50 protein-coding genes and 1 other RNA gene (1 of these 51 running past the window's edge) are annotated in these 57,671 nt (G+C 48.8%); 20 read left to right on the plus strand and 31 right to left on the minus strand.

The genetic code is table 11. The annotated features are described in order from the left end of the window. Positions 1–137: 137 nt before the first annotated feature. From NT002_13060 to NT002_13070, 3 genes are all read right to left on the minus strand, one after another. The gene (locus NT002_13060) at positions 138–905 is read right to left on the minus strand and encodes a metal ABC transporter ATP-binding protein (protein MCX6830188.1); all 768 of its coding nucleotides are present in this window, start codon (positions 903–905) and stop codon (positions 138–140) included. A gap of 10 nt (positions 906–915) precedes the next feature. Then, positions 916–1,857, minus strand: coding sequence for a metal ABC transporter substrate-binding protein (locus NT002_13065; protein ID MCX6830189.1), 942 nt, complete (start codon positions 1,855–1,857; stop codon positions 916–918). Positions 1,858–1,956: 99 nt separating this feature from the next. Continuing rightward, positions 1,957–3,513 (minus strand): hypothetical protein, encoded by a 1,557-nt coding sequence (locus tag NT002_13070; protein MCX6830190.1) that lies wholly within the window; start codon positions 3,511–3,513, stop codon positions 1,957–1,959. 43 nt (positions 3,514–3,556) lie between these two features. On the opposite strand from NT002_13070, the gene NT002_13075 reads away from it, so the two are divergent. The 9 genes from NT002_13075 to NT002_13115 all read left to right on the plus strand — a co-directional run bounded on the left by NT002_13075 (position 3,557) and on the right by NT002_13115 (position 13,483). Further along, complete coding sequence (locus NT002_13075; protein MCX6830191.1) at positions 3,557–4,426, plus strand: tetratricopeptide repeat protein; 870 nt, start codon at positions 3,557–3,559, stop codon at positions 4,424–4,426. A gap of 142 nt (positions 4,427–4,568) precedes the next feature. Then, positions 4,569–4,928 carry a hypothetical protein gene (locus NT002_13080; protein MCX6830192.1) on the plus strand — a complete coding sequence of 120 codons (360 nt, stop codon included), beginning with the start codon at positions 4,569–4,571 and terminating at the stop codon, positions 4,926–4,928. Next, a complete protein-coding gene (locus NT002_13085; GenBank protein ID MCX6830193.1) occupies positions 4,915–6,093 on the plus strand; it encodes a polysaccharide pyruvyl transferase family protein in 1,179 nt (392 codons plus the stop codon). Before NT002_13080 ends, NT002_13085 begins: the two co-directional genes overlap by 14 nt. A gap of 2 nt (positions 6,094–6,095) precedes the next feature. Continuing rightward, a complete protein-coding gene (locus NT002_13090; protein ID MCX6830194.1) occupies positions 6,096–7,328 on the plus strand; it encodes a Coenzyme F420 hydrogenase/dehydrogenase, beta subunit C-terminal domain in 1,233 nt (410 codons plus the stop codon). A gap of 15 nt (positions 7,329–7,343) precedes the next feature. Then, the gene (locus NT002_13095; GenBank protein MCX6830195.1) at positions 7,344–8,411 is read left to right on the plus strand and encodes a glycosyltransferase family 2 protein; all 1,068 of its coding nucleotides are present in this window, start codon (positions 7,344–7,346) and stop codon (positions 8,409–8,411) included. Further along, complete coding sequence (locus NT002_13100; protein ID MCX6830196.1) at positions 8,398–9,639, plus strand: hypothetical protein; 1,242 nt, start codon at positions 8,398–8,400, stop codon at positions 9,637–9,639. The genes NT002_13095 and NT002_13100 overlap by 14 nt, the downstream gene beginning before the upstream one ends. Before the next feature lie 274 nt (positions 9,640–9,913). After that, on the plus strand, positions 9,914–11,242 hold the full coding sequence (locus NT002_13105) for a glycosyltransferase family 4 protein (GenBank protein ID MCX6830197.1): 1,329 nt from the start codon (positions 9,914–9,916) through the stop codon (positions 11,240–11,242). Continuing rightward, entirely contained in the window at positions 11,239–12,420 is a 1,182-nt protein-coding gene (locus tag NT002_13110) for a glycosyltransferase family 4 protein (GenBank protein MCX6830198.1), read from the plus strand. Before NT002_13105 ends, NT002_13110 begins: the two co-directional genes overlap by 4 nt. Continuing rightward, complete coding sequence (locus NT002_13115) at positions 12,410–13,483, plus strand: Wzz/FepE/Etk N-terminal domain-containing protein (protein MCX6830199.1); 1,074 nt, start codon at positions 12,410–12,412, stop codon at positions 13,481–13,483. The genes NT002_13110 and NT002_13115 overlap by 11 nt, the downstream gene beginning before the upstream one ends. Before the next feature lie 688 nt (positions 13,484–14,171). On the opposite strand, the gene NT002_13120 is transcribed toward NT002_13115, so the two are convergent. From NT002_13120 to ssrA, 6 genes are all read right to left on the minus strand, one after another. Continuing rightward, entirely contained in the window at positions 14,172–15,035 is an 864-nt protein-coding gene (locus NT002_13120) for an MBL fold metallo-hydrolase (GenBank protein ID MCX6830200.1), read from the minus strand. A 258-nt stretch (positions 15,036–15,293) separates the two neighbouring features. Beyond that, complete coding sequence (locus tag NT002_13125; GenBank protein ID MCX6830201.1) at positions 15,294–16,151, minus strand: C-GCAxxG-C-C family protein; 858 nt, start codon at positions 16,149–16,151, stop codon at positions 15,294–15,296. A gap of 216 nt (positions 16,152–16,367) precedes the next feature. Further along, entirely contained in the window at positions 16,368–17,330 is a 963-nt protein-coding gene (locus NT002_13130) for a pentapeptide repeat-containing protein (protein MCX6830202.1), read from the minus strand. Positions 17,331–17,725: 395 nt separating this feature from the next. Next, positions 17,726–19,102: an HD domain-containing protein gene (locus tag NT002_13135; protein MCX6830203.1), complete on the minus strand. Its 1,377-nt coding sequence runs from the start codon at positions 19,100–19,102 to the stop codon at positions 17,726–17,728. Between the two features lie 154 nt (positions 19,103–19,256). Continuing rightward, the gene (locus NT002_13140) at positions 19,257–19,781 is read right to left on the minus strand and encodes a hypothetical protein (protein ID MCX6830204.1); all 525 of its coding nucleotides are present in this window, start codon (positions 19,779–19,781) and stop codon (positions 19,257–19,259) included. A 96-nt stretch (positions 19,782–19,877) separates the two neighbouring features. Beyond that, positions 19,878–20,242, minus strand: a transfer-messenger RNA (tmRNA) gene (gene ssrA / locus NT002_13145). Positions 20,243–20,719: 477 nt separating this feature from the next. Here ssrA and NT002_13150 point away from each other — a divergent pair. Both NT002_13150 and NT002_13155 read left to right on the plus strand, forming a co-directional pair. Next, positions 20,720–21,349, plus strand: coding sequence for a hypothetical protein (locus NT002_13150; protein ID MCX6830205.1), 630 nt, complete (start codon positions 20,720–20,722; stop codon positions 21,347–21,349). Positions 21,350–21,576: 227 nt separating this feature from the next. Next, a complete protein-coding gene (locus tag NT002_13155) occupies positions 21,577–22,233 on the plus strand; it encodes a hypothetical protein (GenBank protein ID MCX6830206.1) in 657 nt (218 codons plus the stop codon). 205 nt (positions 22,234–22,438) lie between these two features. Here the strand turns inward: NT002_13155 and NT002_13160 are convergent, their stop codons facing one another. The 6 genes from NT002_13160 to NT002_13185 all read right to left on the minus strand — a co-directional run bounded on the left by NT002_13160 (position 22,439) and on the right by NT002_13185 (position 29,751). Then, positions 22,439–23,452: a class I SAM-dependent methyltransferase gene (locus NT002_13160; protein ID MCX6830207.1), complete on the minus strand. Its 1,014-nt coding sequence runs from the start codon at positions 23,450–23,452 to the stop codon at positions 22,439–22,441. 102 nt (positions 23,453–23,554) lie between these two features. Then, a complete protein-coding gene (locus tag NT002_13165; protein MCX6830208.1) occupies positions 23,555–23,716 on the minus strand; it encodes a hypothetical protein in 162 nt (53 codons plus the stop codon). 9 nt (positions 23,717–23,725) lie between these two features. Then, positions 23,726–24,157, minus strand: a complete 432-nt coding sequence (locus NT002_13170; protein ID MCX6830209.1) for a hypothetical protein — start codon at positions 24,155–24,157, stop codon at positions 23,726–23,728. 4 nt (positions 24,158–24,161) lie between these two features. Beyond that, positions 24,162–26,492, minus strand: a complete 2,331-nt coding sequence (locus NT002_13175) for a FlgO family outer membrane protein (protein ID MCX6830210.1) — start codon at positions 26,490–26,492, stop codon at positions 24,162–24,164. A 48-nt stretch (positions 26,493–26,540) separates the two neighbouring features. After that, positions 26,541–28,805 carry a protein kinase gene (locus NT002_13180; protein MCX6830211.1) on the minus strand — a complete coding sequence of 755 codons (2,265 nt, stop codon included), beginning with the start codon at positions 28,803–28,805 and terminating at the stop codon, positions 26,541–26,543. A 190-nt stretch (positions 28,806–28,995) separates the two neighbouring features. After that, positions 28,996–29,751: a DUF169 domain-containing protein gene (locus tag NT002_13185; GenBank protein ID MCX6830212.1), complete on the minus strand. Its 756-nt coding sequence runs from the start codon at positions 29,749–29,751 to the stop codon at positions 28,996–28,998. A gap of 114 nt (positions 29,752–29,865) precedes the next feature. On the opposite strand from NT002_13185, the gene NT002_13190 reads away from it, so the two are divergent. Then, complete coding sequence (locus NT002_13190) at positions 29,866–30,945, plus strand: AI-2E family transporter (GenBank protein MCX6830213.1); 1,080 nt, start codon at positions 29,866–29,868, stop codon at positions 30,943–30,945. Between the two features lie 42 nt (positions 30,946–30,987). Here NT002_13190 and mutM read toward each other — a convergent pair whose 3' ends face one another. The 7 genes from mutM to NT002_13225 form a co-directional block, all read right to left on the minus strand. Continuing rightward, positions 30,988–31,812, minus strand: coding sequence for a bifunctional DNA-formamidopyrimidine glycosylase/DNA-(apurinic or apyrimidinic site) lyase (gene mutM, locus NT002_13195; GenBank protein MCX6830214.1), 825 nt, complete (start codon positions 31,810–31,812; stop codon positions 30,988–30,990). Between the two features lie 35 nt (positions 31,813–31,847). After that, complete coding sequence (locus tag NT002_13200) at positions 31,848–32,054, minus strand: DUF1858 domain-containing protein (GenBank protein MCX6830215.1); 207 nt, start codon at positions 32,052–32,054, stop codon at positions 31,848–31,850. 27 nt (positions 32,055–32,081) lie between these two features. Further along, a complete protein-coding gene (locus NT002_13205; GenBank protein MCX6830216.1) occupies positions 32,082–32,732 on the minus strand; it encodes a hypothetical protein in 651 nt (216 codons plus the stop codon). Further along, positions 32,729–33,109, minus strand: coding sequence for a Fe-S cluster assembly scaffold protein NifU (nifU, locus tag NT002_13210; protein MCX6830217.1), 381 nt, complete (start codon positions 33,107–33,109; stop codon positions 32,729–32,731). The genes NT002_13205 and nifU overlap by 4 nt, the downstream gene beginning before the upstream one ends. Before the next feature lie 101 nt (positions 33,110–33,210). Next, on the minus strand, positions 33,211–34,200 hold the full coding sequence (locus NT002_13215; GenBank protein MCX6830218.1) for a biotin--[acetyl-CoA-carboxylase] ligase: 990 nt from the start codon (positions 34,198–34,200) through the stop codon (positions 33,211–33,213). Next, positions 34,201–35,082, minus strand: coding sequence for a carboxylating nicotinate-nucleotide diphosphorylase (nadC, locus tag NT002_13220; GenBank protein MCX6830219.1), 882 nt, complete (start codon positions 35,080–35,082; stop codon positions 34,201–34,203). Positions 35,083–35,140: 58 nt separating this feature from the next. Next, positions 35,141–36,211, minus strand: a complete 1,071-nt coding sequence (locus tag NT002_13225) for a mechanosensitive ion channel family protein (protein ID MCX6830220.1) — start codon at positions 36,209–36,211, stop codon at positions 35,141–35,143. A gap of 638 nt (positions 36,212–36,849) precedes the next feature. Between NT002_13225 and NT002_13230 the strand changes: the two genes are divergently transcribed. The 3 genes from NT002_13230 (at position 36,850) to NT002_13240 (ending at position 42,221) form a co-directional block, all read left to right on the plus strand. Beyond that, the gene (locus NT002_13230; GenBank protein MCX6830221.1) at positions 36,850–41,046 is read left to right on the plus strand and encodes a sigma 54-interacting transcriptional regulator; all 4,197 of its coding nucleotides are present in this window, start codon (positions 36,850–36,852) and stop codon (positions 41,044–41,046) included. Between the two features lie 261 nt (positions 41,047–41,307). Further along, a complete protein-coding gene (locus tag NT002_13235; GenBank protein MCX6830222.1) occupies positions 41,308–41,559 on the plus strand; it encodes a hypothetical protein in 252 nt (83 codons plus the stop codon). A gap of 47 nt (positions 41,560–41,606) precedes the next feature. After that, entirely contained in the window at positions 41,607–42,221 is a 615-nt protein-coding gene (locus tag NT002_13240; GenBank protein MCX6830223.1) for an HTH domain-containing protein, read from the plus strand. Positions 42,222–42,670: 449 nt separating this feature from the next. On the opposite strand, the gene NT002_13245 is transcribed toward NT002_13240, so the two are convergent. Together NT002_13245 and NT002_13250 are read right to left on the minus strand one after the other, a co-directional pair. Next, positions 42,671–42,901, minus strand: coding sequence for a hypothetical protein (locus tag NT002_13245; protein ID MCX6830224.1), 231 nt, complete (start codon positions 42,899–42,901; stop codon positions 42,671–42,673). Positions 42,902–43,155: 254 nt separating this feature from the next. Then, positions 43,156–43,419, minus strand: coding sequence for a hypothetical protein (locus NT002_13250; protein ID MCX6830225.1), 264 nt, complete (start codon positions 43,417–43,419; stop codon positions 43,156–43,158). A 183-nt stretch (positions 43,420–43,602) separates the two neighbouring features. Here NT002_13250 and NT002_13255 point away from each other — a divergent pair, with 183 nt between their 5' ends. The 4 genes from NT002_13255 to NT002_13270 all read left to right on the plus strand — a co-directional run bounded on the left by NT002_13255 (position 43,603) and on the right by NT002_13270 (position 48,013). Next, the gene (locus tag NT002_13255; GenBank protein MCX6830226.1) at positions 43,603–44,085 is read left to right on the plus strand and encodes a DinB family protein; all 483 of its coding nucleotides are present in this window, start codon (positions 43,603–43,605) and stop codon (positions 44,083–44,085) included. 329 nt (positions 44,086–44,414) lie between these two features. Further along, positions 44,415–45,734, plus strand: a complete 1,320-nt coding sequence (locus NT002_13260) for an SPASM domain-containing protein (protein ID MCX6830227.1) — start codon at positions 44,415–44,417, stop codon at positions 45,732–45,734. A 510-nt stretch (positions 45,735–46,244) separates the two neighbouring features. Beyond that, positions 46,245–47,276, plus strand: coding sequence for a radical SAM protein (locus NT002_13265; protein MCX6830228.1), 1,032 nt, complete (start codon positions 46,245–46,247; stop codon positions 47,274–47,276). A gap of 305 nt (positions 47,277–47,581) precedes the next feature. Next, positions 47,582–48,013, plus strand: a complete 432-nt coding sequence (locus NT002_13270; GenBank protein MCX6830229.1) for a metalloregulator ArsR/SmtB family transcription factor — start codon at positions 47,582–47,584, stop codon at positions 48,011–48,013. Between the two features lie 310 nt (positions 48,014–48,323). Here NT002_13270 and NT002_13275 read toward each other — a convergent pair whose 3' ends face one another. From NT002_13275 to NT002_13295, 5 genes are all read right to left on the minus strand, one after another. After that, positions 48,324–49,106: an enoyl-CoA hydratase gene (locus NT002_13275; protein MCX6830230.1), complete on the minus strand. Its 783-nt coding sequence runs from the start codon at positions 49,104–49,106 to the stop codon at positions 48,324–48,326. Beyond that, entirely contained in the window at positions 49,103–49,837 is a 735-nt protein-coding gene (locus tag NT002_13280; protein ID MCX6830231.1) for a class I SAM-dependent methyltransferase, read from the minus strand. Before NT002_13280 ends, NT002_13275 begins: the two co-directional genes overlap by 4 nt. A gap of 18 nt (positions 49,838–49,855) precedes the next feature. After that, on the minus strand, positions 49,856–52,693 hold the full coding sequence (locus tag NT002_13285; GenBank protein ID MCX6830232.1) for a protein kinase: 2,838 nt from the start codon (positions 52,691–52,693) through the stop codon (positions 49,856–49,858). Positions 52,694–52,860: 167 nt separating this feature from the next. Further along, positions 52,861–53,184: a hypothetical protein gene (locus tag NT002_13290; GenBank protein ID MCX6830233.1), complete on the minus strand. Its 324-nt coding sequence runs from the start codon at positions 53,182–53,184 to the stop codon at positions 52,861–52,863. A gap of 65 nt (positions 53,185–53,249) precedes the next feature. Beyond that, positions 53,250–54,329 carry a hypothetical protein gene (locus NT002_13295; GenBank protein MCX6830234.1) on the minus strand — a complete coding sequence of 360 codons (1,080 nt, stop codon included), beginning with the start codon at positions 54,327–54,329 and terminating at the stop codon, positions 53,250–53,252. A gap of 1 nt (position 54,330) precedes the next feature. Between NT002_13295 and NT002_13300 the strand changes: the two genes are divergently transcribed. Next, a complete protein-coding gene (locus NT002_13300) occupies positions 54,331–54,477 on the plus strand; it encodes a hypothetical protein (protein MCX6830235.1) in 147 nt (48 codons plus the stop codon). 8 nt (positions 54,478–54,485) lie between these two features. Here NT002_13300 and NT002_13305 read toward each other — a convergent pair whose 3' ends face one another. Together NT002_13305 and NT002_13310 are read right to left on the minus strand one after the other, a co-directional pair. Next, complete coding sequence (locus tag NT002_13305) at positions 54,486–56,759, minus strand: protein kinase (protein MCX6830236.1); 2,274 nt, start codon at positions 56,757–56,759, stop codon at positions 54,486–54,488. Then, on the minus strand, positions 56,756–57,671 hold the end of the coding sequence (locus NT002_13310) for a protein kinase (protein ID MCX6830237.1). Its footprint extends 1,478 nt past the window's final position; 916 of the gene's 2,394 nt are visible here — the last part of the coding sequence; its start codon lies off the right edge, out of view; the stop codon is at positions 56,756–56,758. The genes NT002_13305 and NT002_13310 overlap by 4 nt, the downstream gene beginning before the upstream one ends.

A 57,671-nucleotide genomic window follows, 5' to 3' on the forward strand; every position in this document is an offset into this window, starting at 1 on the left:
TATCCCCATGGCTCCGCAGAGCGGTGTCAGTAACAGAAGGCCAATCAGAGCCCGCAATATAAAAGTCGAATGCGCCCATTCATAAGGAAAAATTCCGCCAATCAATCCATAAAGACTGTCGTAAAGACCCATGCCTGTCACTCTCTGCTTTCCCCGGGTGAATTAGCCTTCCCCCCGCCGTGCCTGCTGACAATTTCGGTATGATGTCCGAATACGGCCAAAAGGTTCTCCGGAGTAAGTACCGCCTCAGTCTTTCCCTGGCAGATCAGGCTCTTGTTCAGGCAGATCACATAGTCGGCATGATTACTGACCACGGAAAGGTCGTGGCTGACTATCACCATGGTGAAATTCTTCCGATGCTGAATCGAATCGAGCAAATCGCAGAAAAGCTTTTCCCCGGCGATATCAATACCGGATACCGGCTCATCCAGAAGGAGAAGATTCGGGTCGCCTAAAAGAGCCGAAGCCAGCAGCACCCGTTGCAGTTCCCCGCCCGAAAGTTTCCCGATTTGACTGTTGGACAAATGGACAGCTTCCACAATCTCCAGATTCTCCAGGGCTTTCTTCACATGGATGGTATTGCGGCCGAGCCAGAGAGGTCTCTTCTGAAACGGCATCACCAGGAAATCAAGCACCGTCATAGGGAGTCCGCGATCGAATTCCATACTTTGCGGCACATACCCGAACCGAGGAGAAACCTCTTTATCGTCGTTATCCCGGAATTCCACATTGCCCGTATAATGTCTTTTCCCCAGAAGAACTTTTAGAAGTGTTGTTTTCCCGGCGCCGTTGGGTCCGATAAGAGCGGTTACCGAACCGCCGGGGATGACGGCATTGACCCGGTCGAGCAATTGTACCCCTTCAACGACGACTGTCACATCACGAAAATAAACTGATGGACCCATGACCGTTCCGCTACTTCAGCGCCTTTATTAGAGTTTTCAGATTCTCGGACATTATTTTCTCATAATAATCAAGAGGTGGATCGGGCGGCCCCGAGGCAACCGGATCAAGCATAAATACCGGCAGATTGGTTTCTTTTCCCAGTACGCCGGCGACTTTTGATAAGTACTGCGGCTCATTGAATAGAGCGGCCGGCTTTTCGCTTCGGATCTTTTGAGCTAAATTCATCATTTCGCGGGCCGAGGGTTCCTGTCCTGCTTCCTTTTCGATAATATCCAAAATCTCAAATCCGTAATCACGCCCCATATATTCAAAAACCTCATGAACCGTAATGACGCGGTTGTTTTTGAGATTTTTCAAGGAGTCGGCAAATTCCCGGGAGAGCTTTTCCAGCCGGGCGCGGTAATTGTCACCGTTTTCCTTGATTTTTTCGGCATAGGCCGGAAGCATTTCCGCAAGCGAGGCGGTAATATTGGCCACCATTCGGGCGGCTTCCCGGGGGGAGGCAAAAATATGCGGGTTGTATCGAAAGGTTCCGGTATCAGGGAGATGCTCGCCTGTTTCGTGAAATTTCGCCATGATGGGCTCTATTCCATCGGAGGCGGTTATTATTCTCTTCTCGTGACGACCGGCCTTCAGCAGATCAGGTAGAAAAGGTTCCATCCCCAAACCATCCTGAATAATAATGTCTGCCTGATGGACTTTCTTTACATCTTCGGGGGCCAGCGAAAAATCATGGGGGCATCCGTAGCCGGCCGGAAGAAGCAGCGTGACCTCAATGTCGCTTATGCCGGATGTTATATTTTCGACAAAGAGATAGATGGGGAAAAAAGTGGCTACGATCTGGACTTTCCCCGAAGGCCCAGCCGGTGAACCGGACGTGATACCACTCAGAGAAAGAAGAAGGGCCGACAGGGCAGCCACCGTGGTAATAATGCTGCACCGCTTTTTCATATAATATCCATAATAAGAAATTGACCCGGCATCACTCCCCAATCTATCTTATCTCCATCCCGGCCGCAAACAAATAGTTGGGTTCCTCTCGGAAAGGAATTACCGCGAAATCCTGCGCCTCTCCAGAATCGCCTCGTAATAACCTATCTCAGCCGCCTTTCTTAGATGATAGAGAGAGCTTTCCCCTTTCGTTACTCCGGAGAGATAATAGTGAATCGAACCCTGTCCGGGGTCTCCGGCCAGAGCTTTATAAAACAGTTCCTCGGCGAAGGCCGGATTCCCGGCCATATATTGCATATATCCACGGGCGGCATAAGGAATCGAAGCGCGGAATATCCCTTTCCCGAAATCGTTGTTCATTATCCCTCTTCGATTCAGATTGAGATAACTGAAGAAAACCGCCGGATAATCAGATAATTTGTAGCCGGTGGTCTCTATCGCCGAGGCCAGAAAATCAAGGTACCTGGCTATTCCCGATAGCTGTTCTTTATCTTTATATCCATTGGCGATGAGGTAATGATTAAGGGTATCGAAGCGAATTGATGAGACCCATTCTGTCCGAAGAGTCATCACCGACTGAATATCGGAAACATGTACGGCTCCCAGAAGATGCCCGATCTCATGCAAGATTAGCTGCCCGTTGAGGAAAACGTTCCATTCCGAAGTCTCTTTGTTGGGTGGGAGCAGTTCCGCCAATAGTGAAGTCTGGCGACCCAATTCGGATATTCCAATCTGGATATTCCCGCTGTTTCGATAAAATTCCACGATGTCGTTGGGGCGATAGAATCCGACCACTAAGGTGTCGATTCGCCGGCTCTGATTCTCCAAAAAGACCTTGAAAAGAGCGGAGATTCTCGCAAAGCCGACCTCTGGAGCGGTTATATAGCTCTTCCCGCAGATTTCTAATCCGAATCCAATCTGCCTTTCCATGCAGTGTGATGCATATTCGGTGGCGTAGATTATATCGCTGTCGCTCCGATTCCACCAATCGTTGAAGATGCGCGAATCCACCACGATGAACAGAGGAACTTTTTCGGAGAGTGCTGATCGTTTCCGTGTAAAAGAGGGTAAGGAAGCCAGGGCCTTGGAGAGAAGACGCTTCACCACAAAGTCCGGCGGTTCAGGGGCCATCGCCATTCCTTGAGTCGCGAGACTATCCGGCATTTCAATCCAGGAGTCTGAAGCCCGGGTTTCAAACCAGCGATTCTCCAGAGTGGAATCAGTTGGTCCCAGTTTTCGAATCGAAAAATGCGCTTTTATGCGCAGGCGCCCCGCATATCGAGTCGGTTCATTCTGCCGGGAAGATAACCTTATGCTCTTGATGTCAGCCTCCGGTTCGATATGGAGCAGATAATCAAAGGCGCCAGCATCGAGTTGTTGAATCGCCGTCTCCGATTTTCTCCGGCTGTCGGGCCTGAGAAACTCGAAATCCCATCCTTTACGCCATAGATAATAATCGAGATGATTACTCAAACATTCATTTATATTTTCCGCATAAGGTCGGGACTCATCGGATGTTTTCACGGGATAAAGATAGACAGCCAGCCTGTTACCTGCGACCGACGCGCCGGCCGCCGGAGTCAATGAGGAGCCGAGACAGACCAGCAAAAGCGCCGATAATAATGAGATTCTTAACATGGCGGTGAAAAATGTCATATTCCGGCTTGAAAATCAAGTAGGAATCGGCTATTATAAATCTATGAAAACAATTTCTGCGGTAAGAGTGTCTCTGGCCCTTCTGATTATGGCCGGATTCCTTTCCCTTTTTCAATGCTCAAGTCAAAAGAGAGATTTTGCCGCTCTTAAAGCCGACGGCGAAAAGGCGTTAGGTAGCGGTGAGTATAATCGTGCCATCGAAAATCTGAAAGAGGCAAGTCGCCTGAAACCATCCGACCGGGATGTGCTCTACAATCTCGGCATGGCTTTCGCGAAGTCATCACTTCCCGATTCTGCGGTCACTTATTTCAAGCGAGCCAAGCGGCTCTACCCGAACGACCGGCCGATCAACAAGGAATTGATCGAACTCTGCGCCGTGACGGGGGATTATAACGGTTCTCTGAACGCCATCGCTTTCATGATTGCCTCCGGCGACAATGAAAAGATGTACTGGCCTCTTCTGGCTGAGTTGAACTATCGCAATGAAAATTTGTACCTGGCCTCCAAATATTATCAGCTTCTCATTAATGATAATCCCGATGAAAAATCGTATTATCTCTATTTATCCGGGACACTTTCGCAGTTGGGGCAATTCAAAGAATCCAACGACGTTCTTTTCAGAAGTATTCAGCTGTTCGGGCCGAGGGCCGAATCTTTTGCCAATATCGCGGTCAATTATATCAGTCTGAAAGAATTGGATAAAGCCGAGGAATTCATGCGAAAGAGCCTGGCGGTAAATCCCAATAATGTCCCTATCTGGATTAATCTGGCCAATCTCCTCTCCGAACGGAAAGATATGAACAAGAAAAAGGAAGCCTTGCAGATTTATAAAAAATACCTCAAAGAGACTCCCAAGGCATATAAACTCGATTCTCTAATAATAGTCCTGGAGAAAGAAATACGGGGCGGCTGAGTAATTTTTTCATATATTGGAGAAAAGGAATCCTTCCGGGATACGGCAGGATTTTCCGTATCGCGGCATAAGGATAATGCCGTAATACGGATTGTCGATGAATTGACAACTTGCTTTTTAAAGGGATTTTGATTCTGACCTAATGGCAGAAGCAGACAGACAGCACGACGGGGCCGATACCCGTCAGATTTCGCAAGGGCTTAATTCATCCGCCGGGAAAAACAAAGGCGACAGGAAAAGGCTGATGGAGAATTTTCTCTCTCTGAGCTTGCTTCAGGGAGCCCGCCATATTCCGCCCCTCATAAACGTTCCCTATGCAGTCCGGGTGCTGAATCCGGGAAAATTCGGGACAGCGACCATTACCCAGTTTTTTGTCCCGCAGATTAATCTTTTCCTGTCCATGATATTACTTTCCGAGACTCTGATTTTTATCATACAGGAATACAATCCGATGCCATTAGGCGCCGAATGGCAGAAAGCTCTAAATCATGGGAAGTTATAACCTTCTTCTGGGTATCGCCCTGGATTCTCCCAATCGAGGTGTTAATGCGTTGGGGATAGGCGCCATCACATTATTGGTAAGGTCATTTCGGGAAATTCCAATCCGGGTGGCGCAGCTGTCATCCTCAAAGAAGGTACATTATGCAGAGGTTATGATCGATGGCAGCCCAATGGAAGTGACCATCCATGCCTATTCAAAGTATGCACTTATCCGTGCCCTTATGGCGCTGACCCTAAAGAGGATTCTGGGGCATCAACCGCGCTCCCCATTAGCACGACTTATTCTCGACGCTGAGAGAGTCTTTGCCGCTAACGAGGGTGATAGTTTCAGTGACATTTACGGCTTCAGAAGACTATTCAGCCAGGTACTCTGCGTAGCTGCCGTCCTTCTGGCCGGAAGGAATCTCACTTTCCTTCCCCAGACAATCGGCCCATTCAGCACTCGCGCGGGGCGAATTATCGGGAAATATATTATTAAACGAGTCGACCGTATCTATGTCCGCGGTATTAAGAGTGCGGATCTTCTTGATGAATGGCAATGCTCTTATAAGAAAGCTGCCGATGTTTCAATTTATATTGATCCAAAAGAAACCGCTTATGCTCTCTCACCGCATACTGTCGGAATCAATGTCAACGGGCTGCTCTACTATCGTCTTTATGGTCCGGCTGAAAAAGGTTTCGAGCATTACGGGGAGTTATTAAAGAACCTGATTAAGAAATTTATCAAACTTGAACATAACGTACTTCTCATACCTCACACATACAGCACGATCGGCTGGATTGGGGAAGATGATCTGCGTGCCATAAAGGAGATTGCGGCCGCCCTGGGAAGCGGCAGTGTTTCCTGCCTCAATCAGGAATGGGATGCACAGGAATTGAAAGGAATAATCGGCCAGACCGACTTTTTTGTCGGATCACGCATGCATGCATGTCTGGCCGGGCTGTCACGTTCCGTGCCGACAGTGGGGCTGGCTTACAGTTACAAGTTCGAAGGCACGTTTGATATGTTCGGGCAAAAGGATTGTGCCTTAAATATCCGTGGGTTATCGCCTGGGAAAATCGATGACACCATAGCCGCCATAATCAATATATTTGATCGAAGAAAGATTATTCACGAAGAGCTGATTCGCTACAACAGCCATCGTGAGAATTTAATTTTGGATTAGCGATGTCTATCTCCAGAGAAATGGACAAAATAGCCAAAGGGGATCTTTGCTGCGGATGCGGGCTGTGCCGTTCGCTGGCCGGAGATGATTATATCGAAATAGCAATCGATGAGTCCGGATTCCTGCGTCCCCGCCTAAGAAAGCCCCTTGATTCTGATACGGCTGGCCTGATTGCCCGGGTTTGCCCGGGTCTGACAGTATCCCACGAAATCAAGACGACTCTTTATGATCCCCTCTGGGGAACAATCCGCTCCCTTCGTGTCGGATATGCCTCCCAGCCGGAAATCCGTTTCCGTGCTTCATCCGGCGGTGCTATCACAGCCATTCTTATCCATTTATTGGAGTCAAAATATATTAATTCCGTGCTGCATGTCGGTGCATCCGAAACTGATCCCATCGCGAATGTCACCAGCATATCGGAAACCTATGATGATGTCATTGTCAATTGCGGTTCCCGCTATGCGCCATCGGCTCTTCTGGCAAACCTCCGAGAGTATCTGGAACTACCTGGGCAATTGGCTATTGTCGGTAAACCATGTGATATCTCGGCACTCCGCCTTTTTTCACGCCATGAACCTTTGATCGACAAGAAGATCAAGTGCATGATCTCATTTTTCTGCGCGGGCGTGCCGAGCCTGAAGGGGGCAATCGAAATACTGAAGGCAATGGGAGTTTCTAAGAAGCAGTTGCGTAGATTCACATATCGGGGAAATGGTTGGCCGGGACGGGCCCGGGCGGAACTCGATGACGGTACCTCTCGCGAATTGACTTATGAGCAATCCTGGGGAAGTATATTAAATCGATATCTCCAGACCCGATGCAAGATCTGCCCGGACGGCACCGGCGAATTTGCCGATATCACATGCGGCGACGCCTGGAATATCAGGAACGGTCGTCCCGATTTTGAAGAAAACGAAGGCCGCAGCCTGATTCTCGCCAGAACCGACATGGGCGAAAATCTTGTCACCGAGTGTATCAAGAAAGGCGTGCTGATTGCCTCAGAATATGACAGGAACGATCTTGTAAAGATTCAGCCCTTTCATGCGATGCGAAAAAGGCTTGTCCGGTCGCGCCTTCTCGCCATGGAAACGCTCTTCCTCCCAGTGCCGCGGTACTCCGGTCTGGGACTGGGCAATATCAAACCATCGGCGGGGATCATTTTAAACACGCGGAGCTTTTTGGGAATGTTCCGACGCTCATTGCAGCTTCGATATGGTAAAAAGAGAAACCTGTAATCGGTATTATCGCAAGTGATAGCTCTCAATCCTAAGGTCTATATTATAGTTCTGAACTATGGCCGTTGGAATGACACTATCGAGTGCCTGGAAAGTCTTCTGCGGCTGAATCATGATAACTATGAGATTATTCTGATTGATAATGCTTCCCCGGACAACTCGATAGAGAAGTTCCGCCTCTGGGCTATGGGGGGAGTGAATATCTGGAGAGACAACCGAAATAGGCTCAGGCAAATGAGCTTCCCTCCTTGTCCTAAACCAATTCGATTGATTGAATATAACCGCGCCGAAGCAGAATCGGGCGGCAACCAGGTATTGACAAGAAACTCTGCCGGCAGACAAATTGTCTTGATTCACTCCGGCGCCAATCTGGGGTATGCGGGCGGCAATAATATCGGATTGCGCTACGCCTTGAAGAAAAATGACTTCAAATATATCTGGCTGTTAAATAATGACACCGTTGTGGAGCCGTCGGCGCTGAACCACATGGTTTCTCGCTTGGGGGCCCGTCCAAAGTCGGGCATCTGTGGATCGACTTCGCTCTACTATCATCGCCCGGGGATAACACAGGTGCGCGGAGGCGCCACCTATAACCGGTGGCTCGCCACCAGCCGGCATATCGGGGTCTTTGAATCGGCCGCCAACGGCTTTGACTTGGATAAAATCGAGCGAAAAACTGCTTATGTCTGCGGTTCCTCCATGCTGATTTCGAAAGCGTTTCTTGCTGAGGTGGGGCTGATGAGCGAGGATTATTTCCTTTATTATGAGGAGCTCGACTGGGTCACCCGTGCCGAAGGTAAGTTTGCAATGGTTTACGCCCCGGAAAGTATTATTTATCATAAGGAGGGACGAAGTATCGGCTCCAGCTCGCGCGGTGCGATAAGAAAAAAAATGGCCGATTTCTATGGGCAGAGGAATAGAATAATCTTCACAAGGAAATTTTACCCTTTGGCTCTGCCTTTTGTTTATTTAAGTTTTCTGGTGGTTATCGCAAATAGGCTTTTTAGAAAGCAGTGGGATCGCATCCCGATGATATTCAAAATATTGCTTCATCCCAGCCGCCGGTACGATGAAAACGATTAAGGAGTTCCTTTTCTTTCTTACAATTGCCCTGATTCCTTTTCAGGACACCAGTCTCCAGAACCTGCCGATTGGTTTCCTGGGAGCGGCGCCGTCATTCATTCCCATTTCGCTGTTGCTTCTGATCATCTTTGTCGAATGGATGACTAACGGCCAAGGGCTTCAGTTAAGCCGCAGTCTAGTTTATATCGTCGGGTACATATTTATTATCACGGTCGTTTACTTGGTCCTCTTCGGCACCCGGTCGCACGGGACAAGTCTGATTTTTAAGTCGTTTAATCTCTCGATTCTGACCGGCCTTATGGTTTTGCCGATATTTTTTCTTGATTATGATTCTCATCGCCTGCCGCAGTATATTTATGCCGCCTTCCTGATCGCCGTGGCCGGGGTCGTTTTGATCGATCTGCTTGGCTGGGAATCGCTTGGATCGGGCTCGTTCTTTCATTTTCATGAGAATCGTAATATGCGCCCGCGCGGCTTTTCGCTTGAAAGCAGCACTCTTTCGGCGACAATCATCACGCTGGGTCTTCTCTCAGCTCATTATGCCAGAACCTGGATGGCGAAAGCGATTTTTCTGCTAGGCGTCCTGCTGATTACTTTCTATTCCGACTCTAAGGGAGGTATGATTATCATTCTTCTGACTGCCGCGATTGTTAGTCTGAGCGCGGCCGGAATGAAAACAAGATTCAAAATTTTGTTCATCGGCATAATTATCATCGCCGCCTTTTTTTCAATAACCATGCTGGAGACAAGACTTGTTTCCGACATAGACTTGTACACCTCAACCTCGACCCGGACAGGCCTGATGGCCACCTCAGTAGTAACCATGTTTTACAATCCTCTGGGGGTCGGCTTTTCCGGATTTCTTCCGGCCATCAACAAATATGCTCCCCTTGCGGTCGATTACTTGAGCCGGGCAGCCGGAGGCACATTCAATTTCACCGAACTGCTCTCTTACGTAGGAGCCGACAGTGATATCAACATAAGCACCAAGACTTTCTTTTTTGACAACCTTTTATATTTTGGACTTCCATTTCTGGTGATTTTTATCCTTTTTCACCGGAAGCTTCTGGTCTTTCTGAGAAAGGACAACTCGCTTTACCTTTATGCTGCAGTCCTTTTCTCACTAGTTGCCCTGACTACCTATGTAGGCGGGGTCGGGATTTACAGTTTCGCCCTTGTCTATGGATTGGCTTTTCGCGAAGTCGGGCAGGGGAACCGGCCTGCCTAATGGCTGGATGAAATACTGCCGTATAAAATTCCCTACCTTTGAATTTCTGTCAAAACCCGGACATGTCTTTTCTCCCCCCATTGCAAGCGCCCGGAAAAAGAAGAGGAAAGATTGGCCGCCTGAAAGGGCATAAGTTTCCGGGTTGCCGGGCCCAAGTTTTCTCTAATCCCTTGTAAATCTTAGAGATACATGCGCGCATGGTGATTGCTATATTTTTGAACAGAAATTAAAAAATAATTTTGCATGGATGCAAAACTTGACAAGGGATTGTCGGATGCCGAAGCAAATTGATTCACCCACCGCGGTCATGGAAAGACCAACAACAAAAAGCAGAACAACAAGTTACAACCGCGCTCGAAACCGAATGGGCGGCTCAGAGGCGCGATATGGCCGGTTTTCAGGAAAGAGGAATGGGAATACCCGGCCTTTCCCGCGACACGGGACTATTCTGGTAGTGGCCCCTGATTTCCCCTTTCCGCCTGACCACGGCGGCCGTTCAGATATCTGGAATAGAATAAAAACCCTGAATAAGATTGGTCATAAAATCGACCTTGTCGCCACGACCAAACAGGAACCCAAACCGGAACATCTTGCAGAGGTTTACCGGTATGTGCGAAGTGTGACTATAGTTAACCGTGAACGGAAGATTTCGGACCATTTCTCCTTTATCCCCTACCAGATCAAATGCCGTGATTCATTGCGGACAGTTGCATTATCCGATGAATATGACCTTGTCCTCCTGGAAAGCGAATTTGTTTATCCAATTCTGGATAATCCGGCACTGAAAGCCAGCCAGGCGGTACTGAGAATCCAGAATCACGAATCAAGTTATTTCCGGGAACTAGCCGGATCGGTTGGTTGGGGATTCGAGAAATTATATTACCTTCTGGAGTCATTCAAATTCCATTTGATTGAATCCAGGCTCTACCGCCGGGTCAGGAACATGCTCTTCATTTCCAGTAGTGAGTATGAATCACACCGGCGGAAATACCCGGAATCGAATGCTGCCATTTTGCCGGCGCCGATTGAACAGAATAAATTGAGGATGAACCACGCCGATTCCAGGACGGTGCTCTTTGTCGGATCGCTGTTCATGGCCAATAACCGGGAGGCGCTCAAATGGTATATTGAAAAAGTGCACCCGTTTCTTTCGGATATCAAGGATTATCAGTTTTTGGCCGCCGGCAACAGCCGTGAGGGAAATATCGATTGGCTTCATTCTCTGGCTCAGAGTCATGCCAATATCAAGGTCTTTGATTCACCGGAAGATATCACCCCGTTGTACAATCAGAGTGCGGTTTTTGTCAATTCGATGCTTCATGGTGCCGGAGTTAAGATTAAGAATATCGACGCCATCCAGAATGGGCTTCCGGTTGTCACCACCACGGTCGGCAATCAGGGTACCGGCCTGGTCAACGGAATAGACATAATGGTCGAAAATGACCCAAAGCTTTTTGCTCAGGATATCAGGGAGCTTCTCTCCAATCGTCATAGAAGGAATGAACTGGTTCGTTCGGCGCAGGAAAATTTGAGAAAAAACTACAACCATCGTCAGATTCTGGAGAGTTTCCTGTCCCCGTTAATGAAGAGGGTCCCGGCATGAAGACGGCAATAGTTCATGATTGGTTGGTGACCTACGGCGGCGCCGAACATGTATTGGAACAGATACTGGCGCTCTTTCCTGAAGCCGATCTTTTTGCCCTCTGCGATTTTCTTCCGGCGGGGCAACGGCATTTCCTTGGCAGCCGGAAGGTCACGACCTCATTCATACAGAAACTTCCCATAGCCAGAACCAAATATCGCAGCTATCTGCCCTTGATGCCTCTGGCCGTAGAACAATTCGATCTTTCCGGCTACGACCTGGTGATCTCTTCATCGCACGCCGTTGCCAAGGGCGTAATAACCGGACCAGATCAGATTCATATCAGTTATTTCAACGGTATCATGACTTACGCCTGGAATATGTATCATCAGTATCTGAATAAGACCGGTCTCCGCTCGGGGCTGAAAGGCTACCTGGCCAGGCTGTTCTTACACTATATCAGAAACTGGGATGTGGCCAGCGCCCATCGCGTCGATTACTTCATCGCCAATTCAGGATATATGGCTCGCCAGATACGGAAGCTTTACGGGCGTACGGCCCGGATTATCCATCCCCCGGTCAATCTGGAGCAGGCCAGATTTTCGGAAATTAAAGAGGATTATTATATCACCGTGGCACGGATGGTTCCGATCAAAAGAATTGATCTGATCGTCTCCGCCTTCTCACGCATGCCGGATAAGAAGCTGATCGTCATCGGTGATGGCCCCGAGTTGTCCCGGATAAAGAAGTTGGCCGCCGATAATATTAAATTTCTCGGGTACCAGACGCCGCCGGTGGTCATGCATTACCTTTCCCGGGCCAGAGCCTTTGTATTTGCCTCGGTCGAGCCTTTCGGTATCGCCACCGTTGAAGCTCAAGCCTGCGGTACCCCGGTGATAGCATATGGTCGTGGCGGTTCGCTCGAAACCGTGATTGAGAATAAAACCGGCGTTTTCTTTGACGCCCAGGAAATAGGCGATCTTATCGAAGCGGTCAATCGTTTCGAAGGGATGAAAGATAGTCTTGATCCGGCGGAAATTCGTCAGGCTGCCTTTCGATTCTCGACCGAGCGATTCCACAAAGAATTCCGCGACCATGTTTATGAGTGTATCCGCGCACATGCCCGTTCGGAGAGTGAGTATACTGAGGCGGCTGCCGCAGGGCGTGAGTCTATGAAAGTGGGAAATTATGCAGAATAGAATTACTCTCAAGAATGCGGCTCCCGAGCCCGAGAAAAAGCATTCAAACACGATCAGCCTTTTCGAACTGGCGCGACTTCTTATCAGGAAACGGATGCTTCTGGCCATCACGGTCGGTACGGTAATGATCCTGACGGCATTAATCATGTTTCTCATTCCCAACAAGTATATGTCGACCGCCTCCATTCTGCCATCGGGCAAAAGCGATAAATTGTCCGCTCTCAAAGAGCTGACCGGAATGGGGAATTTTCCGTCTATCAGTGAAGAGAACTCCTCATTGCTGTTCCCCGAAATTCTCAAATCGAATCAGATAAAAGAGGGAGTATTCGACAAGGAGTATACTTTCACGCATGACTCCCAACCAACATCTCTCAGTTTCAAAAAATATTTTGGCGAGGATAATCCCGAACTCCTGAAACGAGAATTCGATAAGATCACTTCGGTCTATATGGATAAGAAGACCGGATTGATAAAGATTTCCGTGGAGACAAAATTTCCGGAATTGTCGCAGGCGGTTTTGAGCCAGATGCTGACCGAACTGGATAATTTCAACCTTTATAAGCGTCGCTCCCAGGCCCGAAACAATGAGCGGTATCTGGCGCGCGAACTGGCCGGGCGGGAAAGTGAATTAAAAGCTGCCGAGGAAAAACTCGAGGAATTTCAAAATGTAAACCGCGACTGGGATAATAGCAGCGATCCGGAAATACAGAAAACAATCATGCAGTTGAAACGGGATATTGAAATCAAAACGCGGGCCTATTTGTTCCTGCAGGAACAGCATGAATTAGCCAAGCTGGAGACTCAGAAAGATGTTCCCGTGGTAATTCTACTCGACAATCCTTCGCTTCCAATTCTGAAATCCGGCCCGCCGCGAGCGCTGAGTATTATCTTTTCGGGAACAGCGGCCTTCTTCATAACCTTCTTCTGCCTGTTTATCGCGGATAGTCTCAAGAAGAACAAAGACGATTTCAGCAATCAGGAATGGCGGTCTCTTGGCTCCGACCTGAAAGATGCTCTTCCATTTTTGAGACGAAATATACGAGCAAAAGAGTTTGTTTCGTAGGGTATGTCCAATTTGTAGCTGCTCCCCAAGTCATTCAATGAAAGAGGCCAGGAGTGGGACTCTGGTCTTGACCATCTTCACTCTCCAAATTCACCATCCGCTTTGGAGTTGCGCGCGGCTCTTCTCTCCCGATCATATCGAAGGATATGCCCCCGCACCGTTCTTTCCTGATCTCCTCATCTGTTGACAAAAGTGGGGCGGAACCCCCGACGAATGGGCTTGTTGAAGAAGCTGTGGGTTACCCGGTTTGATATCAATCCAACATGACAAAAAAAGGGAACGGTTCTCCAGGACAATTGGCGCCCTTTTTAGAGTAACCGCAGTTATAAAATATTTTCTACTTGTCAGATTATACCGGCGCAATGATTTCATATTAAATCAATTTGTCGGGTTTCTCCCTCGTTCACTTCGTTCACTTTTTCGAAACCCGACCTACTGAACTTATCTGAGTATTCACAGAGGGAATTCCGGCCGGCTTTGATGAGTACATCGAACGCCCCCCACCAGAGTAAGGTAGACATTTCTTTCTATGTTCGGGGAATTGGACACCTCCCCCATTCTAATGGAGGGGGGGCAAGGCGGCCGCATCGAATTGTGGAATAATGACTTACACCATGTCGCGATCGGATATTTGCGATTGTTTGGAATCCGGAACGCTGATTATCCGTTCATAGAGCATTAATCTCTCTCAATGGAAAATCCATTTTTCCATCGATCGGCGCGGGACAATGACCTCTTTTGCCACTACCGTCTGCCGCTCCGGATTTCCGCGCGGCGGTCTGGCCGGCGCAAGGTGCATAAGAATGACTCGATCCGGTCTCAGGATGTCCTTTATCAGCTTTTGACGGAAGCTAAGAGCTTCTTTGGCGTCCCACCATTGGACACATGCGACATCGATACTATCCCGCTCAAGAGTGTATGATTGATATCTTTTCATGTCATTCATGGGCGCATCACCGCAATGATATGACGCTCGATTGCCAATGGAAAATAGATACTCCAGATGCTGTACATTGCGATGAATATCGACACTTTGACCCGTTAGGCTATCCAGCTCATAGTAGGCGCCATGCCGGCCCGGAAAAATCCTCAGCTTCATTCCGGCGATTTCAGTGGATATGGCCGAATCGGACGGCGACCAGACTGCCCGGATGCGGTCTTTTATCGCGGAATAATCTGCGGCGGACTCCAGCTTCTCCCCGACCTGAGGCGGACAAACAAGAATCGCCCGTGGATTATGCTTCATGTGTGCAGCGACAATTTGAGGATTGAAATGGTCCATATGAGCATGGGTGACGGCAATCAGGTCGATGTTATCGAATGGCGACTGCGCCGCTTTCATCAGCTCCACAATACTGTCCGACGGTATAAAATAGGGCTGAGCTTTTCCTCCGAACAGTGCATCAATCAGGATTTTCTTATTCTCGCACTCAATCAAAAATCCTTCATTGGCCACATAAGTCACGGCCAGAGGCGAATTTTCATGGTAACCGGCGCAATCCGATATCACCGGGAAAAGGCCGATCAGGATTGCATACAGAAGGTTTTTCATAATAATTCCATTAGATTCCGAAGTTTCAATGTATTTCTTTCTCTATGTCTCTATGATCAAACGGTACAATTTTGGAAAGCTGAAATCAATCTAAATTTCGATCGCAGCAATCATTTTAGAACCTCTCTCCTGAGTGTCTCAACCGGCAACCCCCAGCTTGCTGGGGGACAGTAACGATTTGTTTAAGTTCATCATATGTCAATCATTCGTGAAAAATCACATAACCTCACAAAAGACGGTTGTTCTTCCTTCCATGCTCTATCCTGTTGGTCCTTTGGCAGCTAACACCTCAATGATTTTCGAGCAGCCTCCACCACATAAATATCCGGCATGGTCGCCGACATTCTTAAACCTCCGCCCGACAATTTTAGAACATTCAAATTCATAGTCGGTGCATCTCAAAAATCGGTCAATCAAACCTGCGGCGCGGCGATCCTTGAAATTAATCTTACCGCCTTGTTTCTTTAGACTGTTGACCCCGCTGATCCATATTGCTGCACCCAATGCCCCGCAGGCACCCCCACTCAAACCGATACCGCCTGCTAATCCTGCTGCCATGGTCGCATGCATGGGTGATGCACCCATCTTCTGTGCCAACACTGCCGAGCAACTTACCGGAGCCGGGGGCGTTTCGATCTCTTCATCGGAAAGGGCGGCATTTATCTCACTGAATGCGGCATGTGCATATTTCGCGGCCCTTCGAAAGCAGCCGATGGTCCCGCCTTTTATGAGGAAGTAAGTAATCATCTGCATCGTTGATGATGACTTATCGAGTTCAGTTATTTCGAGGCAGTTTACATTATTCTTGTTAAGAACACGGAAGGACTCCACGAGCCTTATTGCAGCAATGATTGCCTTAGTCTCAGCATGCGGACCCGCACCAAGCAGATGATACGCCTGTGCCCCTGCGGCAAGTGTCGCGCCCCAAATCAGGCCACATTGGTAACCATGTTGCATGATTCCGCCCGCAAAGGGCATGGCGGCTTGCTCCTCTTCCTTCAGGGGGTTATCAAAGGCACGGTTGAGGACGCAGAAACTCGTCTCCGAACATGTCCCTCTCTTAATAAACGTACCGACTGTTCCCAGCGATGATATACCGCTATTGGCTTTGCTCATGTAGTCTCCGTGTGTTTTTCATGTCCCGTATGTCGATACCTGGCCCCAAACCGGCGACCCCCATCTTGCTGGGAGACAGTAACGATTTGTTTAAGTTCATCATACATCAATCATCTGTGATAAATCACGCAGTCCCACGTCCCGCCACAGGCGGGTGTGTTACCCGTTTATCGCGGGAACATAGATAATTGTTGGTCTTAGAAAGCACGAAGCGCGCTACCCGTTGTTCAAATGATCAGGCAAAATTGCCTTTTTCCAGTTCTTTGCCTTTCGTACCTGCTTCCACGTCAAATCCTTGGCTCCTGTAAAATCCGCTTTCTCCAAATTTGCTCCCTTAAAGCTGGTACCGAATAAGTTCGCCCCTCGGAAGGAACTGTGTCCCAGATATGCACCCTCAAACTGAGCTGCAAAGCAATTGGCGTTCTCGAAACTGGCACCAAAAAGATACGTCTTCTCGAAGAAAGTAGACAATAGTGCTGCCCCCTCAAAACAAGCCTCTGTCATAATAGCCCCGGCAAAATCAGCTTCCTGAAGATCCGCACCTCTAAAGAATGTACCTTTGAGATTGGCTTTCCAAAACGAAACCCGCTTAAGATCAACTCTGTCCAATGAGAAAAGAACCAACTGCGTTTCTGACAGATCAGTATTTGTTAAACTAACATAGTGCTCTGATGAGATGTGCTCGTTCGCCATCGGGAGGCCGAGCAGATTCATTTCAATCAGGAATCGCACAACTTCAGATTTTCGTCGACCATCCAGTTCTTCAAGCGCAATATGCGTTCTGGCTCTTGCTACACACAAGACCTCAGCATCCGACCTTGACGCGCGCATGTCTTTGTTGAGAAGCAGCTCCGCCATTCTATCAAGGTATGTCTCCAGATTTCGTTGTAGTTCACGGTCCTCTGAAATAGCATACTCCGTCCTGCGTTCAAGTAGAGCAAATAGAACTCCGCCCAGAGCCAAACCTGCAGGAATGATTAACAGATCTACCCAATCCCAAAGCGTCTTTTCATAGAAGCCTGAGGATTGTGGCCACCAAGACTTACTGATGGAGTAGATGAAAAGAATCGTCAATGCTACAGCACAGACTATGGGCCAAACCGGGATCTTCACGATAAGCCTCTGCTTCGGGATTGTCCGCCATTCTCGTCTAATCCACGGTAGTTGCTTCAATTCCATTGTTCTCTCACCTCATGTTGTCGGACCTGCAAATCCATGAATGGCCATAACCCATTGAGCGTCAGTAGATGGTAGCCCACAGCTTGGGGAGTGCTGAAAAACCCCGGCAAGCGGACGCAGGGTGCCATTACTTGCATTGAAAGACAAAAGGTTAAAAACTGCTTAATCTCGAATATGCGCCTTTATCAAAAACCCCTCAAGGGTGGGCCACCCGCCCGAAGAAAAAGGGGTGAATCATATGTATGCCGGGGATCCGACAGAAATGGGTTCGGTTTTAACCGGTAACCCCCAGCTTGCTGGGGGACAGTAACGATTTGTCTAATTTCACATATATCAATCAACTGTAATGAATCACGCAGTCCCACAGCGGAACCGAGAGTTACCCGTTTCTTCTATCAATTGCAATTCTCATCTACAACATGATGGATACCTTGAATGAGATTTTGCTCTAGAATACTGCCTTTATCAGCCAGAGCATATACATTCGCCAAGCAAATTTGATATTGGCTCAAAATATTCATTAAGGAGCCATTTATAGTAATCAATTCACGCATGTTATCATCCTGGCCAATTTTGACAAGTTTAAGTCTATCTTGAGGCATCACCTTTTCAATATGCTCAAAATCAATCATATATCCGACTTTTTCAAATTGAATAGAGTTTTCAACTACTCCAATATGTTTCAAATCGATCCTTTGATCAGCCAGGAGCTTTAAAAAGCCAGTATTCTTGATTAGTTGCTTTGTTACAAAGTTATATTCCTCGCTCCCGATACTGTGCTGCATTGTTTTTGCAGTACGAATGCTATATATAGGCCGCATAGGAATTCGTGTCAACAGATTATCCCGCAGTTTACTTAAAATTGTGTCACCAGGATAAAATTCTTTGGGTTCAAACAGTTCCAAATAGTACCAAAAATATTCATCATTAAAATTCGCCAAGAAATTGGGATCGTCCTTTATCTTTTTCTTTATATCGTCAAGAGAGTGGACAATACTTCCATAATCTCCTTTCTTGAAATCTTTGTTTTTCACCATCGAGAAAAGCAACGTCTTTGCCATCAATTCAAATCCCATAATGGTCTTATGATAGATTATATTGTAGAAAAAATATCGCGAGGAAATGAAATGCTCGACTGCTGTTATGGCCTTTCGATGAAATGAAATTAAACCTTTATCGCCTTTATTGGAATTCCATAATATATTTTGAATAATGTATTCAAGATCAATCTGCCCATATGGTGTACCCGTCGATATTGAATCCCGAAGCATATAATCCAAGCGATCGCAATCAAGAGTGCTGCTGATTAACTGTATATAGAAATCATTTTCGACATCTTCAGTATTGAAGATCCTTGCTATCTCAGAAGGATCATATCTGTCTTCCAGTAGTTTTCCTATTTCGCTTCCTTTGGCTGTCAATATCAATTTCCCTAATGCTTCATGGGAGGCGTTTTTGTTTTCGTGATCTCGTCCCGCCTCTATTAAAGCACCATAAGGGGGATTGTCAACGATTTCCTTTGATCTTACATCTGTGACATCTTGAGTATAGGCAACCCACTCGAAGGCTTTTTCTCCAAGATGCGATAGTGGATAATGCCCAATATCATGAAGAAGCGCGGCAAGTCTCAATTTCTGTTTGACCTCATCGCTTTTATCACCAGTCAGGTGTTCACATCCCACCTCCTTCAATTTATCAATAAAGCGAGACATAATATGCATTACGCCTATCGAATGTGAAAATCGCGAATGTTCTGCCCCCGGAAATACCAAACTGGCCAATCCTAAGTGCTTAATCTTCTTGAGTCGCTGAAACGTCCTTGTGTTTATAATATCCTGTTCAAGTTTCGAAATGCCGACTGGACCATGCGTATTATCGCATATTATTTTCTCATTGAAGTTGATTTTGGACAAGAGTAGTAGTCCCCTAAACTATTCTGGACAAGCTTTTATTCTCAATTAGCCCCAGGCGATCAAGTTGATTCCAAGCTGCTCGTACATGCGTATCGGCAAAATCGGATTTCCCAGCTCTCTTGAGCTGTTCTGTGATATTCTGAATAGTTATGTCATTAGGATCGGTGGTGGAAATGTACTTTAGATAATGAATAGAGCTCACCAACTCAAACCATTTATGTCGTTCAATGTCGTCTGGCTTTGCCGTCTGCAGCGTTTTGAGTTCGTTTATTTTTGCAGTAACATCTTCCCTTACTGTCACATTGTCGAGTTCATTGCGATAGTCATTGATACATTGCTTAATTCCATAAGCGGTCTTTGCTAGGTCATTTGAATAGGGCCCTAATTTATACCAGCTGAATCGAAATCCCAGATTAATTCCTAATAGCTGCAGCAAATATATAACCTTTTGAAGATATACACGGTCATCCAACTCATCGATTTTGAATCCCTCCATTTTTTGCATAACCATGTATACGCCAGCTGATCTTTTGTCCATCCAAAACCTCCAATAAGTATGTATAAATTTACACACACAAGATAATACTGTTAATCACATTATGAAACCACAACACTCTCGGTGTCAACAAAAAATATTTGGAGGTGGGGGGAATCGAACCCCCGTCCGAAAAAGGCGCCAGACCGTCCTCTACGTGCGTAGCCGCTCTCTATTTCTCACTTCCCTGCCTGCCGAGCGGCAGGCCAGCAGAGAAGCCAGCCCTTGTTTTTAAGTCCGGCTTAAGGGCGTCACCAGACCGAGCCTTCCTGTCCGACGCTCCGACCCGGCCCGGAAAGGCAGCAGACCGGCGGAACGGGTCCCTAGGAGTTAAACTCGACTAGGCGGCCATGGCGTAGTTGTATTCGCCATTTATTGTGGTTACCGGATGTTTAACGAGCAATCCGGAGTCCCTCGGCACGCCGACAATCCCACACCGATCCCGTCGAAACCAGTTCACCCCCAATAATTTAAGCAAACCGTGACGAGTCGCTGACCACCGATTCAAAGTCAAGTCAACCCGCCTAAAGGGCGGGTCACCCTGAATTCAAGTCCGGTGGTGATTGTCTGTTCCGTATCCAATATATATAATCGGTTCTGATTGTCAAATGTTTCAGGAGAATTGACAAAACCTGAAATGGCACGAGCGCCCGCCACGGCGGGCTGGTGCCCTGCCCGGCGGTGGCGTGGAAAGAAATGTCGAATCCCCCGACCAAGGGATCGGGACAGGCGCAGGGGATTTGACCTATTGAAATTGGGAAACAAGACCCGGACTAACTTTGGATGGAAATGGCCGCGGTGGAAAAATGGGAGCTAATCGACTATCAGTGTCCCCTCCGATAAGGCCTTGAGGTTTCCAATAATCGGGCGCGAAAAAAATTTACATCAGGCCGCTTGAAACGTTATAATATTGGATAATAAACCTTGTCAAGGGAGGATTTATGAGAAGGTTTTTTCTTTTAATTATCTGTTTACTGGCCTGTCTGTCGTTTATCGTTTCGTGCGATGACGACCCGGTTGGCCCGCCAAAAGATGTCGACTCACTATCGATCTCCGGATTCCCCAGCATGTCCGATATCTGGTGGAAATATCAGGTATTCGATTCGTTGAATGGTCTTTACGATACCGTTCTGGTCGCGTGTGAAGGGAATGAAACTCTCAGCGACGACCGCAATACCATAATCTGGGTCTATCATTACAAAACTTATGAAGACTCATTCTATGTGCATAAGAGCCACGACACGGTCTTCTTTTATCATGACACATCCGGCGTAAATCCATACAGAATTTATGTCTTTCCTTTGGCTTTGGGGCGTTTCTGGACCTTTGGAATGTCGCCTTATGACACGATCAGAGTAACTGAAAAGGGAACGGTCTCAACCCCGGCGGGCAATTTCGGGAACAGTTTTCTGGTTTCATCGCATTGGGGCTTTATTGATGCCACCGGCGACGAAGATATCTGGATATCGAAGGGGATCGGGATTGTCAAAGAGAGAATTTATCATATTACAATAGCCGGCACATCACTCAAAAAATGGGCCTTGATTGATTATCAGCCTCCGTTACTGTAAGAGCATGCAGTTCTTGAAATCAGGCCGAAAATCTCCTTTTCAGGAGCGGTCGCCCAGGATCGATGGAATGACCAATTCAACCGCCGTTTTGGGGCGACAGATGTGGCTATCTGCTTTCCGTTCTAAAAAGTGCTGAAGAAATTTATCGATTTTGCCCCAAAATCGGTCGATAAATATGAAAAAGAGCGCTGATTGATATTTTTAAGGCTTATTATATGAGGAATAATATGAAAGGGAGTAAAGAAGTGAGGATATTATTGGGATTGATTGCTCTGACCTTTGCGGCAATGGTGATTACTGCCACCGATGCCCGCTCCGGAGTAAATCTGGGTGTTTCCATTGATGATGAGGGATTACGCGGATTTCATCTGGCGATCGGAGAATATTTCCATGTGCCGGAAAGAGAGGTAGTAGTTGTCAGGGAAAGAAAATTACCCGAGGAGGAGCTGCCTGTGATCTTTTTCCTGGCGCGCAAAGTGCATGTAGAGCCGAAAGTAATAGTTGACATGCGCCTGGGCGGCAAAAGCTGGATGCAGATAACTCTGCACTATGGATTAAGTCCCGAGATTTTCTATATCGTTCTGAAGGAAGACCCGGGTCCGCCCTATGGCAAAGCCTACGGCTATTTCAAGAACAGGAAACGGACGGAATGGGCGCATATTGCGCTTGCCGATAATGACATTATTAATCTGGTCAATCTTCGCTTTGTGTCTGAGCATTATCGGTATGCGCCGGAGAACATAGTCAAGCTGAGAGGCCGCGGTGATTCATTTGTAGTGATTGCCAAAGAGATGAAAGGGGCCAAGCATTCATCGGAATCAGAGGGGAAACAGGACAACCACAAGAAAGAACCTAAGAGTAAGGGAAAAGATAAAGATAAATAGGAGGAATTCTTTCTCAGCCGGGGTCGCGGCATAATTCGGTCATGATATTTTTATCCGCACCTCGCTGCAGGAGGAACATGGCGGCCACCCGTCCGTTTGGTCATGAAGAAGCACCAAGAAGGGATATCAGAAATATTTCATTGTGGGAGCATACCCATTGTTCCTTCAAAGAAAATGGATCATGCATATGTTTATGAGTATCGGTCTAATCCTGGAAGCCGACAGATTTTATGTGGTAAAGGTGTCGGCTTTCCCGCTTATCCTTGATTATTTCAAGCAGATGTTCCGCCTCCTTGGTTCGGCTTTCGCATAAATCCATATATCCCTCGCTCTTAAAGTCCGCTTTCAATTCCTCAGCTATTTTCTTCTCTTTGCGCCAAATCTCATACTCATTTTCCGTGAAACACCATGTCCTGTATGGAAGCCCACTATTGCGCAGTGCCTTTGCGAGCCTGGTGGAATCCGCATCGAGAAGATCTCTCGAGTCATCCGGCTTGATTATCTGGCTGTAGAACACGCCCATCTGTCCGGCATTACCAATGATTTTTTTCATTGCCCCTACCGTCTCATCGAGATCATCAACGAAATAGAGTGTGTCTATCGCTATGATAGTGTTGAACGAGTTGGCAGGGAAATTGAGCTCATTCATATCACAGACGCGGAAAGACAATCGGTCCCGTTTCATCGCGGTCCGTTTGTTCGCTCGGTCGACAACACCCTCTGCGAAATCCACTCCCGTGATTTTCGCTCCCGTCCTGTCGGATAGGTATTCGGTGATACTGCCCACTCCACAACCGAGATCGAGCACTCTGTTAGCGGGAGTCAGATCAAGTACTTCCAGAAGTTTATCCAATTGTTCCTTATCGACCATGCTGAACTGGCAGAGGTCGATACCGTACACAAGTTCACAGAAACGCGAGTAGGCTTTGCAGTCACAGGATTTGATCATCCATTCATCGAAGCCGGAACTCATTTTCTTTTTGCGAAACTCGGTCGCCAGCCTGGCAGCCTCGTCCGATAAGGAGTAAAGACAGTTGTCGAATTGAAGATAACCCTTCGCCTTCAGGCTTTCGTAGGCTTCTGTCCAGTCCACAAGATCATTATCGAAGAATCGTTTCCCGAAATCATCAAGCGCGGATTTATCGGGTGACTCCCTCCTGAGCACAATGCTCCTAACCCCGATTAATAGCTGTTTCTCAGCTTCCGAGAACTCCGGCATCTGAAAACTCCATCCAATTCATTGGCTAAGGGTTCAATCATGTCAAATATAAGCATTAGCCAGCCATTTTTTCGAAATAAAATAATTGTCAGAACCCGAAGGTCAACCCACCAGATTCCCATATATCTTCATTTCAGCGTCCTCCGCCAGGTTCACTTCCCCCATCCCACCGGCGCCGATCTTCTCGATAATCCGGTAGTGTGACACCATCGTGCCATTAATCAGGGTCATATGGGTGCGGGTCTTGTCGTCGTCAGGACACACAAATCACCTCTATGACTTCGCTTTCAGGCGGGTCAGCCGCGCCTTAGTGTCTTCGACCTCCTTGATCCCCGGGTCGGCGTCTTTCCAGATGGTCAGGAATTGTTCCAGAGCAGCACGAGCCTTATTGCGTGCGCCGATCTCATCATAAGCGCAACCCAGCAGATAATACCCCTTCACAGAATACGCTCCGTCAAAGACGCGATTCTGGTCGTACTTCATTTGATTCTTTTCGAGGATATCGATAGCCCGGGATTTGTCTCCGGACCAAAGATACGCTTCTGCCAGTGCTCGGCTTCCGATCGCGGCAGACGCCACGCTGTCGCGCCTGGCCAAGTACTCAACGGCCCCGGCATAGTTCTTTGCGTAGAGCGCTATTTCTCCCTTGGCATCCCAGTATTGTTCAACATCAAAGGCTTTTTTCGACTCGGCATCTCTTTTCAATTGATCAATGAGGATTGTTTGTGTTTTCCAGGTCGTCTACTTTGTTGGCGGCAATGCATTCATCGGCGATCCGCAGCGCCTCACGGAATTTTCCGCGATAAATCGATATATATGTTAACGAGGCGCGCCAATAACCTCGCGCCGGCTTGCCGAGGTTGGAAAAATAGGAGCGGAAGGCATTCTCTGCCTGCGGATATTGACCCAGGAACATATACATATAGCCTTTCTTCTTGAGCGACTCCTGAAAATCAGGCTTAATTGAGAGAGCTTTCTGATATGAATCCAGAGCGGAATCAAGTTTTCCGGACGCCGCGTACAGATCTCCGCGCGAATCGTAAGGATTAGCTTCATTGGGAGCCAGTTGGATATACTTATTGATAGCGTCAATTGCTTCTTTGTGCCGACCCGACTCATCAAGCGCATACGCCAGCAGGTTCTGCGCCATGCGAAAATTGGGGTCAAGGGCTAACGCACGATTACAGCACACAATGATAGAGTCAGAATTCCTGGCTCTGCCTGACCCACTGTACATACCCGCGAGTCCATACCAGAATTCCTTGTCATCCGGGTAGCGGACGAGATAGTCTCGTGTAACGGCAATCGCTTCGTCATAATTGCCTTGCAAGGCGTTTAGCATGGATGTAAGACGCTGGCGGTCCCGGTCGCTGGCCCGGTCGACATATTTCATGGCCTGTGTTATAGCTTTCTCAAATTCAGGGGTACCGAAGTCAGACATCATGGCCAGCATCGCATAGGCATCGGCAAATGTCGAATCGTATTCAATGGCTTCATGCATGCAGCTCCGACCTTCTTCATTATAGTACTTATTCCAATACTCAAGTCCTTCGAGGTAATGCCTGTACGCCTCAGGCGAATGGGTTGTAACGTCGGCAATCTTCACAGACGATTCAGTTCTGACTGTCGCCGGCAAGGCGCTGCTCTTCTTTACATCTTCCGTTAAGCGATCAATGACGGCAAAGATATCTTCACCCGAATTCCCGGTGACCCGCTGGCTGGCGATCACTCCTCCACTGGCAACGTCGATCAATTGCGAAGTCAGCACGATTCGCGGTTCGCTCTGCAATATCGAGCCGGTCAGCATCCATTTGGCTTCCGCCTTTCGGGCAATTTGTGAGGCGGTCGCTCGGTCGATCGTCTTAACTCCCTCCTTGCCCATCTGCTTGAGCAGATCATAGAGACGCTGGCTTGACATTACTTTCACATATTCAGACTGAGACAATCCGGTGATCAATAAATTGGTAGCTATTTCGCCGAGACGTTTAGAATCGGCAGGATCGGTGATATTGTCAAAATACATCACCGCCAGCCAGTTTGTGGAGGCCTGCGTTTCATGCGTGGGCGATATCTCAAATTTCCATGGTTTTAAGACCAGAGCCAGTACTAAGACGCCGACCGCTATGATCGACGGAACAACAACACGCAGCCGGTGCTTTCGAAGACCGGGAAAGCTACCAAGCAATGATGCCGCATGTTTAAGGTCCGCCAGCAGGTCATCGGCATGCTGGTATCGTTCATTTTTCTGCTTCGCAAGCATCTTGCCGATGATTCGTTGCAGCTCATCGGGTATGCCCGCCCTGAAGCGCGCCAGCGGTTCAGGCTCCTCATATCCAATTGAATGTAGAATAGCCGGTTCATGTTCTCCCTTAAAGGGTAATTGACCGGCAATCATCTCATATAGCACGACGCCGAAGGAGAAGATATCCGACGGTTCACCCATGGACTCTCCCCGAGTTTGTTCGGGAGACATATAATGCAGGGTTCCCAGAGTCGAACCAGTCCTGGTCAAATGATCGGCTCCCCTGACTGCGGCCAGACCAAAATCGACTATCCGAGCCCGGCCGTGGGAATCGATTAGGATGTTCGACGGCTTGATATCCCGATGGATTACACCCGCCTTGTGAGCCGCCTCTAAGCCATCGCAAATCTGCATACCTAATTCGAGAATCCTCGGGAGAGAAAGTTTTTGTTGCGCGATATAGTCTTTCAACGAGCAGCCTTCCACATACTGCATAGCAATAAATGGGTGGCCACTATACTCACTTACTTCATGCACTTGAATGATATTGGGATGATCAAGCTTAGCCGCGGCCTGAGCCTCACGTCTGAATCGGGCTCGGCAGTCGGCATCCCGGCACAGATGTGAAGCGAGGAACTTAAGAGCGACCTTACGATTGAGTTCAGTGTCCTCGGCGAGATAGACTTCTCCCATCCCGCCGGATCCGATCTTCTCGATGATCCGGTAGTGCCCGATTATGTTGCCGTGTGCGAGTTGAACGTGCGATCGGGTAATGTCGTTCGGATCGCTGTCCGGCATAGTGGTCAATATCCTCGCCTTGGCGGCGCTGATGCCGCCGAAAGTTTATTATGCATCCAGTCCCATTTTCTTTAACATAGCGGCGAACCGTTGGTCCGAGATAAGATCGCCGAAATCCGAATCAGTTCCGAGGTCTACCATTCTAGGGCAGCGTTCCTGATATGCTCTTTCGAGCCACTCAAAGGCCTGATCCGATTCGCCCAGCCGGGCATAGGCTGCCGCTATGGCGACAGCAGGAATATAGCGTTGACCAGCGTATTGCTTCAGCAATTCAACATGTTTTTGCCAGCAGGCATGATACCCTGATTCCCGGTATATTTTTCTTAGTGCTGCAAGATCATTGGAGTCATAACCTTTCCAAACAGCCGCAAATTCCAAATACTCCCTGGTGGCCTCATCGTGCATCCCGCGCCGTGTATATATACCTATCCGGGCAAAGTGTCCCAGGGGAGAAGTCGGATCCATGTTCAGGATTTCCTGGCATTGTTCCTCCGCCGCAGCAAGCTCGCCCCGCTCGTCGAGAATCAATGCGTAAGCGACTCTGATGATCACAGAAAGCGGGTCAAGTGTTTGAGCCTTCCGGATTTCTTCCATCGCTTCTTTTGTCCGTTTCATAGACCGTAATTGCATGGCATACCAATGATGTGCGGTGGCATATCCGGGGTTCAACTCAATAGCCTGCCTGAATTCACGTTCCGCTTTTGGCCAATCCCAATCATAGTTGCGTGCTATGAATGCCAGCGAGGCATGGGCTTCGGCCAGCAATTCGTCCTTTTCAAGTGCTTTTAAGGCCAACGCCTTGGCTTTCGAAAAGGCCTCAACGGGAGAAAGGTCCCAGGCCTGATTCAGCATACTGTAGCAATCGGCCAAGCCGGAGTAGGCGAGGGCGAAATCCGGGTCTTTCGCAATTGCCTGTTCGAAAAAGGCGATCGCCTTTCTGATCTCCTTGGGCATTCTTCTGTTCCAGTAGTAACGACCCTGCAAATAGAGATTGTAGGCCTCAACGTTGTGGGCTCGAATTCTTACCATGTTGCCCCTTTCATTTCCCAGCAGATTGATTTTCAGTCTCTCCACAATCGCAAGAGATATCTCATCTTGAATTGCAAAAACATCCTTCATTTCCTTGTCATATCGGTCCGACCAGAGATGAGAACCGTCTTTTACTACGATCAGTTGCGCCGTTACTCGCAAATGGTTGCCTGCCTTGCGAACACTGCCTTCCAACAGCGTTTCCACTCCGAGCTTTCGCCCGATTTCGCGGACATCCTCGTTTTTGCCCTTAAACGAAAAGGCGGAGGTTCGGGCGATAACCCGCAGGTTTTCCAATTGTGAAAGGGCATTGATTATTTCCTCGGCCATGCCGTCACAAAAATACTCTTGTTCCGGGTCAGAACTCAAATTGGCAAATGGGAGCACCGCAATGGAAGGCCCTTTTATCAGAACATAAAATTCAGATTGTTGGCTGATTCTTTTCAAATCTGCCGCTATCTCGTCCGCATGCTGGTACCGCAGATTCTTATCCTTAGCAAGTGCTTTGCTTACAATGCGCTGGAGTTCATCTGGAACGTCGGACTTATAGCGTGCCAGAGGCTCCGGTTCTTCATATCCGATAGAATATATAATGGCTGGTTCATGGTCACCCTTGAAAGGCAGATGGCCAGTGATCATTTCATATAGGACAGCCCCGAAAGAGAATATGTCCGACCGCTGGTCAACTTCCTCCCCACGCGTCTGCTCGTGGGACATGTAATGCAATGTCCCCATGGTTGAACCAGTCTTAGTGAGTTTTTTGTCCCCTCTGATAGCTGCCAAGCCGAAATCAAGAATCTTTGCTCTACCATCATGGTCAATCAGAATATTAGAAGGCTTAATATCTCGGTGAATTATTCCTGCTTGATGAGCTTTATTCAGTCCTTCGCAGATCTGGATTGATAGATCAATGATCTTCTGAATAGAATTATCCCGCTTCTTGATAAAATCGGCCAGCGATTCGCCTTCAATATGCTGCATAGCAAAAAAGGGTCGCCCTTGGTATTCCGAGACTTCATAAACCTGTATGATATTGGGGTGATCGAGTTTGGCGGCGGCTTGTGCTTCTCGTTTGAGCCGGGCGCGGCAGTCAGCATCCTGACAAAGATGAGGGGGAAGGAATTTGAGGGCTACCTTCCGGTTGAGCTCGGTGTCCTCAGCAAGGTACACCTCACCCATCCCACCGGCGCCGATCTTCTCTACAACCTTATAATGACCAATGAGAGTGCCTTTAGTTAACATTGGATAGGATTCCGTTTTTCCTTCACCTGCATCGGATTCCATATGGTCTCCAGCAAAATTTAGATTTATCGATTGGTGTCAGGATGCTTAAATAAATTTAAGCGCGGTCAATGTAATCTGCAAGGGAAAATAGTTTATGTGAATATGAATTCTTGAGGACAATCAACTCCCTTGGCCGGAATTGATTGTTTAACAAGATATTACGGGGGCGAGGATTTTCGCCGCTGTTTTTCTATAGGCTCTTGTTCGGATCGGGGATACGGGCGCGGACCTTATGCCAGGCTTCTTTTTCCAGAAAACTTCCCGGCAGATCGGATTCCATCTCTTTGAACATCGCAAACGGGACTGTGAAACTTAGAATATCCGGGGGTACCTGCGGCCGGGCCGAAATATCGAACATCCCCATGACCGCCCGCGGCTGCTCCCGTAATGATTCATGATACGGCAGCATACAGATACTGTGACATCCGGCGCCAAAGCGGACAATGACATTGTCGATCCCCGGTTTCCCATAATTGGCCAGAACGGTCAGGGCGGAAATCTGGTCGGGATTGGCATAGAAACAGATCAGGACGGGAGTTTCTTTGGTCTCATCCACCAATTCCAGCGGCCTGAAAATGACATAGGTAAACGGAATGTCGGTAATCGGCATCTGGGCAATTTTCGTTCTGGCCAGTTCCGGTGTTTTGATATATGCCTCACCCTCGCGGTGCCCCTCACCCCGCCCGGTCGAGAGGAAATACTCGATTCCACCGGGAAACTCGCGGTAGGCATCGCCAAAGCACAAGCCGACTTTTCCCCCCAGACAGCCGCAGGTTTCGCGGTTGATAACGGCGGTTTTCCCTCTGCTCGCAGCGGTGAGCATCGACACGACACATCCCCATTTGCCTTTTTTGAATTGAATTGCCTCATCCGGCTGGTCGTTGCTGAAAAGAATCGCCACCGGAGAAAACTGAAGTTTCAGTTCTTTGCTGATTCTGCTTTCCATAATTTTCTATCCTTGATTTTTGGATAATATATCACGAGAGCGTCAAAAGCCGAAAAATATTCTTGCATTGCGGTTCAATTTAGGCAATCTTTTTCCAAACGGAGTTTGATTATTATGAAAAGAGAATATTTTCTTATCTCGTTATTTCTTCTGATAGTCGCCATCTTCTTTTATCTCTTCTATAAAATGATGGCGCCGCTGTTTATTCCCATCGCCTGGGGGGCGATCCTGGCGATTGTCTTTTATCCTCTCTATAAGCGGGTCAACCGGAAAGTCAAATCGCCCGGCTGGGCGGCGCTGCTGATATGTATTTTTGTATTTTTTGTGATTATCGGCCCGGCGCTGTACATTCTGGCCAATCTGGTCGGCGAAGCTTCTGATGCGTTCAATCGTGTCAACACCCTTTATGAAAGCGGGGAGTTGAGCAACTATCTTGCGCGGGTAGCACCGTTTTTCGACAAAATCAGATTGAAACTCTATGCCGCCTATCCGGACTTGGCCAAGATAAATTTCGAGTCAACCATCAAAGATATAATCACTACTGTCACGACTGTGATCGGCGCCAAGGCAACCACGGTTGTCGCCAATATCACCAAGACCATTTTTCAATTTTTCCTGACCATATTTGCCATGTATTATTTTTTCCGTGACGGCAACAAGGTGGTTTCATTTCTCAAACGGATGACCCCGCTGAGTTCCGACCAGGTGGGAGTTACCTATTCTTATCTCAAAGAAGTTGTTGAGGGAACCATGTACGGCGGGGTGGTGATGGCGATCATACAGGGCTCACTCGGCGGCATCCTCTTCGCGATCATGGGTATTTCCTCGCCCGTATTCTGGGGCGCGGTGATGGGATTTCTGTCGTTCCTGCCTATTCTGGGGCCTTTTCTGATTTATATCCCGGCTGGTCTTATTCTAATTCTGGCCGGCTCGCCGGTGAAAGGAATTCTGACATTGTTTATCGGCACGGTGGTGATAAGCCAGGTCGATAATTTCGTCCGTCCGCTTCTATTTCGCGGCAAGACCCAGATGCATACTTTCCTGATGTTTTTTTCCATTATGGGCGGGATGGCAATGTTCGGCTTGATCGGTATTGTCCTGGGGCCGCTTATTACGGCCATATTCATGACTATCCTGAAAGTATTCGAGTTCAAGCTTCACCCCGAATCCGGCCCGATTGACTATACGACGTGAGCACCGGCTGAAAATGGGATGGATGGGACGGATTAATGATTATTATCTGAGGCGCTGGCAGCGGGGGCAGTAATGGGCCGACCGGGAGCCGATCTTCTGCCGTCTTATCGCCGCGCCGCACCGAAAACAGGGCTCCCCCTCGCGGCCATAGGCTTTAAGATAATGCTGGAATCCCCCCGGTTTCCCATCAACCCCGGCGAAAGTATCCACCGAGGTCCCCATCTTATTGATAGCTTTTCGGAGCACTTGTTGTATTGCCCGGTAGAGTTCTTCGAGTTTCTTTTTAGGTAGAGAATCGGTGCTTCTTTTGGGATGAATCCGGGCCAAATAGAGAGCTTCATCGGCGTAGATATTCCCCAGTCCGGCCAGAAAAGTCTGGTCGAGGAGCGCCGGTTTTATCATTCGTTTGGCAGAGCGAAAAAGAGCAATAAAAGCATCAGGCTTGATTTCCAGCGGTTCCGGCCCCAGATCATTCAATCCTTGCCGGGAAGAAAGCTCGCCTGTTTTCAGGAGTCGAACGCGCCCGAAGCGGCGATAGTCGTTGAAATGGAGTGAATAATGACTATCCCGGAAATAAAAAATCAGATGGTCATGTTTATCAATGGGCGCTTTTTTCGGAAGATAATAGAAATGGCCGGTCATTTTCAGATGCACCCAGAGGGTGTGCCCATCGGACAAGTCCATCAAGATATTTTTCCCTCGCCGCCGGATAGCGATGAATTTCTTGCCGCGAAGTTTATCAATATCCCCCTCAAAATAAGCTCGGGCGATCCGGGGGGAATTTATATAGAGGGAATCAATGATTTGATTCAGGACGGTTCGGCGGAGCCCCCGGACAACAGTCTCAACTTCGGGTAGTTCCGGCATTAATTGACATCCTGTCTTAGGAGAAAAGCAGATTCTTACGGCTGGGCCGCCAGCTGCTCTAGTTCATCAATGATAGTCTGGACATCATGACCGTGAAGCATGGCGCCCATTTCGAGCGTTTCCAATTTCATCCCGGGGCAGTCAAAACAGCCGCCATGGAAATATTTTTGTATGACTGTGCCGGCCTGAGGCACCGCCTCGATAATCTCCCCGATTGTCATCTCTTTAGTAATCTTAATCACAGTTGCACTCTCCCAAATTTGGCGAAATTATGGATAGGTTTTGCCGTCAACTTTGGCCGAGAGGAGCTGTCCGGTCCCCTCGAAAATGATATATTTCACCAGTCCGATATCGCGGGCGAACCACCAGTAGCTGTCACCGTTATAATTCCCGCGCTTGCTGTAAAGCGATTTATATGACATTCTCATCTGGATACAATCGTTGAAAGTTCCGGCCGGAGTTATGACCGGGCCGGCGCTGAGAATCTCGTATTCCACCTGAATACGGCGATGGGTGTTGAGCGAATCGCCCATGATTTCGGCGGCCGAGAAAAGGAGCGTGTCGCCGACGGTGTGCGACCAGGGGACAAAGGGAAGGGCCGGTTCAAAATGGAGCGCGGGGGCATCTTTCACGGCGAAAACCATATTCTTCCATCCGGCGCCGCGATCGCTTTTGAGGAAATCTTTCCAGTACTGAATCCGGCCGGTGCTGTCGTAATAAGTGATGGTGTAAAGCTCGTTGACATTGCCCGATACGACCGCTTTCCCGAGCGGCCCGCTGTACTGATACTGATCCCACTGATTAAGGGGATAATAGCGTTGGAATTCACCCCGAGCGGGTCGTTCCACTCGCTTAATACAACCCGAAAGCAACAATGACAGCACGATGAGAAAAAGAGTGATGGCCCGAATCCGATTCACTGCTTCTTCCCGTCTTGTCTGGAACGGTAATCCTCTATGGCCGCCCGGAGAGCATCGGTAGCCAGGTTGGAGCAGTGCATTTTGATCGGCGGCAGACCATCGAGCGCCTCGGCAACATCATTGCGAGTCAGCCTCTCGGCTTCATCAACGGTCTTCCCTTTCACCATTTCGGTAGTAATGGAACTGGTCGCAATGGCCGCACCGCACCCGAAGGTCTTGAATTTGATATCGGTAATGATATTATTCTCAACTTTGATATACATCGCCATGATGTCGCCGCATGAAGGATTACCCACGGTACCGACGCCGTCGGCATCTTTTATTTCGCCGACATTGCGCGGATTTTGAAAATGCTCAATAACCTTGGCTGAATACATCGAAACATCACCTTTCAAAGGGCATCAAAAATATCCACTTTAATATACGGCATTCGCCCAAAAATTCAAGTGAATAATTTCACATATTCAGACCTGATTATTTAATGGGTGGAGACTTCTCCGGCATTAAAAGCCATGATCCCATCTCTGGTATCTATTACCAGTTGGCCGGTCCGGTCAATATCTATTACGATTCCTGATATGACTTTACGCCCGATTTTCAGCTTTATTTCTTTATCCTGCAGATAGGAATATTTGAGTATTTTTTTTCTGGTCTCCTGCAGTCCCGATTTTTTGAATGCGGCATATTCCTTCTCAAAATTGCGCAGGAATTTCTGGAGGAATTCCACCCGAAGGATATTCTCCTTGGCGCCGATTCTAATGGAAGTGGCCGTATCTTTCAAATGATCCGGGAAATCGGCTCTTTTTTGATTGACATTAACTCCTACGCCGACAACAACATACTCCACCCTATCAATTTCGGCGGAGAGTTCGGTCAAGATTCCGGCCACTTTCAGGCCGGAAATGAGAATATCGTTGGGCCATTTGATCTTGACATCGATATCATCATAAGAAGCAATGGTGTCGGCCAGAGCGGCGGCAGTCAGAAGAGATATCCCGGGGGCCTGGGTTGGGTGAATTTTGGGGTAAAGAATTATGGAGCAATAGAGGCCGACTTTATTCGGCGAGTACCATTCCCTACCCAAACGCCCGCGTCCGCGGGTCTGATGTTCGGCGATTACGAGAGTTCCCTCCGGCACCCCGGCGGAAGCCAGTTGCGAGGCGATGGCGTTGGTCGACTGCACGGACTGATAGGCATATATCTTTTTCCCGATAAGGCGGGTATTCAGGCGATAGGAAATCTCGGTGGAAAGGAAATTATCGGGCGCTGAAACAAAGGCATAATGTCCATGGCGGTCGGCCCGGATGGTGTAGCCCCAACAGCGCAGCAATCCCACGGCGCCGATGATATGCTCGCGGGTGACTTTAAAGATTTTCGCCAGCTTCAGCGGATCGGTCGTCTGACCCGGATGGGCGCGCATTTTTTCCAGGGCTTTGTCGGCCAGCAATTCGGGATTACGGGTGTACATCTAAGCCACAATCCTGAGTGAGAAGTCGGCTGATGTGGCCGAATGGGTCAGGGCGCCGATCGAGATATAATCGACCCCTGTTTTGGCCACTGCCGCAACATTATCAAGATTCATATTCCCCGAGGCTTCCAGTTTCAAATCACCGGCAAGTGAGCGGGCGCATTTTACCAGCAAGGCCAGGCTCTCGAGTGACTGATTATCCAGAAGAAGCCGCTTGATACCGGAATCCACCGCTTCTTTCAATTGTGCTTCGCTGACCACCTCGACTTCGAGCACAACTCGCGAAGGATCAATCACATATTTCTTTTTGAATTCCGGCGAGCCCAGGAATTTTCGGACCTTCTCTACGGCCCCGGCTACAGAGCCGCAGGCGGCAATATGATTGTCCTTTATCAGCACCATGTCAAAAAGGCCGAAACGATGATTCTCGCCCCCGCCACAGGCGACAGCATACTTTTCCAGATAGCGCAGGCCGGGGGTTGTTTTGCGAGTATCAAGGATGATGGCTTTGGTCCCACTTACTTTTTCCACGAATTTCCCGGTCAGAGTGGCGATACCGGAGAGATGTCCCAGGAAATTGAGGGCTGTCCGCTCACCGGTCATAATTGCGCGGCTGTTTCCTCTTATTTCAGCGATGGTATCACCGTGGTCAAAGGGCAGGCCGTCCCCTTTATCGCTTTTGACCTCAATTTTGCCATCCAGCTTCCTGAAAACCGCCTCCATTATCGACAGACCTGCCAAAATCCCCTCTGATTTGGCGACGATTTCCGCAGCGGCGGGTTTCTCTTCAATGCACCCGAGGGTGGTAATATCCCCCGGCCCGACATCTTCCATGAGAGCCAGTTCCACTTGCTGGAGGAGTATTTGGTCAAAAGAACTCATCGGCATTTAAGATAATAATTGGGCTGATTAAGTCAATTATTGATTTATGCCGGTGCTATTAATTATCCGGATTATTATTATCGAGAGGATTTTTCACTCCCCTGGCAAACTCCAGCGTTCTTACCGGGAAAGGAATGACAATGCCCTCCTCGCGGTATTTCTTATGCAGCCGTTTCACGAACTCATGTTTGATTATAAATTGGCGGGAATACTCTTTCACATAGAGCGCAACGGTCAGCTCGATGCTGAAATCACCGAAGGTATGGAAACGGAGCGATGGTTCCTCTTCCGGTTCATCTCCTTCGATCTCACGCAGCACTTCACGGGCCGTTGCCAGAGTTACCCGCTCCACTTTTTCGAGGTCGCTATCATAGGCAACCCCAAGGCCCATGCTCACGGTCAGAGCGGATTTAGGCAGGTTATAATTAGTGGTGATCGATGAAGCCAGCCGGGAGTTGGGGATAATCACAAAATTATCGGCCAGCTGGCGGATAGTCGTATTCCGCCAGGTGATATCGACGACATACCCCTCCTCACCGCTTTGTAGTTTGATATAGTCACCCTTCTTCACCTTTCCGGAAAAAAGAATATTCAATCCGGCGAAGAGATTGCCAAGAGTATCCTGAAGGGCCAGAGCTACGGCCAGGCCGCCGACTCCCAAGGCGGTCAGCAGCGGGGTGATAGAAATATCCAGCGCCTGTAATACTATCATCAGACCGATGGAAATCACCACTATTTTGGCAAAGATAGAGAAAATGGAAGTAGAGAATATTTCCCCTTTCGGCTCTCCGGCATAAGCCCGAATGAAACCGCTGATGATGGATGACGCGGCCAGAGTGATGAAGAGTATCACCAGCACCAGCAGGATTTTTTCGATAATCCGGTGATACTCGGCCGGGAAATGCAGGAGCGGCAGGGCGGCATAGAGGCCGATTATGACCGACCAGATAATGATTCTCCCGCGCAGCCCCTCGATAATGACATCATCGCCTTTCCAATGTGTTTTGGCGACTATTTTCTGCAGACGGGTGCTGATTAGAATCTGGATAATAAAACCGATCAGGACAATCGCGCCAAATGTGACCAGAGCGGCAACATATTTTTCGAAACCGACGATTTCGGGTGCCATTACTCCTCCATGAATTATTAACAGATTTCTTCAGGCAGGAAAATAACATGCTTGCCATGAATAAATCAAGCCACCCATGGGGAGAAAGTTGCAAAGAGTAAGGGTGATAAGCCGAGAAATTATTTGCAGGAAATTCCTGGAATCGGGGAACATTTACTGATTGAAACTCGTTAATATTTTAGAATCTCGATAGCGAGAGGGCCGACAAGTTTGAGAATGAAGTATTTGATGGAATTGAAAAGGATAATTTGGAAAACCAAGGCGTTAATGTAAAATCAGAAAAAAATGCTTGGTTAATATGTTTTTTACTTGATTTTTGACGAATATTATTATATATAAGTAGTACCCGAGGGACTGGGGTAGGTTGCCACTGGTAGTTTCTTAGCCCCCTCTACCACGAACTTACCCCACCCTCTTTTTTTATCCCTAATGGATAAACATGGCAGGCGCCACGGGTAGTTTCTTTGAGCATAATATCGTTACTACCCCTGTCAGAACCTGTCAGTAGAACTTTAAAATATTTGCCATTTTATTTGCCTTTTTCGGCAAATCCGTTATATTTATCCTAACAAAGAAGACTTCCTCACGAAGTATTGTGGCAAGCCATTACCGGAAAACAATGCCGCCAGGTAAGGACTGTGGGTAGCAAACCATACTCGAAAATATATGCCTTAGAGAACTTGGTCTCGGAAAATTCGCTCTGTCAGTCCTGGATAGGCACCAAACGGACCACAGGCGAGAGGCATTTCCTTAAGATTCCCTCAAAGGGCGGGGCGCTGGATCAGGACAGGAAAATTTCGATTTTGATTGAGTCATTTGCCTGTCAGCAGGAGCTCAAGACCTTACGGGTTCTCAGAGCCACCGGGCGGCATGCGGAAAATGGGACACTTTTCATTGAGTATCCTTATCTTGACCAGACTCAGTGGCATTCTCTGACACCGCATCATTTTTGGGGCCGGTTTCCCACAATCCTTATCCAGAGCGCACTGATTGTTGACTATTTGCACCTGTTCGGTTTGGTTCATGGCGATTTAAAATTTGAGAATTATCAGGTTAATCTGGCCGGGGCTGAGCCCAGGGTGATCCTATCCGATCTGGATTTCCTCACCCAATCGTATTCCGACCCCCATTCTCGTATTTTCGGTACCCCGGAGCATATCGCCCCCGAGATCATGGAGAATGAAATCATCCTGCCTCAATCAGACAATTTTTCGTTTGGGGTATCTCTGCGGAAATATCTCGAGACGGACGCTATCCCTTCCCGGCGGGGTGAAGAGGTTCCTGATTTCCCGATCGAAAAACTGGCTAAACTGGCCGCCGGGCTGACCAGGCCGGATCCGTCTCAGAGACCCCGCGGTTTGCTGGAAGCCCTTCTCCAGTATGAAATTATTGACACCTCACAATTCAGAAGCGCACTCAGGAATCTGCTGGCGATGCAATTGATAACCAGATTCCGTACGGAACGGACTGGTTTGATTAAAGGTGAAAGCACTTTTCAAGGATTTCTGTCGGAACGGAACAGGCTCTTTGGTCTCTGCGATGAGTTAGTGGCTGATTTCGCGCAGGCTTATAAGTCCCGGAGATTGTCGGCTCTGCACCTTTTCCTGTCTCTTATCCGTGAGGCGGAGATCAATAAATACGGTGATTACTGGCAACTGGATATTTCCGACGACTTGCTGGAAAAGACTTTTATCGCTCTGGAGGAGATATCAACAGATGTATCAGGCGTTTTATGGAGTGTCGCGCTTACGAGCCAGGCCGATTTTGAGAAAGGCATTTCGAAGACGCTGAAATTGAGAAGAGATGGTCACTTTATGAGGGCTTTGCTTCTTCTCAAGCATTTGAAAAAGGGGCTCGCATCATTGCCCGAAGAAGCGGCAAAATCGGTTGGCAAAAGACTCCTTCGCGAATTGGGCAGTCTAGCTGCCGGTCTTGGCCGCACGGCTGAGGCGATCGAGTATTATGAGCAGGTTTTGCCTATCTCTAACATTTCGTCGCCGGATGACCTGAGCTTGCTGATCGAGCTCAATTATCAATATATGCTGACAGGCAGGTATGATGAATCCGAAGCGCTACTTGACAGAGGTCTGGTTTCCGCCAAGTCACTGGACGACCAAAAATCAGAATTCTCCATACTACGCAATAGAGCCTGGATAATGTATGCCAGAGGGAATCTGGAGTCGGCAGAAACAACGCTTAAGGAACTGTTGGGTCGGGCTGACGCATGCGGTCAAAAGGTTGAGGTTGGCAAGATTAATGTCGTATTGGGAATAATCAATTGGAGACGGGGAGAGTTGATTGCCGCCGAGAAGAATTTTCTAGTTGCCCTCGAATTATTTAAAGAAGAAAAGCGGATTTCGGATGCCATTCTGCCTCTGACTAACCTATCACTCCTTTACTTCGAGTTGGCGGAATATAATAAGGCCATTCGATATGGCAAGACGGCTGTCAAATATTGTCAGGATCCGTCGGATTTTTTCAAACTTCCCGGCATATACGCAAATATAATGTCGAGTCTTGGGCGATTGGCCGAATACCAGAAGGCTGAGTACTGGCTTCAGAAATACCTCAACAGTCGGCCAACGCGCTACGACCGCGCTTTTTTCCGCGATTACTATATTTCTGTCGGTAACTTGCATAATTGGCAGGGGGACTACCGGGAAGCCAGGGATTTCTTTCTCAAAGCTCTTGAGATGTTTCCAGTGGGTGATAAGAGCCGCAATTACGGAAAGCTGTTTCAGAGTCTGGGGTTGCTGACGGCATATCGGGGCGCCTCGCTTGAATGCCGTGATTATCTGGATCAGGCTCGCAAAGAGGGCGAAGCATCGAATGACAGGGCGACATTGGCCGAGGTAGCGTTGGTCTATCATCTCAACGCTCTATATAATGAGAAAGGAGGGATCAATAAAGACACGCTTTCTCTGTTTGCGGACTTGCTCAAACATAACAACTTCTATTATGCAGCTATTTGCCTATTTCATATCATGATTGATGGTAGTGAGGAAGTCCGAAAAGAGGCTATCATCATGGCCGAAGCGCTGTTGCCCCTGATTCGGACATCGACAACTCCCCTGTTCCACGCCGTCTCTATACTGATCGAGGTCGAAGAACAGGGCCATGATTCTAAACATGATATTATTCCCTACTGGAAAACCGTCTACCGTATTCTGGGGAGCGGTGGTTGCAAATATTGGGCGCTTCTCGTCTGCGGCAAAATCGCCGACCATTATCTTAATGAATCGAAGACCAAGCTGTCGCGGAAATTTCTATTTCAGACGCAACATTTGGCCGAAGGTGTCGGCAACAGAGCATTGATAGAGAAAATAGCCGGCAGAATCAAAGCGATAACTGATGAACGGCAGGGTCAGAGCAAAATGCTGGAATCGGTTTACGGCGTATCGGAGGTTCTCAAGAATATCGGCAATTACGAGGTGGCGCTCCAGAAACTAGTACAATATGCGGTTGATGAAACGGGTGCCGAGCGAGGAGTCCTTTTGATGGGCTCGGAACAGTCATCCGAATTGCAGGTCAAGGCTTTTGTCAACTGTGATGACGAGAGCCTCAAGGATATTATTGATTTCAGCCGCAGTATCCCCCGGACAGTAGCCGAGGATCTCCAGCCGGTGGTTATCGATAACGCTCTGGAGGACAATCGCACCAAGAAGTATAAGAGCATTATCGCCCACAATATTCTCTCTGTTATCTGTGTGCCGGTGCCCATCAAGGATCGATCCATGGGCGTTTTCTATCTGGATCATCACACCATTCCGGCTCTTTTCGAACGAGAGGATGTTACTTTTATCTACTCCATGGCCAATTTTATGTCGGTCTTACTATCGACCATACAGAATTTCCGAGTTCTCGATTATAGCCGCCGCCAACTCTCCGAAGACCTATTCCGCTCCGGCGCCAAACAACCGCTTATCACCGAAAACGAGACAATGAAAGCGCTGCTTTCGAGGTTGCCGGAAATCGCCCGCAGCAACGTCAGTGTCCTGATTTACGGCGAAAGTGGAACCGGCAAGGAAATACTCTGCCAGATGATTCACGACCTCAGCAGCCGAGCTAAAGGTCCATTAATCAAACTTAACTGCGCCGCCATTTCGGCTACACTTATTGAAGGAGAGCTATTTGGAGTAGCCAGAAAGGTCGCCACCGGTGTGGATGAGCGAGAGGGTAAATTTTCTGCCGCCGATGGCAACACGCTGTTTCTCGACGAGATCGGCGATATGCCGCTGGAGATTCAAAGCAAGATACTACGGGTGCTGGAGTATCAGCAGTTTGAAAAAGTAGGCAGCAATCGAATTATTACTGTCGATGTCCGCTTAATTTATGCTACTAATAAAGATCTAAAAGAGATGGTTCGTCAGGGGAAATTCCGCGAAGACCTTTATTATCGTATCAACAGGATTACCATTGACATTCCTCCGCTCCGGGAACGACCCGATGATATTTCTCGATTGCTTGATTATTTCAGCCAGTTTTTTTCTCCTGACCTATCGCGCCGACCTGTATTCTCCGGCGAGGCTATAAACGCTCTTATGGCTTATCGATGGCCCGGGAATGTTCGGGAATTGAGAAATATGACAGAGAAGTATTGCATCCTTAATCCAGGCAAAAGGATCGATCTGACAGACCTTCCCAATGAAATCGGCGGCTGCCTTCTGACCGATGGCAGAAATGATGAAGCCTTTCAGGCCCTGGAGAAAGCCGGAATCCGGGAACTTCTTATTAAGAACAACTGGAACATGTCAAAGGTTGGTCGGAGTCTTAAGATGCCGCTCTCCACATTAATCCGAAAAATCCGAAAATACGGCATAACAAAGAATCGCTGACCCCCCCTCTTTTTTGCCGGTTTGCCATATTTGCTATCCTCTGCGCAAATCCTAACAATTTAGATACCAAAGAGTTAATCTTCTCAGCCGTTAGAGGGCATAATATGCGGCAAATGAAGCCACACTCTCAAATTTCGCTGAGAAACTAAGCTATTCTATTTCAATGGATTGGCGCAGATATGATAATTTACTCAGCGTGGCACCATTTTTGAGTGTCACCACAAATGAATAGAAAGCAACCTTTCAAATTAGGAGTCAAAAATGTCTCATTGGAAAAGCAAAATCGGCATCATTCGCAGCATTTTTGCGTTTTTCATTTTGTTAACTGTTGTCGGCAGTATATTCACGGTATCGGCTTGGGGAGAGGATCCAAGCGGGACAGCACCCCTTCCGCCTCAGCAGGTTCCCCCAATTGGCAATGATTCCTTAAGCACACCGATAAAGTCGGTGGTCGTGCCGGAAGTTCCGACTGTGGTTGACATAATCGTATTGATAATTGGAACGATTCTTTAGCAAAAAGTTGATAAGTGGGGCTGCATAGCAGCCCCGCTTATGGTCTTATGGATAAAGTAGCCAAAATTCTGCTTCTCGTAAACCTCCTGAACCACAGGAGATTTGTTACGTTGGATGAAATAACGGCCACCTGCAAAATTTCACATCGGACCGCCTATCGCTATATTAACACCATATCTGCCGCACATATTCCCGTCTATTACGACAAATCTGTGTGTGGTTATCGTCTCTTGAGCGAAGGGGCTTTTAGTGTCGGCAAGATAAGCTCGGATGATGCCATTATGATTGCCGTGGCTCTGCGCCTGCTCGCCAAAAAAATAAACGGATTTTATGGCGAGGAGATCGAACTGCTGACTCAGCGGCTGTTCTCCAGTCAAAATTTCCCGCTGGAAGAACTCTGGGAAACCTTCGAAAACAGAGCCGACCTGGAGTTGGAGAAGGGCGACTTTTCCGACCTTATCACCAATCTAATAATCCATATGGCCGTTCTCAACAGCAAGAGACTTCACATCAGCCTTGCCGATGATGCCGATGAGATCAAGAGCATGGAAATTGAGGATCCGTCTCTCTGTTTCAAAGACGAATGGCGCCTTTCGGGAAAGAAAGTGGAATATAATCGAGCCATTCCCATATCGAAAATCAAAAAAGCAAGTATCAGTTGAAAATCAGCAAGGCATTCCTTGAGGGACGGAACAGCTGATTATTCATCGGGCGAAGCCAATAGATGTCAGCTGAAAGGCAGAGCGAAATGGACGCTTCAGGCATCAGGATATCGCCGATCGGGATAAAGCGGGAGGGGTTACAGCCCCTCCTTTATTTTAATTACATGGATATCGGCTTGGGAGCCGCTGGCTGAGATATGGGTCTCGCCTGCCGCCATATACATATCATCCCCGGTCTGTGCCGCGGCACGCAATATCGTGGAGTCGGTTCCGAGGGTTTTATCCCATAGTAATTTCCCGGAAGTATTGACTTCGGCCAGATAGCCATAGGATCCCGAGGGCGCTTTACCGAGATGTCCGGCGGCGACATATCCGCCATCCGATGTCGGGGTTATTCCGAAAGCTCCATCATAGTTGGCACTTCCCAGGAGCTTTCTCCATACCTGATTTTAGGATGAATCGACCCGCATACGAAGGGTATCATATCCCCGTGCGGCCGAAGTGCCATCCCACCCGAGCATGACTGCTCCCTTATCAGGCGCAGGAACCATCGATTCCACCCAGTTATTGCCGGAGGAATTGAACACTTTCGTCCAGAGTGTATGGCCACGGCTATTCAACCGGATAAGATATGGGTCATTGGCATGGTAAACGACCGACTCGGTCAGGCCGGCGATCAAGCAGCCGCTGTCGGAGGTGTGAATAGCGGCCCGGCCAATTTCGTAGAATTCGGGGCCATAAGTTTCTTCCCATTGCTTGGCACCGGAGGCATCGACCTTAACCAGACAAATATTATATCACCCGGCGCCAAATGATTTGGTGTAGCCGCAGATGATGAAGGCGCCATCGGAGACCGGCGCTATGGAATTGCCCTCATTATCATCCGCTCCACCGAAAGTGCGGGTCCAAAGCGTGTCGCCGGAAGAATTGATTTTTACCAGATAAACATTTTTGCCGCCGCTACCGAAAGAAGCAGTGCTGCCGACCCCGGCATGGCACCACCATCATTGGTAGTCACCATGGAATAGGCAAACTCGTCTCCGACGCCACCGAAGATTGTTTCCCAGACAATGGAAACAAGGAGTTGGCTCTCCGCAGGAGAGTTATCATCATCGCAATATAGAATTAGTGCTAACCCAATGGATGTTATAGATGTTATGACAATGGTTCCTGTCTCGAGAAGATTGAACAGTGTCATCTCGCCCTCCCCTATTTTAATTTGGATATAAACATTTATTGCGGTGATTATTTGCATAAATTTCCATAAGTCAGCAGCAGATTTGTCGTGGCCTGCTGCAGGTCACTCAAAAAACATTACGTACGATTAATATCCAGATATATTTGGTGAGATATAGCTAAAATCAAACGAAGGAGCAATTAGATGGATATTCGTGAACATCTTCTTTACATGGTGAAAACCAATCAGGCGGTGCTGAAAAGGCTTCTTGATGACGTCACGCCCGAGGATTCGATGGTTCGAGGTGAGGAGCGGCTTAATCATATCTGCTGGCTGACGGGACATCTGTTTAATACCAACGGCTATGCCCTATCTTTAACCGGCGCCATAATTGAGGATTATCCAAAATGGGGCAAGATGTTCGGCGGCGGGTCGGAGATTTCCGATGACCCATCGGTCTATCCGCCATGGGCTGATCTCAGGGAGAGACTTTTCCGGATATATGAGCAGATGACAAGCGCTTACTCGCGGCTCTATGATGACGACCTGGGGAAAATGGTGGGTGATGACCAGAGCAAAGTGCCGCTCTGGCAGAGGTTGTCATTTCTCTGTATGCATGATTTCTATCATGCCGGGCAGATAGTTTATATGCGGAAAATCCTGAGCCGAAAGCGCCCGTTCGGATGAGAGTGAGTAAACAGCATTGCCTGGAAGGATATTGAGGCCGCGCCGCCCTGTTTCAATTTTCCCGATGAAGCGATCATGAGTGAGGCCGGAAGATCTTTGTGACTTTCAACGTTATGGCAGGCAGTCGCTTAGTGGTATTTACCAGGAGTGAGGCATAATTGCTTTTATTCCTTTCCTGAAGTCTTATTTCCCTTGACGCCGCGGGTTTATTCCAATAACTTTGACTTGGATTAAGACGGCCAAATTATCAAGCATTGGAGAATTCGCTGAAATGCGGTCTGTTCTGAGTTCTTTTTCCGATTCTTTCAGAAATCCGAGCCGGGGATTTTATGAAGCCATCTCGATATAATGTTTTTATTGACCTGGAGGGTGGGCGAAAGCTGGCTTTTAACGGGCTCAGCGCCACTCTTTCGGAAATCTATCCCGAAAATGCCTCTCTGGTTGCCGGACTGATGGAAAATTCATCTCAGCCTGCGACCGAAGATGAGAAGGAAATTTATCAGGCTCTGGTCGATGGCAGATACCTTGTCGAAGACGAATTGGATGAACTTGAATTCCTGAAAGTACGAAACAGACGCTGCCGTTTTGATAAGAATGCTTTCTTCTTGACCATTGCACCTACCCTGGGGTGCAATTTCAGCTGTGAATACTGCTTTGAAAACCAGCGGCCGGGGCGGATGAATGCAGAGACCGAGCAGGCGATCGTGAAATTCAGCGAAAAATATATGAAAAAGGCCGAATTTGCCGGGGTCATATGGTTCGGCGGGGAGCCGACCCTCTGTGTCCCCACAATTGAAAGGCTTCAGAACAGTTTAAGAGAACTGGCTGAAAAATGCGGCTCCCGTTTTGATCCCGCTTCGATTATCACCAACGGATTCTTGCTTGACGGCAAATTGGCGGAACGGCTGAAGGGGTTTGGCGTCGAATCGGCCCAGGTTACGATAGACGGCCCCCGGGAGATACATGACAGAAGGCGAAAATTACATAACGGCTCCGGCACATATGACCGGATTCTGTCCAATCTGACTGAATCCTCGGAGATCTTGAAAATCATTGTTCGTGTCAATGTTGACCGGCAGAATGTTGATAATGCTTTTGCGGTTGTCGAGGAACTGGATAAAAAGGGGATTCTTCCCAGGGTCAACATGCATTTCGCGCAGGTTCATGATTCGGAGGGAGTCTGCGCCGATATTGCGAAACATTGCCTGGCGACGGAGGAATTTTCGGTGCATCTGACCGGGCTTTACCGCAGGCTGATTGACAGCGGTTTTTATCGGATCGAGTACCCCTCGCTTACTCTGGGGGGACATTGCGGCGCGGATACGGACGGCTCCTTTGTCTTTACACCTTCGGGAGATGTTTTCAAATGCTGGGAGGATATTGCCATTCCCGAATGGTCGGTCGGCAATGTTTTTTCCGAAGAGCTTACGCCTCGTCAGGAAGCCAATCTTCTCAAGTATCTGGGTTGGGATCCGTTCGAAAGAGAAGAGTGTGTTTCGTGCTCAATTCTGCCCATCTGCATGGGCGGCTGCCCGCGTCAGTCACTGGAGAAAGGGCGCAGAGTGGGTAGTTGCACTTCATGGAAATATAACCTCAAAGAAATGCTGACATTGAGATATGAATGCGATCTCAGAAAGGAGGTGATATAGATGAAGACTATTCAGAAGGGTTGCGATGCCCGCAGACCATGCTGGTGCTACCAGAAACTCTGGATCATCTACCCGGTCTGCTCAATCGATTGACAGTTGACTTTGGGGAGAAAGGGTGTTGAAGTTCAAATTACGTGGCTGTCCCCCCCCTGAGGGAAAATCGAATTTATCAGACCGCCTGGACCGTGTGCCGGAAGGCTGAAAAAGAATATCAGACAGCATTTAATTTGACACAATCCCCGTCTTCAAAGCCGCCGTTATCGAAATGTGACCTGGATTCGGGAAGAGGCAGGGTTGTGGTCGGGCGGCATGTCCGGATGGAGTTGATGAATAGCTTCAGACAAAGCTATTCCGGCCGACGCAACCTCACTCTCTATTACGGCGCCATGAGAATAAACCGGTTGTCGTAATGAGAATCTTTTGATCACGGATGCAGAAAGCGCGTTGATTTCGCTGGAAGTCCGCGCTTTCTCATAGCCGACGCGAACTTGAAAGAGAATGACTGCTATAATGAGAATCGAAAAACCGGAGAGAATTGGCTGGGAAATAACCCGGTTCTGCAATCTGACCTGTCCGCATTGCTACAGCGCCGCCACCAAGAAACCACTGCGCGAGTTGAGCACCGCCGAATCTCTTAACATAATCAAATCCTTAAAAGAGATGGGAACCGGATTTATCGGCTGGACGGGCGGAGAACCGTTGCTGCGTGGAGATCTGGAGAAGCTGATATCGTATGCCGCGGAAATGGGTATAAAATCGGCCATCACCAGCAATGGGGTTCTTCTGGATGAGAAAAGGGCCCGAAGTCTGCAGAAAGCCGGTGTCAGGATGGTTCAGATAAGTATCGATGGTTCGACGCCCGAATGGAACAACCGAATAAGGCGGGCCACAACCGAGGAGTTCTACAAAGCCCTTGAGGCGGTACGTATCTGCAGGAGGCTGGGGTACAGCGTGACGATGGCCATGCTGATCGGCGAGGAGAATCTTGATGATGCTCCCGAATATATAAAACTGGCGACACACGAAGGAGTTGACTGTGTTCGATTCTGCGGATTTGTTCCTTTTGGACGGGGAAAAAGTCAGAATCACCGGCTTGGATTTACGGAACGGAAGGGGGACCTGAAAAAGTTCGTTTCCAAGCATTATGGCAGTGAGAAACCGATGATTGCTTTTGATCCGGCTTTCGGCCCGCCGCCGCCGTATTACTATTTCCATGAATGTATGGCCGGCAAGAGCATGTTCTATCTTACCTGCACCGGGGATGTTTTCCCCTGTACTTCTCTTTTAGGAAAAGAGAATCTTATCGGCAATGTTCGAAAACGGTCGCTAGCCGATATTTGGAACGATCCCAAGATGACGGCCGTTTCCGATTTAAGGCCGCAAGATATTCACGGCGTCTGCCGCGATTGCCGGCATTTGAAGCATTGCCATGGCGCCTGCCGCGGGATAACCAAATGCCACACCGGCGATCTTTATGCTTCATTTCCGCTTTGTTTGTACCGGGTAAAGAATAAATCCAAAGCGGTGAAGCACCCCAAATAGATAACATGGTATCGTCTGCCGAAAGCGGAACTGTCTAGGGGCTTACGATAAATCCGCATGGCGGTCGAAAACGCACAAAGGAATTTTGGAAATGTCGTGAGGTCTCACTTTCCGCCTGCGGCACAATCGCGGGGCGAAAAATGCCTGGTTGTCGGCCCGATGGAAAGTGACGGTTAATACCAATTCCCACAACGACTTGTCGACTAACAGCCGTGCTCGTCCAGTTCCATTTTGCCGATTATTAAAAAATCTTGACAAAAACCTGAAACCAATATATACATATATGCGTATATGCCCATGAAACCATGAAAGAAAAAGTCGACATAATTCTGGCGCCCGTTTTTCGGGCCATGGCTGACAGCACGAGGCTTAAGATCCTCCTGATGCTTGAGGCCAAACCGCGTACAGTGGGGGAGATTGTCTCATTCTTCAACCTCTCCCAACCGACGATAACCCGTCACCTGCAGGCGCTGACCGCCGTCGGGCTGGTGAAACGAAGCCGCAAAGGGCAGCATGTCCGATATGAACTGAATGCCGAGAATCTGCGCATGGTTTGTGTGGACCTGGCCGATTCATTCCCTTGCTGCAGCATGGTGGTGATCCCCCGCAGTGGGAATGCAGTATGCGATGTTCCGGTGAAAAGCAAAAAAAACAGGAAAGGGGTTGGTTCGTACGATACAATTGCCCCGGTGAGAAATGTTAATATTGGAACACGAAAGAAAGGAGGCCGGCGATGAGACGGTTCTTGGTTCCGCGCGTTGCTCGTTGTTGCAGCGGCGCTAAACGGTTGTCCCGGGTAGGACACTAAAAGGCCCATCCGACTAGAGGTTAACCGGGGTCCCGATGAGGGGCCCCAATTTTTTTCAGTCTGGACGGGCCGAGAGTAATATATCAGATTTCCGGATAATTGACAATCAAATTGGATGTCGCCTATCTGCAGAATGACGCCGCGGAGTGCAGGGGCTGGGTTTAAAAGCAAAATGTAAGCAGAACCGAAAAAGGCGATCAATCTCTAATTAATCAGGATTGCGCCGGTAATGAATACAATTAGGTTTTTTGAGCATTGGGTTTATGGCGTTCAAAGAAGGTCTTGAAAGCCGCGGCGGCTTCGGGCGATTTAAGACGTTCCATCAAAAGCCTGCCTTCATCGGAAATAGTTTGGCTGACTATCTCGGCGTTGGCCTTTTTCAGCATTGCCTTGGTCAGGCGGACAGAGGCAGGCGGCTGGGCGGCGAGTTTCCGGGCCTGCTCCATGGCAAGGTGCAGAACCTCGGTATCATCGCAGACAGCATTCACCAGTCCAATCTCTTTGGCTTTCTCTGCCGTAAAGGATTCCCCCAGAAGCAACAGCTCGGAGGCGCGCCGATGCCCGGCCAGAAGCGGCAGGAGAAAACTCGAACCGGCCTCGGGGCAAAGCCCCAGATTGACAAAGGGCACGGAGAATTTTGTATTGGCGCCGGCATAAACCAGATCGCAGTGCAGAAGCATGGTGGTGCCGATGCCCACGGCCAGTCCGGAGACCGACGCGACGATCGGTTTCTCCGCCCGGCTTATCGCTTTCATGAAAGCGAATACCGGGCTGTTCTCATCTTTGGGAGGAGAATCGAGGAAATCTTTCAGATCGTTCCCGCTGGTAAAGCATCCACCCGCGCCCTGGATTAAGATAACCCGAACTCTGCCGTCCCTTTCGGCTTGTTGAATGGAATCGGTCATGGCTGAATACATGGCGATGGTGAGGGCGTTTTTCTTTTCCGGTCGATTCATCATGATGCAGGATATGCCATCCTGATTTTCAATTACAATATTGGCTATGGGCTCGTTTCGATTCATGACTGTGAAGCTGCCTTCTTTAAAACATATATAACCCAGGGGGCGATTCGGGTTTCATTGACCCAATTATATGGCTCACTTTCCTTGGCCAAAGGTTTATGGGTCTTGACTAATTCCAATCCGGCTTTACTATATACCTCCCGATAGGATTCATCGGTCCAGACAATATCCTCGACCGGTCTTTTGTCGCCTATATCCGTTATGATGATTTTTACTTTGTCGCCGCTTTTGGCGAATCTGTTTTCCGGATAATCTTTGGTGGAGAATGACGCCCATTCATTTAAATAAATTTCGGGGGATGAGACAAGGTTGACCAGGGCCCCTTCCCTTTTTAATATCCGTCCGATCTCTTGTAATATCCGGACCTTTTTTTCCATCGTGGGGATATTGTCAAATGTGAATGCAGACAGAACAAGATCGCAGGTGTCGCTTTTAAACCGGCTGAAGTCGCCATCGCCGACGAGATAATATTCTCCATCGGGATCAATTTCCTTTGCTTTCTTAATCATGTCCGAGGATATATCAACACCGACGGTATCAAAGCCGCATTTCTGTAGGAATCTTGTCGAACGGCCGGTACCGCATCCGAAATCCAGAGCTTTGTTTCCTTTGATATGTTCAAAGATGATTCCGGGCAGGTCGCGATATGCCAGATAATATGTGCCGGGAAATTCCAGTTTGGCGTACGCCTCGGCGCGTCTGGCGTCATCATAGGAATTGAATATTTCCATAATGATCATCTTTTATGCTCAATTTATATCGTCAGAAGCATGTTGCGCCCCCAATATTTCGCTGATCCATCGGATTTCGTGTTCGATTTCTATTTTCGCCGCCAGCTCCAGAGCGCTCTGCAGAATCCGGCGACTTTCTTCATGTAACTCCGGGTTTTGCCCCTGTTTCATAAGGATGACACCCAGATGGCGTTGAGTGAATATAATCAACTCCGGGCTGCCCATCTGATGCGCCTCCTCAACGAACCGCCGCAGTTGCGGGATGGCCGAATCCGGGTCGTTATCCTGTGCGGTCAGAGCCGCCTCAATGGTCGATGCCCGCATCCAGATCGGTCCCCGATCCTGCGGGCCGAGCAATTGCAGACAGGACCGGCAGTGCTCGCGACTAAGGACAATATCATTATAATGGTAATGAAACTCAGCCAGACGTGAATGTGGGCTGGTTTGGCTTCCGCGCAGTTCAGAGTCATCGGCTACTTTGACTGCCTTATGCAGGTGCTCCAGGGCCTGCTCTCTGTCTCCTTTCCAAAAATAAGCTGTGCCGAGATTGGTATGGGCGGAGCTGAGGGCTACCGGGAGGTTCAACTCGTTTGCCGAAACCAAGACATCCGAGGCAATTTTGATAGCCTTCTCATAATCTCCGATTACCGTGAGATCGTGGGCAATATTACTTTGGGAAATCAGATAACCCTGAAGATTCGACTGCTGTTTGTGAACGGCGGAACCCCTTTCATTGAGTTCAATGGCCCTGCGGTAGTCACCCTGGGAACCGTAGACAAACGCAATATTGTTGAGGGTTGTGGCGATTGTCATCTGATCTTCACCCAGTTGCTCGTAAATGCGCAGAGCATCCAGAAGGTTGTGCAGCGCTTCGCCGAAATTACCGCTATTGATATGTGTGATGCCGATATTGTTCAGACATTTTGCCTCGAGCGATTGATCCTCCCGTCTGCGAGCTACCGCCAATGCCTCTGCAAAAAGCTCGGCTGCCCTGGCATAATCCCCCTTATAATAGTAAATGCCGCCAATGTTCTTGAGGGCCTCCGAGGCTTTTTCCTGATCCCCCAACTGTTTGTATATCTCCAGCACCCGCTGGAAAAGCTCAAGAGCCTTATCGAATTGTGCGCGCGGCTGGAGAATATTGATGAGAACCGCGAGGGTTTCGGCCTCTCCGGCCAGATCGGAAGTCTCCCGGTTCAGTCCGAGTGCTTGCTGACCCGTCTCCCAGGCTTGATCCCATTTTGATTGGATGGTATAAGAGGTTGCCAGGATACGCAGCAGAAATGCCTCTTCCGACTTCAACATGCGGGACCGTGCATCCTTGAGCGCCTCGAGCAGTTCGCGATCGGCCAAAGCATATTCGCCTTTGAAAAGGTGAACTCCGGCAATACCGGCTCGGGCAGGGAGCAGACCCGGCTCCATCTCCGCCGCCCGCCGATACATCCCAAGTGCAATTTCCACATCCGCTTTGTCACGTTTATGTTCGAAAGCATACTTTGCTCGCAGGTAGTACTCGTAGGCTTGCGGACTGATAATTTCGGAGACCCCCGCGCGCGATGATCGCTGCGAAGTATTAACTCCAAGCGCCAGGTTTATCCCTTGCGCCAGGGCCCGTTTGATATGGGGGATCTCACCCACCGGTCGCTCCCAGCGTTCCGCCCAGATGTTCTTCTTGCTGCGAGCATCAACAAGCTGGATCGATACACGTATCGTATCACTGGCTTTCAAAATCGAACCATCCAAAACGAGATTGACATCAAGCCTGCGGGCGATTTCCTCAAGTTCTGCATCCGAGTCCTTCCATTTCAGAATGGAGCGCATGGGTGCGACTCTCAGGTTCCGGAGGCGCGTCATATCGACGATGAGATCTTCCGTTAAGCCGTAGCTGAGATATTCATCATCGGGATTTCCGAGATTTCGAAGGTACAGCACGGCCAGAGATTGCGGCGCCGTGACCTGGACAACCCGGGGGATTTGCATATTAAGGCCGGCTGTATCGCCGCCAGTAAATTGAGCCAAAGCAATGGCCATTTCCGAAGCACTCTGATACCGTGCGGCGACATTCTTGGCGAGAGCCTTATCAATAACGGGCTGCCAGACCGAAGCGGTCTCAAAATCGAAATCAGCCAGAGGTTTTGGTTGCACGTTAACGATGGCATGGATGGTGGCCGGCATATTGGCTTTCCTGAAAGGCGCCTTACCGGTGAGCAATTCATACAGAACAATACCGAGTGAGAAGAGATCGCTTCGGCTATCGACTTCTCCCCCCTCGGCCTGTTCGGGAGACATATAGTTCACAGTACCAAGGGTGGCTCCGGTCTGAGTGATTTGCTCGTCCTGTTGGACTTTGGCGAGTCCAAAATCGAGCAGACGCACGCGGCCGGTTTCATCGAGGATGATATTGGACGGCTTGATGTCACGGTGCACAATACCGGCATCATGCGCGGCCGCCAAACCGTCACATATTTGTATCGCGAGGCGGGCAATCTGTGAGGGGGTTATATCTTTTGAACCGATGAAATCGCCGAGGGGATGCCCCCGCACAAACTCCATTGCGATGAATACCCGGTTATGCTCTTCGGCGACCTCATGGATGGTCACTATATTGGGATGATTTAGTTTGGCCGCGGCCTGCGCCTCACGTTTGAAACGAGCCCTGAAATCAGGATCGGTGGTCATGGCCGCCGGAAGAAATTTCAGTGCTACCTGTCGGTTCAGCTTGATGTCCTCGGCAAGATAGACCTCGCCCATGCCACCGGCGCCGATCTTCTCGATGATCCGGTAGTGTGCAATTATGGTGTCCTTCGCGAGATGAATGTGCGATCGGGTGATGTCGTTTGAATCGCTTTCCGGCACTTTTGGCAATCTCCCGGTTTAACGGTTTTCAGGCCGCCGATTGTATGTTACCAACGTTCAAGATATACTTTGCAAACAAATAAGGCAACAAGCTAACGGGTAGACAAGACCTGCAAGCATAACGAAACAGCATTTCTTGAGGAATAGGGCGGTCTTGCAATAGTGCCCTATGCTACTTGGCTCCAAATGCACTTAGAGAAGGTCACGGGCTCTACTAGCCGGTGAAACTCCACGTTGATTTTCTTCATCACCTCATCCTCAAATATTCTCTTGTTGATTATGTCCATTTGCGCAAGGCTCTCGTATTCCCAGACTTCAATGTACATACCAGCCATCTGGCCGTATGATTGCTTATAGAGTTTCCACGACAGCACGCCGTCAAAAAGCTCCGCGTGGTCCTTCTTATACTGTAGAAACTCATTCAGCAACGGCGTAAAACTGGCCTGCCTTTCCACTTTGACGACATATGTCTCTACCAAGAAAATGCTCATACCTTTATCTCCTCTAAGGTCATCCGATTGCACGTCTTTAAGAACCTGATGGCCAAGATTCAGTCCTAGATGATAAGAACCCCATTCATAATAACCGTCTTCCTCATTCCATCTGGGAAAATGAAATCAAGTCGCTTGCAGACAATTGGATTGCCCTTGGCATAAACGATGTCCTCGTGGTACGCCTTTTCAGGAGAGGTAAAGTTGTCGACTCCCACCGTACCACCGAGAAAATCGCTTCTTCCGTAGGCCCAATGAAACCCCGCCTTTTCATCCTCCAGAACGTTGCCCGTCACAACGGCCCGGTCGTTACAGCCGATAGCCACTTCCGCAATATGGCGAAGGGCTCTCTCGGCATTGAATTCCCCGCGTTTCCTCTCCGCAATCGGACCGTCTCCTATGATTCCGACGATCTGATTGGCCTTTACCACGAAAACTACCATTTCGCCATCAATGAGCGCGGGGATCTCGCCCTCCGTTTGGCTGTTTTCCTTCTCGTTGGGACAGACGGCGACTTCCCCGGCAGGAAGATTCGCAAAGCGTTCCATATAGAAGCGGGTACCGGGAGGCAGCGAGCCGGTATCCTGAAGGACTCGCTTATGATCTGATATATCGAAATGACAGGCGTGGCCCGTTGAAAAGGTTACCTCGATACCGTCAGAACCCTCGAAAAGGGGCGCCAGTCTGGCGCAGGTCGCGGCGACCTTCTTGTAATCAGCCGAGAGCGCTGTTTCTTCCATGGACCTTCTTACCGTTGGAAGGCTCGCCGCCCGCAGATTCACATACTGCTTTACGAATCCAATAAGTGGAGCCGATGCGGAAAACTCGGGCATTGAGATGACGATTGTCGAATCCCTGATAATGTCTTCGAGTCTGGTCTGTTGCCCTTTCCACATCCCATTTTCAGGCATGTTTGCATTATGCGAGCCAGTCGCCTTATAGGTGACGATTGGATTGACGCTTATTCCATACTTCCGGGAGAATGCTTCAATCTGTTTGTGCCAATCCTCTGCCATGTGACGACGATACAGCCATTCATCATTGTCCTGGATCCTGCCGTGCGGCAGATCATACATAATTGTCACGATATCCCCAATCCGGGGAGCAAATACGTTCACAAAGAGCTTTTCAAGGTCGAATGCCATAATGATCCTTTCGATAAGGCTCTGTTTTTTTGGCAAGGTACACCTCTCCCATTCCACCGGCACCGATTTTCTCGACGATCCGGTAGTGCCCGATTATGCTGCCGTGTGCGAGTTGAACATGCGATCGGGTTATGTCGTTTCCATCTGATTTTTCCATCACTCGTGCTCCGTTCCCGTAACCGGCAATCCAATAGATCTGCGTATGGCGTTGATACGCGGATCCTGGCTCTTCAAAACGGTCACAGGCAAGTCGGCATAACAAATCCAGGGGTCGTGTTCCAACTTCGCTTTCTCAATCCAGGAAACGCCCTGATCGACATCGCCGCGCGCGATGGAAATCCATGCAAAAAACATGGGAGCGACGTGGACATACTTTGCCCGCTCGTGCAACATATCCAAATACTCGTCAGCCTTGTCCATCATGGCGGCCTGATAATAGCAGATTGAGAGCGCCATTAGCACTATTGAAGCGCCGCCCGAATAGTCGAATGATTTCTGCAAGACGGCGATGGCATGGTCGGTTCTCGAAAGACCCATATATGCCATGCCCAGATTGAAATAGGGCTGCCAAGACGTCGGATCCAGTTTGACAGCTGCGTCCAATAAATCGATGGCCCTATCATAATCGCCGGCGTTCAGAGGGGGGAGTGCAGCCCAGGTGCAGATCAGACTCGAAAGGGGATCGAGCTTCCTGGCGATTTCCATATGCCGCGTGGCTTCGTCAAACCGCCTGCGCGTGACCAGAAAAGTCGAGAAATTCGTATGGGAGAGAGCAGTTGTTGCCCCCAATTCCAGGGCTTTCTCAAAATCGTGCTCCGCAGCCTCCCAGTTCCATTCATACGCAAAGCGCCATACGGCCCGTACATTATAGAGCTCGGCAATATTCGGGTCAAGGCGCAGAGCTTTCTCCATAGCCTCGGTGGATCTGGTGTAGGCTTCATTCGGAGATATGTCTGCCCAAAACGCCTGACTCTGGTACCAGATCGCTATCCAGGTATACGGCATGGCATACTCCGGGTCTATAGCGATCGCTTGTCGAAAACAATCGAGGCTTAGTTTCCAGCCTTCGGGCGTAAGTTGGTACCAGTAATACCGACCTTTCAAGAACAGGCTGTACGCTTCCAGATTCTCGGTCCGCTTTCGGATCAACGATTCCTCCGGCTTTCGGGCCAGTTTAAACTTCATTTTTTCCACGATTGCCTGGGCGATTTCTTCCTGAACGGCAAAGATGTCTTCCAATTCCCTATCGAATCGCTCCGACCAAAGATGAGAACCATCCTCGACATTAATAAGCTGCGCGGTGATGCGCAGCCGTGATCCGGCTTTACGCACGCTGCCTTCGAGCAGCACGGTTACGTCGAGTTTCCGTCCGATATCGCGGATATCCTCGTGTTTGCCTTTGAAGGCAAAGGCCGAAGTTCGAGCGATGACCCGGAGATCCTCGATTTGCGTCAGGGCGGTAATAATCTCCTCCGCCATACCGTCGCAGAAATACTCCTGTTCCGGGTCAGGACTCAAATTTGTAAATGGTAGCACAGCAATGGAAGGCTGCCCGGTCAGAACATGAAATTCAGATTGTTGGCTGACCCTTTTCAAATCTACCACTAGTTCGTCTGCGTGCTGGTATCGGAGACTCTTGTCTTTGGCCAGCATCTTACCAACAATCCGCTGCAATTCGTCCGGTACTCCGGATTTATATCTCGTCAGCGGCTCTGGTTCCTCATATCCGATCGAATAAATAACTGCTGGTTCATGGTCACCCTTGAAGGGCAACTGACCCGTAATCATTTCATATAGCACGACACCCAAGGAAAAAATATCTGAACGATAATCTAATTCCTCGCCGCGCGTCTGTTCAGGAGACATATAATGTAGTGTTCCCATTGTCGAGCCAGTCTTGGTCAGATGATCAGATCCCATGACTGAGGCGAGGCCAAAGTCGACTATCCGCGCTCGTCCGTGGGAATCGATCAGGATATTGGATGGCTTGATATCCCGGTGCGTGATGCCATTCTCATGAGCAGCCTGCAGTCCGTCACAAATCTGAATCCCGATCTCAAGAATGCGATCCAGCGGCGGTGATTTCCCAGTCAAGATTTCTTTGAGCGACTGACCCTCGACATGCTGCATGGAGAAGAAAGGTCGACCCTGAGACTCGCCGACTTCAAATACCGAGACGATATTGGGATGGTCGAGTTTTGCCGCCGCCTGGGCTTCGCGCTTGAAGCGGGCGCGGCAGTCAGCGTCTTGGCAAAGTTGCGGCGGTAGAAACTTCAGGGCCACTCTACGATTGAGCTCGGTGTCTTCAGCGAGGTATACATCTCCCATCCCACCGGCGCCGATCTTCTCGATGATCCGGTAGTGCGAAACCATCACACCGCCAATCAAGGGCACGTGCGTCCGGGTCTTGTCGTCGTCAGGTTGGCTCACACTTCAAAATGCTCCCATTCATATTTTGCACGTTCCAGAAGGTCATTAAATCGCTTCTCGCCGCGTACGTTCTTGAGAAATGGATCACGCTGCAGGGCCTTATAATTGATGAAGCCGCGGTTGACGGCATTTTCGAGCCAATCCAAAGACTCTTCTTTATTATCAAATAGAGCAAACATGCTTGCCACGATATAAGACCACTCTGAATCTCGTCGGCATGTTATCTGAAGCTCCGGAGTCATTTCCCGATAAGCCTTCTCCTTGTCGTTCTGCAACCCATATTTCAGCATGAATCCGAACTTGGTAAGCGCATTACCGGGAGCTGTCTGCGCCATTCTATCGATAATGAGAAAAGCACTATCCTTCTGCCCAGTTAACGCGTATACCCAAGCATAGAAGAATTGAAGTGCCGGGTTGAATTGATCCACCTGGGATGCCTTGCCATACTCTCGGAGGGCCAGATCATATCGACCATCATAGAAATATATATATCCCGCAGTAATGCGGTTCCATGTATTGAGGGGATCCACAGTTTCCGCGCGCGCAAGATACTGGCTGGCTTCCGCAGTTCGGCCCATGCGGGCGCAGTTGAAGGCGAGACTTCGTAGCGCATCCGGCTCATTGGGATTAGACTCCAATGCAAGCTTGTTCTGGCGAAAAACCCCCTGCATGTTTTCGGGATAAGGACCCCAAAATATAAGGTTTGCCAGAACAACGTGGGCTTCCGGAAGGTCCGGGTTTAGGGCCAGCGCTCTGTGGGCCAATTCTATACCCTTTTTTAAATAGTCCTCTTGTTCGGCTCCGATATTGACCAATTGGTAAAAAGCTGAGGCCATGCCCGAATAAAGCAGAGGATCGTCACCGATCAGATCGATACCATTTTGGAGGTACTGGATGGCACGGCGAATTCCC

The sequence above is a fragment of the Candidatus Zixiibacteriota bacterium genome (genome assembly GCA_026397505.1).
Lineage (GTDB): Bacteria > Zixibacteria > MSB-5A5 > GN15 > PGXB01 > JAPLUR01.

Excerpts from the sequence above, each read along its gene's own strand:
- NT002_13060 (MCX6830188.1), bottom strand. The coding sequence starts at position 905 with ATGGGTCCATCAGTTTATTTTCGTGATGTGACAGTCGTCGTTGAAGGG.
- NT002_13065 (MCX6830189.1), bottom strand. The coding sequence starts at position 1,857 with ATGAAAAAGCGGTGCAGCATTATTACCACGGTGGCTGCCCTGTCGGCC.
- NT002_13070 (MCX6830190.1), bottom strand. The coding sequence starts at position 3,513 with ATGACATTTTTCACCGCCATGTTAAGAATCTCATTATTATCGGCGCTT.
- NT002_13075 (MCX6830191.1), top strand. The coding sequence starts at position 3,557 with ATGAAAACAATTTCTGCGGTAAGAGTGTCTCTGGCCCTTCTGATTATG.
- NT002_13080 (MCX6830192.1), top strand. The coding sequence starts at position 4,569 with ATGGCAGAAGCAGACAGACAGCACGACGGGGCCGATACCCGTCAGATT.
- NT002_13085 (MCX6830193.1), top strand. The coding sequence starts at position 4,915 with ATGGGAAGTTATAACCTTCTTCTGGGTATCGCCCTGGATTCTCCCAAT.
- NT002_13090 (MCX6830194.1), top strand. The coding sequence starts at position 6,096 with ATGTCTATCTCCAGAGAAATGGACAAAATAGCCAAAGGGGATCTTTGC.
- NT002_13100 (MCX6830196.1), top strand. The coding sequence starts at position 8,398 with ATGAAAACGATTAAGGAGTTCCTTTTCTTTCTTACAATTGCCCTGATT.
- NT002_13105 (MCX6830197.1), top strand. The coding sequence starts at position 9,914 with ATGCCGAAGCAAATTGATTCACCCACCGCGGTCATGGAAAGACCAACA.
- NT002_13110 (MCX6830198.1), top strand. The coding sequence starts at position 11,239 with ATGAAGACGGCAATAGTTCATGATTGGTTGGTGACCTACGGCGGCGCC.
- NT002_13115 (MCX6830199.1), top strand. The coding sequence starts at position 12,410 with ATGCAGAATAGAATTACTCTCAAGAATGCGGCTCCCGAGCCCGAGAAA.
- NT002_13120 (MCX6830200.1), bottom strand. The coding sequence starts at position 15,035 with ATGAAAAACCTTCTGTATGCAATCCTGATCGGCCTTTTCCCGGTGATA.
- NT002_13125 (MCX6830201.1), bottom strand. The coding sequence starts at position 16,151 with ATGAGCAAAGCCAATAGCGGTATATCATCGCTGGGAACAGTCGGTACG.
- NT002_13130 (MCX6830202.1), bottom strand. The coding sequence starts at position 17,330 with ATGGAATTGAAGCAACTACCGTGGATTAGACGAGAATGGCGGACAATC.
- NT002_13140 (MCX6830204.1), bottom strand. The coding sequence starts at position 19,781 with ATGGACAAAAGATCAGCTGGCGTATACATGGTTATGCAAAAAATGGAG.
- NT002_13150 (MCX6830205.1), top strand. The coding sequence starts at position 20,720 with ATGAGAAGGTTTTTTCTTTTAATTATCTGTTTACTGGCCTGTCTGTCG.
- NT002_13155 (MCX6830206.1), top strand. The coding sequence starts at position 21,577 with ATGAAAGGGAGTAAAGAAGTGAGGATATTATTGGGATTGATTGCTCTG.
- NT002_13160 (MCX6830207.1), bottom strand. The coding sequence starts at position 23,452 with ATGCCGGAGTTCTCGGAAGCTGAGAAACAGCTATTAATCGGGGTTAGG.
- NT002_13175 (MCX6830210.1), bottom strand. The coding sequence starts at position 26,492 with ATGCCGGACAGCGATCCGAACGACATTACCCGATCGCACGTTCAACTC.
- NT002_13180 (MCX6830211.1), bottom strand. The coding sequence starts at position 28,805 with ATGGAATCCGATGCAGGTGAAGGAAAAACGGAATCCTATCCAATGTTA.
- NT002_13185 (MCX6830212.1), bottom strand. The coding sequence starts at position 29,751 with ATGGAAAGCAGAATCAGCAAAGAACTGAAACTTCAGTTTTCTCCGGTG.
- NT002_13190 (MCX6830213.1), top strand. The coding sequence starts at position 29,866 with ATGAAAAGAGAATATTTTCTTATCTCGTTATTTCTTCTGATAGTCGCC.
- mutM (MCX6830214.1), bottom strand. The coding sequence starts at position 31,812 with ATGCCGGAACTACCCGAAGTTGAGACTGTTGTCCGGGGGCTCCGCCGA.
- nifU (MCX6830217.1), bottom strand. The coding sequence starts at position 33,109 with ATGTATTCAGCCAAGGTTATTGAGCATTTTCAAAATCCGCGCAATGTC.
- NT002_13215 (MCX6830218.1), bottom strand. The coding sequence starts at position 34,200 with ATGTACACCCGTAATCCCGAATTGCTGGCCGACAAAGCCCTGGAAAAA.
- nadC (MCX6830219.1), bottom strand. The coding sequence starts at position 35,082 with ATGAGTTCTTTTGACCAAATACTCCTCCAGCAAGTGGAACTGGCTCTC.
- NT002_13225 (MCX6830220.1), bottom strand. The coding sequence starts at position 36,211 with ATGGCACCCGAAATCGTCGGTTTCGAAAAATATGTTGCCGCTCTGGTC.
- NT002_13235 (MCX6830222.1), top strand. The coding sequence starts at position 41,308 with ATGTCTCATTGGAAAAGCAAAATCGGCATCATTCGCAGCATTTTTGCG.
- NT002_13240 (MCX6830223.1), top strand. The coding sequence starts at position 41,607 with ATGGATAAAGTAGCCAAAATTCTGCTTCTCGTAAACCTCCTGAACCAC.
- NT002_13250 (MCX6830225.1), bottom strand. The coding sequence starts at position 43,419 with ATGACACTGTTCAATCTTCTCGAGACAGGAACCATTGTCATAACATCT.
- NT002_13255 (MCX6830226.1), top strand. The coding sequence starts at position 43,603 with ATGGATATTCGTGAACATCTTCTTTACATGGTGAAAACCAATCAGGCG.
- NT002_13260 (MCX6830227.1), top strand. The coding sequence starts at position 44,415 with ATGAAGCCATCTCGATATAATGTTTTTATTGACCTGGAGGGTGGGCGA.
- NT002_13265 (MCX6830228.1), top strand. The coding sequence starts at position 46,245 with ATGAGAATCGAAAAACCGGAGAGAATTGGCTGGGAAATAACCCGGTTC.
- NT002_13270 (MCX6830229.1), top strand. The coding sequence starts at position 47,582 with ATGAAAGAAAAAGTCGACATAATTCTGGCGCCCGTTTTTCGGGCCATG.
- NT002_13275 (MCX6830230.1), bottom strand. The coding sequence starts at position 49,106 with ATGAATCGAAACGAGCCCATAGCCAATATTGTAATTGAAAATCAGGAT.
- NT002_13280 (MCX6830231.1), bottom strand. The coding sequence starts at position 49,837 with ATGGAAATATTCAATTCCTATGATGACGCCAGACGCGCCGAGGCGTAC.
- NT002_13290 (MCX6830233.1), bottom strand. The coding sequence starts at position 53,184 with ATGAGCATTTTCTTGGTAGAGACATATGTCGTCAAAGTGGAAAGGCAG.
- NT002_13295 (MCX6830234.1), bottom strand. The coding sequence starts at position 54,329 with ATGGCATTCGACCTTGAAAAGCTCTTTGTGAACGTATTTGCTCCCCGG.
- NT002_13300 (MCX6830235.1), top strand. The coding sequence starts at position 54,331 with ATGATCCTTTCGATAAGGCTCTGTTTTTTTGGCAAGGTACACCTCTCC.